This is a genomic window from Sphingobacterium endophyticum, from assembly GCF_009733535.1.
GTDB classification, from domain to species: domain Bacteria; phylum Bacteroidota; class Bacteroidia; order Sphingobacteriales; family Sphingobacteriaceae; genus Sphingobacterium; species Sphingobacterium endophyticum.
On sequence record NZ_SMMI01000010.1, the window covers coordinates 57672 to 115342 of the forward strand.

General features: G+C 35.2%; 59 protein-coding genes (2 of these 59 cut by a window edge). 38 read left to right on the forward strand and 21 right to left on the reverse strand.

From position 1 onward, the window contains the following. The 17 genes from rpsE to E0Y80_RS13335 form a co-directional block, all read left to right on the forward strand. A protein-coding gene (rpsE, locus tag E0Y80_RS13255; RefSeq protein WP_093100392.1) for a 30S ribosomal protein S5 crosses the window boundary here: on the forward strand, positions 1–498 show its 3' portion. The gene continues 21 nt to the left of window position 1, outside the view; 498 of the gene's 519 nt are visible here — the last part of the coding sequence; its start codon lies off the left edge, out of view; its stop codon occupies positions 496–498. 4 nt (positions 499–502) lie between these two features. Continuing rightward, positions 503–682, forward strand: coding sequence for a 50S ribosomal protein L30 (rpmD, locus tag E0Y80_RS13260; RefSeq protein WP_156308156.1), 180 nt, complete (start codon positions 503–505; stop codon positions 680–682). A gap of 110 nt (positions 683–792) precedes the next feature. Next, on the forward strand, positions 793–1239 hold the full coding sequence (gene rplO / locus E0Y80_RS13265; RefSeq protein ID WP_156308157.1) for a 50S ribosomal protein L15: 447 nt from the start codon (positions 793–795) through the stop codon (positions 1237–1239). A gap of 6 nt (positions 1240–1245) precedes the next feature. Next, positions 1246–2592, forward strand: coding sequence for a preprotein translocase subunit SecY (gene secY, locus E0Y80_RS13270; RefSeq protein ID WP_156308158.1), 1347 nt, complete (start codon positions 1246–1248; stop codon positions 2590–2592). Between the two features lie 6 nt (positions 2593–2598). After that, on the forward strand, positions 2599–3381 hold the full coding sequence (gene map / locus E0Y80_RS13275) for a type I methionyl aminopeptidase (protein WP_156308159.1): 783 nt from the start codon (positions 2599–2601) through the stop codon (positions 3379–3381). A 73-nt stretch (positions 3382–3454) separates the two neighbouring features. Then, complete coding sequence (infA, locus tag E0Y80_RS13280) at positions 3455–3673, forward strand: translation initiation factor IF-1 (RefSeq protein ID WP_021071231.1); 219 nt, start codon at positions 3455–3457, stop codon at positions 3671–3673. Between the two features lie 42 nt (positions 3674–3715). Further along, positions 3716–3832 carry a type B 50S ribosomal protein L36 gene (ykgO, locus tag E0Y80_RS13285; RefSeq protein ID WP_013665024.1) on the forward strand — a complete coding sequence of 39 codons (117 nt, stop codon included), beginning with the start codon at positions 3716–3718 and terminating at the stop codon, positions 3830–3832. Between the two features lie 27 nt (positions 3833–3859). After that, the gene (gene rpsM / locus E0Y80_RS13290; RefSeq protein WP_094257893.1) at positions 3860–4237 is read left to right on the forward strand and encodes a 30S ribosomal protein S13; all 378 of its coding nucleotides are present in this window, start codon (positions 3860–3862) and stop codon (positions 4235–4237) included. Between the two features lie 10 nt (positions 4238–4247). Further along, positions 4248–4637, forward strand: a complete 390-nt coding sequence (rpsK, locus tag E0Y80_RS13295) for a 30S ribosomal protein S11 (RefSeq protein ID WP_099370343.1) — start codon at positions 4248–4250, stop codon at positions 4635–4637. A 65-nt stretch (positions 4638–4702) separates the two neighbouring features. Then, positions 4703–5311, forward strand: coding sequence for a 30S ribosomal protein S4 (gene rpsD / locus E0Y80_RS13300; RefSeq protein ID WP_156308160.1), 609 nt, complete (start codon positions 4703–4705; stop codon positions 5309–5311). Between the two features lie 76 nt (positions 5312–5387). Beyond that, positions 5388–6380 (forward strand): DNA-directed RNA polymerase subunit alpha, encoded by a 993-nt coding sequence (locus E0Y80_RS13305; RefSeq protein ID WP_156308161.1) that lies wholly within the window; start codon positions 5388–5390, stop codon positions 6378–6380. A 97-nt stretch (positions 6381–6477) separates the two neighbouring features. Continuing rightward, the gene (rplQ, locus tag E0Y80_RS21005; RefSeq protein WP_156308162.1) at positions 6478–7209 is read left to right on the forward strand and encodes a 50S ribosomal protein L17; all 732 of its coding nucleotides are present in this window, start codon (positions 6478–6480) and stop codon (positions 7207–7209) included. Between the two features lie 133 nt (positions 7210–7342). Continuing rightward, positions 7343–8476, forward strand: coding sequence for an aspartate aminotransferase family protein (locus tag E0Y80_RS13315; RefSeq protein ID WP_156308163.1), 1134 nt, complete (start codon positions 7343–7345; stop codon positions 8474–8476). Positions 8477–8493: 17 nt separating this feature from the next. Then, on the forward strand, positions 8494–9459 hold the full coding sequence (locus E0Y80_RS13320) for a Rossmann-fold NAD(P)-binding domain-containing protein (RefSeq protein WP_156308164.1): 966 nt from the start codon (positions 8494–8496) through the stop codon (positions 9457–9459). 8 nt (positions 9460–9467) lie between these two features. Further along, positions 9468–10256: an acetylglutamate kinase gene (gene argB / locus E0Y80_RS13325; RefSeq protein ID WP_156308165.1), complete on the forward strand. Its 789-nt coding sequence runs from the start codon at positions 9468–9470 to the stop codon at positions 10254–10256. A gap of 11 nt (positions 10257–10267) precedes the next feature. Then, on the forward strand, positions 10268–11068 hold the full coding sequence (proC, locus tag E0Y80_RS13330) for a pyrroline-5-carboxylate reductase (protein WP_156308166.1): 801 nt from the start codon (positions 10268–10270) through the stop codon (positions 11066–11068). Further along, the gene (locus E0Y80_RS13335) at positions 11061–12125 is read left to right on the forward strand and encodes a M20 family metallo-hydrolase (RefSeq protein WP_156308252.1); all 1065 of its coding nucleotides are present in this window, start codon (positions 11061–11063) and stop codon (positions 12123–12125) included. Before proC ends, E0Y80_RS13335 begins: the two co-directional genes overlap by 8 nt. A gap of 46 nt (positions 12126–12171) precedes the next feature. On the opposite strand, the gene E0Y80_RS13340 is transcribed toward E0Y80_RS13335, so the two are convergent. Further along, entirely contained in the window at positions 12172–12642 is a 471-nt protein-coding gene (locus tag E0Y80_RS13340; protein ID WP_156308167.1) for an Lrp/AsnC ligand binding domain-containing protein, read from the reverse strand. A gap of 378 nt (positions 12643–13020) precedes the next feature. On the opposite strand from E0Y80_RS13340, the gene E0Y80_RS13345 reads away from it, so the two are divergent. Further along, positions 13021–14064, forward strand: a complete 1044-nt coding sequence (locus E0Y80_RS13345; protein ID WP_156308168.1) for a hypothetical protein — start codon at positions 13021–13023, stop codon at positions 14062–14064. Here the strand turns inward: E0Y80_RS13345 and ruvC are convergent. Then, positions 14061–14624: a crossover junction endodeoxyribonuclease RuvC gene (gene ruvC / locus E0Y80_RS13350; protein ID WP_156308169.1), complete on the reverse strand. Its 564-nt coding sequence runs from the start codon at positions 14622–14624 to the stop codon at positions 14061–14063. The two genes, E0Y80_RS13345 and ruvC, sit on opposite strands and share 4 nt — an antisense overlap. 87 nt (positions 14625–14711) lie before the next feature. Between ruvC and E0Y80_RS13355 the strand changes: the two genes are divergently transcribed. After that, complete coding sequence (locus E0Y80_RS13355; RefSeq protein WP_156308170.1) at positions 14712–15686, forward strand: lysylphosphatidylglycerol synthase domain-containing protein; 975 nt, start codon at positions 14712–14714, stop codon at positions 15684–15686. Positions 15687–15702: 16 nt separating this feature from the next. Next, a complete protein-coding gene (locus E0Y80_RS13360) occupies positions 15703–16803 on the forward strand; it encodes a glycosyltransferase family 2 protein (RefSeq protein ID WP_156308171.1) in 1101 nt (366 codons plus the stop codon). A 1-nt stretch (position 16804) separates the two neighbouring features. Here E0Y80_RS13360 and E0Y80_RS13365 read toward each other — a convergent pair whose 3' ends face one another. Continuing rightward, positions 16805–17551: a lysophospholipid acyltransferase family protein gene (locus E0Y80_RS13365; protein ID WP_156308172.1), complete on the reverse strand. Its 747-nt coding sequence runs from the start codon at positions 17549–17551 to the stop codon at positions 16805–16807. Positions 17552–17687: 136 nt separating this feature from the next. Between E0Y80_RS13365 and E0Y80_RS13370 the strand changes: the two genes are divergently transcribed. The 4 genes from E0Y80_RS13370 to E0Y80_RS13385 are packed head-to-tail and all read left to right on the forward strand — an operon-like array spanning position 17688 to position 20380. Then, positions 17688–17957, forward strand: coding sequence for a DUF2089 family protein (locus E0Y80_RS13370; RefSeq protein WP_156308173.1), 270 nt, complete (start codon positions 17688–17690; stop codon positions 17955–17957). Between the two features lies 1 nt (position 17958). Next, on the forward strand, positions 17959–18423 hold the full coding sequence (locus E0Y80_RS13375; RefSeq protein WP_156308174.1) for a hypothetical protein: 465 nt from the start codon (positions 17959–17961) through the stop codon (positions 18421–18423). Beyond that, positions 18413–19012, forward strand: a complete 600-nt coding sequence (locus tag E0Y80_RS13380) for a hypothetical protein (RefSeq protein ID WP_156308175.1) — start codon at positions 18413–18415, stop codon at positions 19010–19012. Before E0Y80_RS13375 ends, E0Y80_RS13380 begins: the two co-directional genes overlap by 11 nt. Positions 19013–19015: 3 nt before the next feature. After that, positions 19016–20380, forward strand: coding sequence for an alpha/beta hydrolase family protein (locus E0Y80_RS13385; protein ID WP_156308176.1), 1365 nt, complete (start codon positions 19016–19018; stop codon positions 20378–20380). A gap of 90 nt (positions 20381–20470) precedes the next feature. Here the strand turns inward: E0Y80_RS13385 and E0Y80_RS13390 are convergent, their stop codons facing one another. From E0Y80_RS13390 to E0Y80_RS13410, 5 genes are all read right to left on the reverse strand, one after another. Next, complete coding sequence (locus tag E0Y80_RS13390) at positions 20471–21853, reverse strand: RagB/SusD family nutrient uptake outer membrane protein (RefSeq protein WP_156308177.1); 1383 nt, start codon at positions 21851–21853, stop codon at positions 20471–20473. A gap of 18 nt (positions 21854–21871) precedes the next feature. After that, positions 21872–24838 (reverse strand): SusC/RagA family TonB-linked outer membrane protein, encoded by a 2967-nt coding sequence (locus tag E0Y80_RS13395; protein ID WP_197091598.1) that lies wholly within the window; start codon positions 24836–24838, stop codon positions 21872–21874. Between the two features lie 282 nt (positions 24839–25120). Further along, positions 25121–25831: an SDR family NAD(P)-dependent oxidoreductase gene (locus E0Y80_RS13400; RefSeq protein WP_156308179.1), complete on the reverse strand. Its 711-nt coding sequence runs from the start codon at positions 25829–25831 to the stop codon at positions 25121–25123. Further along, entirely contained in the window at positions 25831–26751 is a 921-nt protein-coding gene (locus E0Y80_RS13405) for a lysylphosphatidylglycerol synthase transmembrane domain-containing protein (RefSeq protein ID WP_156308180.1), read from the reverse strand. Before E0Y80_RS13405 ends, E0Y80_RS13400 begins: the two co-directional genes overlap by 1 nt. A gap of 18 nt (positions 26752–26769) precedes the next feature. Beyond that, positions 26770–27129 carry a hypothetical protein gene (locus E0Y80_RS13410; protein ID WP_231596045.1) on the reverse strand — a complete coding sequence of 120 codons (360 nt, stop codon included), beginning with the start codon at positions 27127–27129 and terminating at the stop codon, positions 26770–26772. Positions 27130–27156: 27 nt separating this feature from the next. On the opposite strand from E0Y80_RS13410, the gene E0Y80_RS13415 reads away from it, so the two are divergent. From E0Y80_RS13415 to E0Y80_RS13425, 3 genes are all read left to right on the forward strand, one after another. Continuing rightward, complete coding sequence (locus E0Y80_RS13415) at positions 27157–27717, forward strand: hypothetical protein (protein ID WP_156308181.1); 561 nt, start codon at positions 27157–27159, stop codon at positions 27715–27717. 142 nt (positions 27718–27859) lie between these two features. After that, the gene (gmd, locus tag E0Y80_RS13420) at positions 27860–29011 is read left to right on the forward strand and encodes a GDP-mannose 4,6-dehydratase (RefSeq protein ID WP_156308182.1); all 1152 of its coding nucleotides are present in this window, start codon (positions 27860–27862) and stop codon (positions 29009–29011) included. 56 nt (positions 29012–29067) lie between these two features. Continuing rightward, positions 29068–30060: a coiled-coil domain-containing protein gene (locus E0Y80_RS13425; RefSeq protein ID WP_231596046.1), complete on the forward strand. Its 993-nt coding sequence runs from the start codon at positions 29068–29070 to the stop codon at positions 30058–30060. A 207-nt stretch (positions 30061–30267) separates the two neighbouring features. Here the strand turns inward: E0Y80_RS13425 and E0Y80_RS13430 are convergent, their stop codons facing one another. The 5 genes from E0Y80_RS13430 to E0Y80_RS13450 all read right to left on the reverse strand — a co-directional run bounded on the left by E0Y80_RS13430 (position 30268) and on the right by E0Y80_RS13450 (position 38435). Continuing rightward, positions 30268–34017 (reverse strand): ATP-binding protein, encoded by a 3750-nt coding sequence (locus E0Y80_RS13430; RefSeq protein ID WP_156308183.1) that lies wholly within the window; start codon positions 34015–34017, stop codon positions 30268–30270. 84 nt (positions 34018–34101) lie between these two features. After that, positions 34102–34878 (reverse strand): succinate dehydrogenase/fumarate reductase iron-sulfur subunit, encoded by a 777-nt coding sequence (locus E0Y80_RS13435; protein WP_197091599.1) that lies wholly within the window; start codon positions 34876–34878, stop codon positions 34102–34104. Between the two features lie 46 nt (positions 34879–34924). Then, positions 34925–36859, reverse strand: coding sequence for a fumarate reductase/succinate dehydrogenase flavoprotein subunit (locus E0Y80_RS13440; RefSeq protein WP_156308184.1), 1935 nt, complete (start codon positions 36857–36859; stop codon positions 34925–34927). A gap of 49 nt (positions 36860–36908) precedes the next feature. Next, positions 36909–37691, reverse strand: a complete 783-nt coding sequence (locus E0Y80_RS13445) for a succinate dehydrogenase cytochrome b subunit (RefSeq protein ID WP_156308185.1) — start codon at positions 37689–37691, stop codon at positions 36909–36911. 165 nt (positions 37692–37856) lie between these two features. Next, positions 37857–38435, reverse strand: a complete 579-nt coding sequence (locus E0Y80_RS13450) for a porin family protein (RefSeq protein ID WP_156308186.1) — start codon at positions 38433–38435, stop codon at positions 37857–37859. Positions 38436–38729: 294 nt separating this feature from the next. Between E0Y80_RS13450 and E0Y80_RS13455 the strand changes: the two genes are divergently transcribed. The 6 genes from E0Y80_RS13455 (at position 38730) to E0Y80_RS13480 (ending at position 44804) form a co-directional block, all read left to right on the forward strand. Further along, entirely contained in the window at positions 38730–39071 is a 342-nt protein-coding gene (locus E0Y80_RS13455; protein ID WP_156308187.1) for a tRNA-binding protein, read from the forward strand. Further along, a complete protein-coding gene (locus E0Y80_RS13460) occupies positions 39071–39547 on the forward strand; it encodes a nucleoside deaminase (RefSeq protein ID WP_156308256.1) in 477 nt (158 codons plus the stop codon). The genes E0Y80_RS13455 and E0Y80_RS13460 overlap by 1 nt, the downstream gene beginning before the upstream one ends. A gap of 92 nt (positions 39548–39639) precedes the next feature. Further along, positions 39640–40251, forward strand: a complete 612-nt coding sequence (locus E0Y80_RS13465) for a superoxide dismutase (protein ID WP_156308188.1) — start codon at positions 39640–39642, stop codon at positions 40249–40251. 464 nt (positions 40252–40715) lie between these two features. After that, positions 40716–42350: an L-glutamate gamma-semialdehyde dehydrogenase gene (gene pruA / locus E0Y80_RS13470; RefSeq protein ID WP_156308189.1), complete on the forward strand. Its 1635-nt coding sequence runs from the start codon at positions 40716–40718 to the stop codon at positions 42348–42350. Positions 42351–42599: 249 nt separating this feature from the next. Continuing rightward, positions 42600–44081 carry a DUF5687 family protein gene (locus tag E0Y80_RS13475; RefSeq protein ID WP_156308190.1) on the forward strand — a complete coding sequence of 494 codons (1482 nt, stop codon included), beginning with the start codon at positions 42600–42602 and terminating at the stop codon, positions 44079–44081. A gap of 24 nt (positions 44082–44105) precedes the next feature. Continuing rightward, positions 44106–44804 (forward strand): ABC transporter ATP-binding protein, encoded by a 699-nt coding sequence (locus E0Y80_RS13480; protein ID WP_156308191.1) that lies wholly within the window; start codon positions 44106–44108, stop codon positions 44802–44804. A gap of 79 nt (positions 44805–44883) precedes the next feature. Here E0Y80_RS13480 and E0Y80_RS13485 read toward each other — a convergent pair whose 3' ends face one another. The 5 genes from E0Y80_RS13485 to E0Y80_RS13505 form a co-directional block, all read right to left on the reverse strand. Continuing rightward, positions 44884–46068, reverse strand: a complete 1185-nt coding sequence (locus tag E0Y80_RS13485) for a metallophosphoesterase family protein (RefSeq protein ID WP_156308192.1) — start codon at positions 46066–46068, stop codon at positions 44884–44886. Between the two features lie 127 nt (positions 46069–46195). After that, complete coding sequence (gene recA, locus E0Y80_RS13490) at positions 46196–47221, reverse strand: recombinase RecA (protein ID WP_156308193.1); 1026 nt, start codon at positions 47219–47221, stop codon at positions 46196–46198. 140 nt (positions 47222–47361) lie between these two features. Next, positions 47362–48024, reverse strand: coding sequence for an endonuclease III (nth, locus tag E0Y80_RS13495; RefSeq protein ID WP_156308194.1), 663 nt, complete (start codon positions 48022–48024; stop codon positions 47362–47364). Between the two features lie 87 nt (positions 48025–48111). Next, positions 48112–48303 (reverse strand): hypothetical protein, encoded by a 192-nt coding sequence (locus E0Y80_RS13500; RefSeq protein ID WP_156308195.1) that lies wholly within the window; start codon positions 48301–48303, stop codon positions 48112–48114. 65 nt (positions 48304–48368) lie between these two features. Then, the gene (locus E0Y80_RS13505; protein ID WP_156308196.1) at positions 48369–49991 is read right to left on the reverse strand and encodes a S8 family peptidase; all 1623 of its coding nucleotides are present in this window, start codon (positions 49989–49991) and stop codon (positions 48369–48371) included. A 127-nt stretch (positions 49992–50118) separates the two neighbouring features. Here E0Y80_RS13505 and E0Y80_RS13510 point away from each other — a divergent pair, with 127 nt between their 5' ends. After that, positions 50119–52275, forward strand: coding sequence for a S9 family peptidase (locus E0Y80_RS13510; RefSeq protein WP_156308197.1), 2157 nt, complete (start codon positions 50119–50121; stop codon positions 52273–52275). A 52-nt stretch (positions 52276–52327) separates the two neighbouring features. Here E0Y80_RS13510 and E0Y80_RS13515 read toward each other — a convergent pair whose 3' ends face one another. Next, positions 52328–52519 (reverse strand): hypothetical protein, encoded by a 192-nt coding sequence (locus E0Y80_RS13515; protein WP_231596047.1) that lies wholly within the window; start codon positions 52517–52519, stop codon positions 52328–52330. Between the two features lie 563 nt (positions 52520–53082). Between E0Y80_RS13515 and E0Y80_RS13520 the strand changes: the two genes are divergently transcribed. From E0Y80_RS13520 to argC, 4 genes are read left to right on the forward strand one after another with little or no spacing between them, the layout of a single operon-like run. Beyond that, positions 53083–53799, forward strand: a complete 717-nt coding sequence (locus E0Y80_RS13520; RefSeq protein ID WP_156308199.1) for a GNAT family N-acetyltransferase — start codon at positions 53083–53085, stop codon at positions 53797–53799. Positions 53800–53840: 41 nt separating this feature from the next. Beyond that, positions 53841–55028: an argininosuccinate synthase gene (gene argG, locus E0Y80_RS13525; protein ID WP_156308200.1), complete on the forward strand. Its 1188-nt coding sequence runs from the start codon at positions 53841–53843 to the stop codon at positions 55026–55028. Next, positions 55028–55474, forward strand: coding sequence for a GNAT family N-acetyltransferase (locus E0Y80_RS13530; protein ID WP_156308201.1), 447 nt, complete (start codon positions 55028–55030; stop codon positions 55472–55474). Before argG ends, E0Y80_RS13530 begins: the two co-directional genes overlap by 1 nt. 44 nt (positions 55475–55518) lie before the next feature. Continuing rightward, complete coding sequence (gene argC, locus E0Y80_RS13535; protein WP_156308202.1) at positions 55519–56538, forward strand: N-acetyl-gamma-glutamyl-phosphate reductase; 1020 nt, start codon at positions 55519–55521, stop codon at positions 56536–56538. Positions 56539–56640: 102 nt separating this feature from the next. Here the strand turns inward: argC and E0Y80_RS13540 are convergent, their stop codons facing one another. Both E0Y80_RS13540 and hemL read right to left on the reverse strand, forming a co-directional pair. After that, a complete protein-coding gene (locus E0Y80_RS13540) occupies positions 56641–57453 on the reverse strand; it encodes a hypothetical protein (protein ID WP_156308203.1) in 813 nt (270 codons plus the stop codon). Between the two features lie 67 nt (positions 57454–57520). Beyond that, positions 57521–57671, reverse strand: partial view of a glutamate-1-semialdehyde 2,1-aminomutase gene (hemL, locus tag E0Y80_RS13545; protein ID WP_156308204.1) — the 3' end only. 1163 nt of this gene lie beyond the right edge of the window; only the last 151 of its 1314 coding nucleotides appear in the window; the start codon falls outside the window, past its right edge; its stop codon occupies positions 57521–57523.

Here is a 57671-nt window from a genome sequence, read left to right on the forward strand (position 1 = left end):
AGAGTAAAATCAAGCGAAATTGAATTAAAAGATCGCTTAGTAAGCATCCAGCGCGTAGCCAAGGTAACCAAAGGTGGTCGTACCTTCAGTTTTTCAGCTATTGTAGTAGTTGGAGATGAGAACGGAATCGTAGGATACGGATTAGGAAAAGCTAAAGAAGTAACTGAAGCTATTACTAAAGGTATCGATGATGCAAAGAAAAACTTAGTAAAAGTTCCTATTATCAAAGGTACAGTACCTCATGAGCAATACGGTAAATATTCAGGTGGTTCAGTTTTAATTAAACCAGCTGTAAGTGGTACCGGAGTATTAGCAGGTGGTGCTATGCGTGCGGTATTGGAGTCTGCAGGCATTACAGACGTATTAGCGAAATCATTAGGTTCGTCAAACCCACACAACGTGGTTAAGGCAACGATTGATGCATTAGCTAATATGCGTGACGCTTATACAGTAGCACAAACACGTGGTGTCGATTTAAACAAAGTATTTAACGGTTAATATCATGGCAAAAATTAAAATCACCCAGATAAAGAGCGTTATCGACAGAAGCGAGCGCCAAAAGAAAACTATCGAAGCATTAGGATTGAAAAAGATCAATCATTCGGTAGAAGTTGAAGCTACACCAGCAATCATTGGTATGGTTCGTAAAGTGAACCATTTAGTAGCTGTAGAAACTATTTAATAAGAATAGATGGAAAGGATGCTCACTTCCTTTCCATTCTTTGTTAATAAATTTATGGAATGCTAAGGCCTGTTTAGTGAGAGCGAAGGCGTAGCACAATTTGATTAAAAATGAACTTAAGTAATCTAAAACCAGCAGCTGGTTCAATTAAAACTAAAAAACGTATTGGTCGTGGTCAAGGATCAGGTCGTGGTGGTACATCAACACGTGGTCACAAAGGAGCAGGATCTCGTTCAGGTCACTCAACTAAGATTGGTTTCGAAGGTGGTCAAATGCCTTTGCAACGTCGTGTGCCTAAGTTTGGTTTTAAAAACATCAATCGTGTAGAATATGTAGGTGTGAACCTTGATGTTTTACAATCGATCGTTGATAAATACAGCTTAACAACTGTTGATTTCGATACTTTAAAAGAACACGGATTAGTTTCAAAAAATGACCTTATCAAAATTTTAGGTCGTGGTGAGTTAACCGCTAAAGTAGAAGTAAAGGCCCATGCATTTTCAGCTTCAGCTCAAAAAGCTATCGAAGCAGCAGGTGGTTCTATCGTTAAATTGTAATAATACATGAAGAAACTAATCACAACCTTAACCAATATATGGAAGATAGAAGAATTGCGTAATCGTATTCTTAATACGTTGCTATTTCTTTTAATTTACCGCATTGGATGTCACGTGGTTTTACCAGGTGTCAATCCAGAAGCATTGGTAGTAAACAGAGAAGGTGGTAATGACATCATGAACTTGATTAATATGTTTGCAGGGGGTTCATTCTCTCGCGCAGCTATTTTCGCTCTTGGTGTAATGCCTTATATCTCGGCATCTATCGTAGTACAGTTATTGGGGATTGCTGTTCCTGCTTTTCAAAAAATGCAGAAAGAAGGTGAATCTGGCCGTAAGAAAATGAACAATATTACTCGTTACTTAACCGTAGCGATTACTTTGGTTCAAGCAGTAGCTTATGTTAAGACTCAAATCAGTCCTGAAGCGAAGACTCTTGCGGATCCATTATTTTCTATTCTTTCAGCAGTAGTTTTGACTGCGGGTACATTGTTTGTGATGTGGCTAGGTGAAAAGATTACCGATAAAGGAATTGGTAATGGTATTTCATTAATCATTATGGCTGGTATTATTGCTCAGCTTCCTGCAGGTATTACTGCAGAGTGGGCATCAAGAATGAGCCCAAGTGGTGGTGGTCCTATTCCATTGTTATTGGAGTTTGTAGCATTGTTCTTCGTAGTGATCTTCACGATTTTAGTTGTTCAAGGTGTTCGTAAGATCCCTGTACAATACGCTAAGAAGATTGTAGGCAACAAACAGATCGGTGGTGTGCGTCAATACATTCCTTTAAAGGTAAATGCGGCGGGTGTAATGCCAATCATTTTCGCTCAGGCGATTATGTTTTTACCGATGTCGTTGACACAGTTCTTCCCAAATGTTCAATCAGACTTCTTGAATTCGTTGAGTAACTATACTTCTGTTACGTATAATGTTGTATTTGCTTTATTGATTATTGCATTTACATTCTTTTATACTGCGATTATGGTGAACCCTCAACAGATGTCTGAGGACATGAAGAAAAACGGTGGTTTTATTCCGGGTATTAAGCCTGGTTATGAGACCAATTTGTTTATCGACAACGTAATATCACATATTACCTTCCCTGGTGCAGTATTTGTGGCGATCATTGCGATCATGCCGGCAATTGCTACATTGTTTGGAGTAAACAATCAATTTGCACATTTCTATGGTGGTACATCTCTATTAATTTTAGTAGGTGTTGTATTGGATACGATTCAGCAAATTGAAAGTCATTTGTTAATGCGTCATTATGATGGATTGATGAAAACTGGCCGTGTAAAAGGTAGAAGCACTGCGACTACAGTTGAAGGCTATGATCAATCCGCATTATAATTTTGAATGTCTAAAGTATATTATAAAACAGCAGAAGAAATTGAGCAAGTGCGAGAGTCAGCAAATGTACTCTCGCAATTACTTGCTGAAATTGCAGGTTTGGTTAAACCGGGTATTACCACTTTGTCACTAGATAAATTCGCTTTTGACTTTATTAAAGATCATAATGGTACGCCAGCTTTTTTAAACTACCAAGGATTTCCTTACTCACTATGTATTTCTGTCAATGACCAGGTTGTTCATGGATTTCCTAGTGACTATGTTTTAAAAGATGGGGATATCGTAACGGTTGATGGAGGAGTAAATCTTAATGGTTTTATCAGCGATTCTGCTTATACTTTCGCTGTTGGAGAGATTTCTGAAGAGGCAAAGCAATTGTTAGAAGTAACGAAAGCTTCACTTCAAGCAGGAGTTGAACAAGCAATCGCGGGCAAACGCGTTGGAGATATTTCAGCTGCAGTTCAAGAGTACGTGACACCATATAATTATGGAATTGTTCGTGAACTAGTTGGACATGGAGTTGGATTTCATTTGCATGAGAAACCTGAAGTTCCGAATTACGGAAGACGTGGTTCAGGACCTAAGTTAGAAGAAGGATTGATAATTTGTATTGAACCGATGATCAATGCTGGAAAAGCAGGGGTTAAGTTTTGGGATGATGGTTGGACGGTAAGCACAGTTGATGGCAAGCTTTCAGCACATTTTGAACAAATGGTAGCAATTAGAAAAGGCAGTCCGGATGTGCTATTAAATTTCGATGCAATAGAGAAAGTTTTAAATAAAAAGTAGTTGGTTTTCAATTATTTTATTTATCTTTGCACTCCTGTTTGCGGGTTTAACATAATTTAAAACAACAGATTATATGGCTAAACAAGCCTCGATTGAGCAAGACGGCATAATCAAAGAAGCGCTTTCAAATGCGATGTTTCGCGTTGAATTGGAGAATGGGCATGAGATTATTGCGCATATCTCTGGTAAGATGCGGATGCATTATATCAAAATATTACCAGGTGACAAAGTTAAGTTAGAAATGTCACCATATGATTTAACAAAAGGAAGAATTACATACCGCTATAAATAAACGTAAGTTTCTTCAATAAATAGCTTTTAAAAATTTACTGTAATGAAAGTTAGAGCATCAATAAAAAAACGTAGTGCGGATTGTAAGATTATCCGTCGTAAAGGAAAAGTATTTGTAATCAATAAAAAGAACCCTAAGTTCAAACAACGTCAGGGTTAATTTTAACATAATCGCTTAAAATATTATATGGCAAGGATCTCAGGTATAGATTTACCTAAAAACAAAAGAGGCATCATTGGCCTTACCTATATTTTTGGTATTGGTCGTTCTACTGCTGCTTATATCTTAGAGAAAGCAGGCATCAGTCAAGATGTTAAAGTTCAAGAATGGAATGATGATCAATTAGCAGCTATCCGTACAATCATCAATGATGAGATTAAGGTAGAAGGAGCTTTACGTTCAGAGGTTCAATTGAACATTAAACGTTTAATGGATATTGGTTGTTACCGTGGATTACGCCACCGTAAGCACCTTCCAGTTCGTGGACAACGTACTAAGAATAACTCTCGTACGAGAAAAGGTAAACGTAAGACAGTTGCAAACAAGAAAAAAGCTACTAAATAATAAGTAAGAAATGGCTAAAAGTAAAAAAGTTACTAAAAAACGTATCGTAGTTATCGAGCCTGTTGGACAAGCTCATATCAACGCTACTTTTAACAACATTATCGTAACTTTGACTAACAATCAAGGTCAAACAATTTCATGGTCATCAGCTGGTAAAATGGGCTTTAAAGGTTCTAAAAAGAACACTCCATATGCTGCATCACAAGCTGCTAACGACTGTGGAAAAGTTGCACATGACCTAGGATTACGTAAAGTTGAAGTTTTCGTTAAAGGTCCGGGTGCTGGACGTGAGTCGGCAATCCGTTCATTGCAGACAATTGGTATCGACGTAACTACAATCAAGGATATTACTCCACTTCCTCACAACGGTTGTCGTCCTCCAAAACGCAGAAGAGTTTAATAACAATTTGTTTAAGATAAGATTCATCAGTTATAGGCTGATAGATACTTCAAACAGAATAAGAAATGGCAAGATATACAGGACCTAAGTCCAAAATAGCTCGTAAATTTAGAGAGCCAATTTTCGGCCCAGATAAGGCATTAGAAAAAAAGAATTATCCTCCTGGTCAACATGGACCATCAAAAAGAAGAGGAAAACAATCTGAATACGCAATTCAGTTGTTAGAAAAGCAAAAAGCAAAATACACTTATGGTGTATTAGAGCGTCAATTCGCTAACTTATTTGCTAAGGCAGCAGCAAAACAAGGTGTTACTGGTGAAAACTTCTTGAAATTATTAGAAGCTCGTTTAGATAATATCGTATACCGTTTAGGAATAGCTCCTACACGTTCATCTGCTCGTCAATTAGTTTCGCATAAGCACATTACTGTTAACGGTCAAGTTGTTAACATTCCATCATACAGTATCCGTCCAGGAGATGTTATTGCAGTACGTGAGCGTTCTCAATCATTAGAAGCGATCGCTACTTCAGTAGCTGGAAGAAAAATCAATAAATTCAGCTGGTTGGATTGGGATGCAGATAAATTACAAGGAACGTTTGTTAACTTCCCTGAGAGATCTGATATTCCAGAAAACATTAAAGAGAACTTAATTGTAGAGTTGTACTCTAAATAATAATTAATAACAACATGCATTGCATAGATGCGTGTTGTTGTTTTCATAAATAGTAAATAAACTTAAAAGAACATAAATGGCAATTTTAGCATTTCAAAGACCGGATAAAGTTATCATGCAAAAATCGACTGATTTTGATGGTACCTTTGAATTTCGTCCACTAGAGCCAGGTTTTGGAGTTACTATTGGTAATGCTTTGCGCCGTATTTTATTGTCCTCTTTAGAAGGATATGCAATTACGTCGATAAGATTTTCAGGAGTGTCGCACGAATTCTCTACGATTAAAGGAGTAGTAGAAGACGTTACTGAGATCATCTTAAACTTGAAACAAGTACGTTTTAAGAAATCAGGTGAGCAAGGCGATAGCGAGAAGATCTTTGTGGTTATCAATGGTCAAGATCAATTTACAGCTGGTGATATTACGAAGTTTTCCAATAATTTTACTGTATTGAATCCTGATTTGGTCATCTGTAATATGGATAGTTCAGTAACTGTTGAAGTTGAATTATCTGTTGCAAAAGGCCGTGGATATGTGAATGCAGAGGAAAATAAAGTGGTAGACGGTCCTGTTGGAGTTATTGCGATTGATTCAATCTACACTCCAATTAAGAATGTAAAATATACCATTGAAAACTATCGTGTAGAACAAAAGACTGACTATGAGAAATTATTGTTAGATATTTCTACTGATGGTTCTATTCATCCAGAAGATGCTTTGAAAGAAGCAGCTAAGATTTTGATCCAACACTTCATGTTATTCTCTGATGAGAACATGTTGTTAGAGTCTCAAACTAAAGAAGAAACTAAAGTGGTTGATGAAGAAATTTTACACATGCGTAAAATCTTAAAAACTGAATTAGTTGATTTAGATCTTTCAGTTCGTGCATTGAACTGTTTGAAAGCTGCAGATATTCGTACCTTGGCTGAATTAGTAACATACGATGTAGCTGATATGTTGAAATTCCGCAACTTTGGTAAAAAATCATTGAGCGAAATTCAAGAGTTAGTGAAATCTAAAGGTTTATCGTTTGGTATGAACCTGTCTAAATACAAATTGGACGAAGAATAATAATAAATTAATATAAGCGACCTGCTGCGTAATTCCTCCGAAGTATATGGATTACCATTCGTAGAAAAAGAACGGTACGCACAAAATCAAATTAAAAATGAGACACGGAAAAAAAGTAAATCACTTAGGCCGCACTGACAGTCACCGTAAGGCTATGTTAGCTAATATGGCGACTTCATTGATCAAACACAAGCGTATTACTACTACATTAGCAAAAGCTAAAGCATTACGTATTTATGTTGAGCCTTTGATTACAAAATCTAAAAACGACACGACTCACTCTCGTCGTACGGTATTCGCTTACTTGAAAGACAAAGATGCTGTTTCTATCTTGTTCCGCGAGATTTCAGAAAAAGTAGCATCTCGTCCAGGAGGTTACACTCGTATCATTAAATTAGAGAACCGTTTGGGTGACAACGCAGAAATGGCATTTATCGAGTTAGTTGATTACAACGAAATCTACGGTAAAACTGCTCAAGCTGAGAAGAAAACTACTCGACGTCGTGGTTCTGCTAAAAAGAAAGCTACTTCAACTACTGAATCAAAAGAGGCCAAAGCTACTAAAGCTGGTGATGATTTAACAATTGTTGAAGGTATCGGACCTAAGATTGCAGAAGTATTAGCAACTGCTGGTATTGCAACTTACGCTGATTTAGCTAAAACTGATGCTGAGAAAGTTAAAGAAATCTTAACTGAAGCTGGTTCTAACTATAACACTGCAGATCCAACTACTTGGGCTGAACAAGCGCAATTAGCTGCTGATGGTAAATTTGAAGAACTAGAAAAACTTAAAGCCGAATTAGACGGTGGTAAAAAAGTTGATGAATAATCTTTAAACGAATCATAGAAAAGTCCTCTTATACAAGAGGACTTTTTTATTTTATACCGTTTTAAAGTGAGTTCTGCTATTTAATTATTTGTACATTTGACTAAACTAAACTTTAGCATATTTTTATCGTTTCATGGAACTATTTAATGTATATCCTGTTACTCCCATCAATATCGTAAAAGCTCAAGGCTCTACGGTTTGGGATGAACAAGGAAATGAGTATTTGGATTTGTATGGTGGACATGCCGTTATTTCAATCGGGCACACCCATCCTCATTATGTAAAGAGTGTTTCTGATCAATTGAATAAAATTGGTTTTTATTCTAATTCAATTTTGATTCCAATTCAACAACACTTAGCCTCTCAATTGGGTGAAGTGTCAGGAAAATTAGATTATACATTATTCTTATGCAATTCTGGTGCTGAAGCAAATGAGAATGCTTTAAAGCTAGCTTCATTTCATACTGGTCGTAAGAAAATAATTGCTTTTAGTAAATCATTCCACGGTCGGACCTCATTAGCTGTAGCTGCAACTGATAACCCTTCAATTATTGCTCCAGTCAATGAAACTGATAATGTTGTTTTTCTTCCATTCAATGATGAAGATTCGCTACAAAAGGCTTTTTCGGAATATGGCGAAGAAATAGCTGCCGTCATTATTGAAGGTATTCAAGGTGTTGGAGGTATTCGTGAGGCATCAATCCCATTTCTAAAATTAATACGTAACCTGTGTGATCAGTTTGGTGCAATTTTCATAGCCGATTCTGTACAATGCGGTTATGGACGTACTGGCGATTTTTATTCTCATGATTTTGCCGGCGTTAATGCTGATATTTATTCTATGGCAAAAGGTATGGGTAATGGATTCCCTATAGGAGGTATTTCAATCTCACCTAAATTTAAACCATCATTTGGTTTGTTAGGTACTACTTTTGGGGGAAATCATTTAGCTTGTGCAGCTGCTGTTTCTGTCTTGGATATTATAAAAAAAGACAATTTGATGGATAATGCCTCTAAAGTTGGTGATTACCTAATTTCTGAATTGAAGAAATTCGATAAAGTCATGGAAGTTAGAGGAAGAGGTTTAATGATAGGTATTGAGTTGCCTGCCGAATTGGCCAACGTTAAAAAGGATTTACTATTAAAAAACAGAATCTTTACCGGTGAGGCAAAACCTAATGTTATACGCTTATTGCCTGCATTAAATATAACCAAAGAGATCGCTGATCAATTTTTAACAGCTTTCGATGAAAGATTGAAAGCTTAAAAGATAATATAGATTAAATGAAAAAATTTTTCTCCGTTGCTGATGTGGATAATCTAAAAAGTATTGTTGACGAAGCATTAGACATAAAATCAAAACCTTATGCAAATGAGGCTTTAGGAAAACACAAGATGCTTGGATTAGTTTTTCTTAATCCAAGTTTAAGAACTCGTTTAAGTACGCAGAAGGCTGGAATGAACCTAGGAATGAATGTGATGGTCATGAATATGGATAAAGATGGCTGGGCATTGGAAACTCGAGACGGGGTAATCATGAATGGAACTACCGTTGAGCATATTCGAGAAGCTGCAGCAGTGATGGGAGAGTACTGTGATATTTTAGGATTGCGTTCATTTCCAACACTTAAGGATAAGGTTGCTGATTATTCCGAGGATTTGTTTAATAAGTTTATTAACTATTGTGGAGTACCTGTCGTTTCATTGGAAAGTGCAACTCGACATCCACTTCAAAGTTTAACAGACTTAATTACTATTACAGAATATAAAAAGAAAGATAAGCCAAAGGTTGTCTTAGCTTGGGCTCCTCACGTTAAGGCTTTACCTCAGGCAGTGCCTAATTCGTTCTCAGAATGGATGTGTCGTGCTCAAGAAGAGGGATTAGTTGATTTTACGATAGCTCAGCCTGCTGGATACGAATTGTCGGAAGATTTTACACAAGGTGCAAATATTACAACGGATCTTGATGCAGCATTACAGGATGCTGATTTTGTATATGTTAAGAACTGGTCTTCATTTAAAGAATATGGAGAGGTATATCCTGTGAATGAAAATTGGTTATTAGACAATGAGAAGTTAAAATTGACTAATGATGCAAAAGTAATGCACTGCCTTCCTGTCCGTCGTGACTTAGAACTTTCCTCTGAGATATTGGATGGTCCAAATTCATTAGTTATAAAAGAGGCAAGTAATAGAGTTTGGGCAGCGCAAGTGGTGTTGAAAAGAATGTTGGAGGATCTGAAGTCTTAAAAAATAGCATGTCGGTATTAAATATTATTAAAATAGGAGGGAATGTTATTGATAATCCTGATCAATTAGAAGCATTCTTAGAAAAATTCTCTTCATTACCAGGAAGGAAAATACTGGTTCATGGCGGTGGAAAAATTGCAACACGTATTGCAACAGATATGGGCATTGAAGCCAAGATGGTGGAAGGCCGCCGTATTACTGACAGAGCAATGTTGGATGTAGTGACTATGGTATATGCTGGATTGACTAATAAAAATATTGTTGCCGCACTACAAAAATATGATTGTAATGCCATCGGTTTATGTGGTGCTGATGCTAATGTTATCAAAGCCGTTAAAAGACCGGTAAAGGAAATTGATTATGGTTTTGTTGGTGATATCCTTGCTGATTCAATAGACTCTTTAGCTATTAAAAAATTACTTGAAGCTGAGTTTACACCTGTTTTTTCAGCTATAACTCATAATGGAAATGGACAACTATTAAATACCAATGCAGATACCATCGCATCTTCATTGGCAGTTGCTCTTTCCAAATTATATGAAGTATCATTAATATATTGCTTTGATAAAAACGGAGTGTTGTTGGATGTTAACAATGATAATTCCGTTATTGAAACGATCAAATCTTCTGAATTTGAAAGATTGAAGGAAAGTAAAACCATTCATGATGGGATGATTCCTAAATTATTTAATGCGTTTGATGCCATTTCAAAAGGTGTAAGCAATGTTTACATTGGCCACGCAAATAATTTACATCTTTTTCAGCAGAGGAAGTTTGGTACTTGTTTGATTGCCTAAACTTAAATAAAATGAATAAGATAACAATTATTGGGGGAGGAAATATTGGGTTGTCATTGGCTAACGGCTTAGTGAAATCTAACTATTGTTCATCTGCAGAAATAACAATTACGCGCAGGAACTTATCCTCTTTGACACTGGAAAAGGAAAAGGGATATGTGGTCAGTGATTCAAATTCAGAAGCTGTAATTGGCGCTGAATTTATAGTTCTAGCCATTTTGCCTCAACAAATCAAGAAGGTAATGGATGAATTAACTCCAGTGCTGACTCCAAGTCAAACTATTATTTCTGTTGTGTCTGGTGTTTCATGCCAAGATATAAAAGATGTATTAGGCCAAGATAAAATTGTTGTCAGAGCTATGCCTAATACAGCCATAGCAATTGGACAATCCATGACTTGTATTGCTACTGATAATGCTCCAGAAGAGAAAGTTGAGGAAGTATCAGTAATCTTTGAATCTGTAGGTTCGGTTGTGGTAATCAATGAGGATTTGATGACCTCGGCGACCGCTTTGTGTGCATGTGGAATTGCTTTCTTTTTAAGAAGTATTCGTGCAGCCTCTCAGGGTGGAGTGGAAATAGGGTTTCATGCACATGATGCTTTAAAAATGGCGATTCAGACGGCAAAAGGAGCTGCAGATTTATTGCTGCAAATGCAAAGTCATCCTGAAAGTGAAATAGACAAGGTTACTTCCCCTAAAGGTTGTACAATTGCTGGATTGAATGAAATGGAACACAATGGTTTCAGCTCTGCATTCATCAAGGGAATTAAACTATCAGCAAAAAAAGCAGGAGGTTTATATAATGACTAAAATTGAGCTATTAATTGAGGAAAGTATTTCCTTGTTGAAGGATTTGATTCGTACTCCATCTTTTAGTCGAGAGGAAGATCAAACAGCTCAAATAATAAAAGAGTTTTTTTTAAAGCATGATATTAATATCGAAAGAATAGGAAATAATATCATTGCTTACAATAAATATCCGGATGAAAAAAAACCTTTTATCCTATTAAATTCTCACCACGACACTGTCAAGCCAAATCCGGGTTATACAAAAGATCCATTTTTGCCCATTGAAGAAAATGGAAAATTATTTGGATTAGGGAGTAATGATGCTGGAGGATGTTTGGTTTCTTTGATTGCAGCATTTCGATACTTTTATAATCATGAAGATCTTCCTTTTAATCTTTGCTTAGTTGCTTCCTCGGAAGAAGAAATTTCAGGGAGAGGGGGCTTGGAAGAAGCATATAAGCATATCAAACCATGTGATTTTGCAATTATTGGTGAACCTACCTTGTTAAATTTAGCAGTTGCTGAAAAAGGATTGATGGTACTAGACTGTGAATCACTTGGAATATCAGGACATGCTGCTCGTGAAGAGGGAGAAAACGCAATTTATAATGCTATTCAGGATATTAATTGGTTCAGAACCTACGAATTTCCCAAAAAATCTGAATTTTTAGGCCCTGTAAAGATGAGTGTGACAATAATTGAAGCAGGATCTCAGCATAATGTGGTGCCAGCCAGCTGCAAATTTGTTGTTGACGTCAGGACAACCGATGTTTATAGTAATTTAGAGGTTTTAGAAATTATTAGGGGACATGTGAAATCTACTGTTGAACCTCGTTCAACTCGATTGAACCCCTCGTCAATATCTATTGAACATCCAATTGTAAAATCTGGAATAGCATTAGGAAAACAACTATATGGGAGCCCTACGATGAGTGATCAGGCGATATTAAGTATTCCATCGATAAAAACAGGTCCGGGTGACTCAGCAAGATCCCATTCTGCTGACGAATTTATCTATGTGAAAGAAATTCGTGATGGAATTCGATATTATATCGATCTTTTAGAAGGGATAATGTAGAAATTAATGAAAATATTATAAAAAAAGCGGGCATTGCCCGCTTTTTTTATAGAGTGATTTGTCTTTTGATGCTCTCTTCTAAAGAAATAATGGTTTCAGTACGTTGAATACCTTTCAAACCTTGTATATCTTCATTTAAAACTTTGCGTAAGTGCGCTGTGTCTTTACAGATGATCTTAGCGAACATACTATATTGCCCCGTACAATAGTGAACCTCTACCACTTCTTTTACTTGTCTTAGCTGTTCAACAGCATCTGCATATTGAGATCCTTTCTCTAAATAGATTCCAAGGAACGCCGTAATGTCAAATCCAACCTTTTGAGGGTTGATTATTAGGTTAGATCCTCGAATTATTCCCAATTCTTCCATTTTTTTCATGCGAACATGGATAGTTCCACCAGAAACTATTAGTTTTTTAGCTATTTCTGTGTATGGAATTGAGGCATCTTCCATTAAAATGGATAAAATTTGAACATCAAGGTTGTCTAAATCGTAATTTGAATAGTTTTTTTCCATAAAAATGGTATTTATCTGTTAATTTATGTTGTGTTTTTTAAAAATATCCAAAAAAATCAAATAAATTTCTATTTATTTGATATAAAATTTAAATTTGTATCAACAAACATGATAAAACATTACAATGTTTGCATGTTACTTCCCTCAAAATAACATAGGTTTATAATTGGTTAGCGTAGAAGCTCCTCGCCCGGGGAGCTTCTTCCATTTATAAGCCCTTCTAAATTTTAATTCTAATTTCTAATTTTTCAAAAATAATAACAATTCTTGTGATATTAATAATCAATTGGTAAAATTATGTCATTTTTTTTAACAGTTTTACATTGATGTATAGAACAAGTATTTTTCGTACATTCGTTTTGATCACATTTGCTCGCTATGAAAGAAGATGATGTAAAGATTTCGCGCAAAAAACCAATATTTCCTGTTGGACCAGGATTGTTGAAATACTTAAAAGCCTATCAAAGAGATGGTAAGCTCCCATTGGCATATTCTGACCTTTTGAACTTTCAAGAAACCATTCCTTCATTGGATAAATTTGGAAATGATACGCTTTGGGAAATCCCTTTATATCCTCCCTATGTACAAGATGTATTATATGATCAGCTTAAAATTGTTTATGCGCAACTTAAAGCATCAGGAAATACGAGAATTGTGCAGCATAAGGTTATTGAAAAAATAGAATTTTGTGCATTTGGAAATACGCATCCATTCCGTATAAAAATAGTAAACAGACTAAATGACGTCTATGATTACTTCTATATTAAACAAGCAGATGCCTCACGGATTTATGGCTTGGAGCTTGAAGAAATAGTCTCCCCGAATCAAGTTAATTACCTTTATGATCGAGAAACATTAGTAGAAGAGCATATCGTTGGAATTCCGGGGGATACTTTTGCTAAGACTAGAATGGATGCACCAGATTATAATCAAACTCGAATAGCAAAAGAATTTGTCAAATTCAATGAAAGATGTGTAATTTCCATGCTTGGCGACATGCGTGCTTATAATTTTGTTATGCAAATAACCCCTGACTTTGATGATTTTCAATTTAGGATAAGAGCAATTGACTTTGACCAACAATTCTATGAAGGAAATATTAAAGTTTATTTACCTCAGTTCTTTAAGGAAAACCTTCCTTACGTAAAACTTTCCATGGACCATCTAAATGAGAAAACTGTTCTTCAATATCAACAAGAAGAAAGATCTTCCATAGTGCACCGTGTAAGAAGCGAAAGACATCGCATTAAAGATTTAAGGGACGCATCAAGTACGCAGCAACTATCGACTAAAGAAAACATCGAAAAGTTGAGAGAGGGGTATGCAAAGTATTATGAAAATGATCAATATTATCGATGTCATTCAATGACTGATATTATTGAATTGAATGTAAAGAATGTAATTCGTCAAGTTCAGCTCTAACGTATTCTTTTTTGGTTGTCTTTGACAAAAGCTTCCCAGCCTGTGTAGTTTTTACTTCCGCTAGAAAGATTTTGTTGGAAAGCGTGACATACAGCAACAGCCAAACCATCAGTAGCATCTAGGAACTCGGGAGTTTCTTTAAAGCTTAAAAGAGTTTGAAGCATAGAAGCAACTTGTTCTTTGCTTGCGTTTCCATTACCGGTAACAGATTGTTTAATTTTTCTTGGTGAATACTCGAAAATAGGAATGTCGGAATTTAATGCAGCAGCCATGGCCACACCTTGTGCACGACCTAATTTAAGCATGACTTGAATGTTCTTGCCGTAAAAGGGTGCTTCCAAAGCAACACAATCAGGCTTGTATTCCGCTATCAAGGCACTAGTTTTCTTAAAGATTCGCTGCAGTTTTAAAGCATGATCATCAAGATGTCCCATTTTAATTACGCCAAGGGTAATCAATGAGATCTTTTTATTAACCTCCTTTAATATACCATATCCCAAAACCACTGTCCCTGGGTCAATTCCTAAAATAATTCGCTCTTTCGCAGGTTCCTTTTGCATACTGCAATAATACGATTTTCTAAACATTGCTGTCTAAAAACGGTTATTAATTAAAAAATTATTAAAATTGTGCTTTCTTAAGCAAAATTGACAAAGACACAGCGAAAATATCTCAATCTATTGATTAAAATAGCTATAGTAGCTCTAGCCATGTGGTTTGTGGTTACTAAGGTGAATAATCAAAAAAATCTAAGAGAATTTGAACATTTAATAAATCAGGTAGATCCAACAACCATTCGATTAGTTCTTACTGCAGTCTTTATTCTCATGTTTGTCAATTGGTTTCTTGAGGTCATAAAATGGCGATACCTAAGTCGAAGAATAGAACCGTTAGGATTATGGAAGGCGATTAAATCTGTTTTTTGTGGGCTTACATGGGCGATATTCACTCCGAACCGAATAGGGGAGTATGGGGGACGGGTAATGCTTCTCAAACCAGAGAATCGAGCCTCCGGAGCCGTAGCAATGGGAGTGGGCTTATTTGCTCAACTCGTGCTGACAAGTATCTTTGGCGCATTGAGTATTGCTTGGTTTGTTACAACGTTTCTTGAAACTCCAACTTCTGTAGATTTTGGAGTATGGCTAATTGCGATTATTTATGCTTTAGCCTTCCTGATTCTTTATTTTAATGTTGCTTGGGTAGACTATCTTGTAGGTAAAGTGAAATTCCTTGCAAAGATAAAACCTTTCTTTGCAGTGCTCGAGGATTTTACAATCAAAGAATTAGCTCATGTTCTTTTACTCTCAGCATTCAGATTTGGAATTTTTACCTCACAGTATATCATATTGATGTTGGTGTTTCTGCCAGAGTTGCCCTTTGTTTCTATGGTACTCATGATATTCATTATGTTTTTTATTCAATCAGCAGTACCTTCTTTAGATATTTTTGACTTTAGTGTTCGTAGTTTTGTAGCAAGCAATTTGTATGCTTATATTACAACGCAAGAAATTGCTGTCATGGCAATTGTATCCTGTGTTTGGTTTGTGAATCTTATATTTCCAGCTATTATCGGAGCATTTTTTGTATTTAATGTGAATTATATCAGTGATAATAAATCTTAGTTTTTTTCTTTTTATCATGACCATTGTTTATGTGGTCTTGGTGTTGTATATGCGAAATGGATGGATGAAACTTCCTTATTTTCATCCCGGGAAATTCATTCCTCATTCAAAAGTTACGGTCATTATCGCAGCAAGAAATGAGGAAGAGAATATTGCCAAGATTTTAGATTGCATCGGGTCCCAGGAATTTCCAAAAGAACAATTAGAGGTCATTGTGGTTGATGACCATTCAACCGATAAAACAGGGGAGATTGTTTTAAGTTATGCCAATCAGGGAGTGAAATTAATAACCCTTAATGAAGGGAATAAATTGAATTCATATAAGAAGTTCGCAATTAATAAAGCTATTAACGTAGCTACAGGAGATGTGATCATTACCACGGATGCTGATTGCCGAATGGGACCAAAATGGATTTTGAGTATCATCCAGTATATGGAAACAGAGAACAAATTAATGGTGTCCTCCCCTGTCTGTTATGATGAGGAAAAATCATATTTCGAAAGATTGCAGACACTTGAATTTTTATATTTAATAGGATTAGGTGCTGCTGGTATAGGAAATGGTAACCCCACAACTTGTAATGGGGCAAACTTAGCCTACAAAAAGTCTCTGTTTTTTGAAATGGGTGGATTTAATGGGATTGATGAATTAGCCTCTGGTGATGACGAATTATTGCTTCATAAAGTTGCTGAGAAGAATGCAGATCGGATTGGATTCTGTAAATCTATTGATGCTGTAGTCTACACGGATGCAAAGGAAAACCTAAAATCATTTTTAAGCCAAAGGAAAAGATGGGCATCCAAAAGTACCAAATACAAAGACAAAAAAGTTGTAATCCTTGGAGTCAGTATTTGGCTTTTTAATTTATCCTTTTTGCTCAGTCTATTGTTCTTGATTTTTGGAATCTACGATGCAAGTGAATTAGTGCTCACATCCTTATTCATGAAGTTCTTGGTCGAATTAGCTTTCCTTTATCCAATTCTGAATTTTGTAAATAGAAAGGAACTATTGTGGAAGCTTCCTTTATTAACCGTTATCCATTCCCTTTATTTTGTCTACATAGGAATTGTGGGTAATATCGGTAAGTATGATTGGAAAGGTAGGACCGTAAAATAGATTAATTATTTTCTTCTTTTACTTTTTCGCGGATTAAATCTTCTGCTTTTTTAACAATCTCTTCCGCGTTTAATCCTGTGGTATCAATAGGATCTAAAACTTCCCATGTCATGTGAGTAAATGGCCTTAATGGAAAAGCTCCCCATTCAACCATCTTGTAAGATCCGTTGATTGCAATAGGAACAACCAATGCTTCAGGGTTTTTCTTCAATAATGTAGCAATTCCACCCACTGAAAAGGTTTTCATTTTCCCTGTTTTAGTTCTTGTGCCTTCGGGAAAGATAAATGCAGACCAGTTATTTTTCTTCATATTATTGGCAAGCGTCAGAATTTCTGCGATTGATTGCTTTGGATCTTTCCTGTCAATGTTTGCTGCACCGCCATGTTTCAAATTAAAGGAGATGCTGGGAATATTGGCAGTCATTAATTCAATTTTTGATATGAATTTGCCATGAAATCTCCTTAAAAAATAAATCAATGGTGGAATGTCATAAGTACTTTGATGGTTTGCAATAAAAACAATGGGTTTTCCTACAGGGATATTTTTATTATCAATAAATTGTGTTCTATTGAAAAGAGTGTAGTTACATGCGACAAGGAATCCATTTAATATGTCCACACTTTTTTTATGAGCAGCATACCCACCAAGTTTAAGACATAACCACTGAATGGGATGAAAAATAAGCAATGATAATGCAAAACAAATGTAAAAAATTGGAGTAAGGATAAAACCTAATAGCTTTCTCATGTTCAATCTAAAATTCAGCAAATATACAAATAAGTCTATTTCAAAGCATTTAACAATTATTAACCTAATTAATGTTTAGTCGTTGTTGAATAATATTAAAACATTTTTTAAATTTATTAATATTTATATTTATAATATGAAATTTCCTATTCAATGTCCAGCTTGCAATACTGAAATGACTGTTGTCAAATTACATTGTGAAAACTGTGAAACTGAAGTTTCTGGCAAGTTCAACTTTCCTCTTTTAATGCGCTTGGAACCGGAAGAACAAGAATTCATAATTGAGTTTTTGCTCAATTCCGGAAGTTTAAAGGAAATGGCCAATAAATTGGGTAAGAGTTATCCAACTGTAAGGAATAAATTAGATGAGTTGATTGATAAAGTGAAAACATTACAACCTAAATAAAATGAAAAGCTTTAAAGAAACACAAAACATGTTTGCTACTTGGTTGCTATTAATCCTGTTACCCATTATTGGATACCAGATTTATCAGGATTTATCCAACCAAGAAGATTTATTTAGAAATCCAGCAATTCTAATTACTACGGTTGTAATTATTGGGTTAATATTTCTCCGCTTAAAAACGAACTATACAGCGCAAGGAATCCATATTGTTTTTATCCCATTTGTATGGAAAAAATTTATTTCTTGGGATGACATAGCTCATGCCTATATGCGTGAATATGGAATTTCTGACTTTGGAGGTTGGGGGTATCGATTTGGAAAGGACGGAAGAGCATTCACTGCTAAGGGTAATAAAGGAATCCAATTGGTTTTAAAAGATAGTAGCAAGGTATTGATAGGAACGCAATATCCTGAGAAACTGCAAGAGATTATTAACCTGTATAAACCGTACAAAGATGAGTTCTAAGAATCTTTTAAATATCTTTTTAAATCCATTTGAGGATATAAAAAGTAATACCCTTTTAGTAATTGGTACAATAGGATTTATCCTACTCAGTATATTGGGTTATTTTTTTCATTTTATTAATGATGGAATTATTCAAATACACCCATCAGTAACTAAAGAATTTTGGAAATATTTAGTTAACGGATCAATAAATACTCTTAGTCTTACTGTTATTCTCTTCCTATATGGTAAAATGGTTAATAATAAAACAAGGGCCGAGGATGTCCTAATTGCTGTTTTAATTGCCCAGATTGCCTTGATATTTATTGTTGTGGTAAGCTTAAATCCATATTCCACGGAAATTAGCCAAAATATACTGCAAGAAATTGAAAAGGGGAATATTGCACATTTGAAAATTGAAACAACGAGTTTAATTATTCTAACGATTAGTGGGATTATAGGCATTGTTTTCTTGTATTATTTCTTTCATCTATTAGTAATAGGAATGAAAGTTGCCATAAATAGTAAAAAGTTATCACACACGATTGTTATCGTGGTACTAACACTTGTCCTTGACATGATATTAAAGATTACATATCCTTATTTATAAGAAATGAGAAAGTATATTTTATTATTGGTTTCGATCTGTTGCTTTTCACTGGGATTTTCGCAATCGTTCGAAGGTAATTGGAAGGGAGTCTTGCAAGTTTCAGGAATGGATTTGCCCTTAATTTTTGAATTTAAATACAATGGAAGTTGGGAAGGGACAATGCAAAGTCCAAAGCAAGCTCCAAATAAATTCCCGTTAAGCAGTTTACGTGCAGAGGGAGATTCAATTTTTGTTGAATTAAAAAACATGGGGGTGAAGTACTCAGGAAAAATTTCTTCAGATCGTCATGCGGTAGACGGTCAATTTGAACAAGGTCAATTAAAAGCAAACCTTCAATTAAAGAAGTTAACCGCAGATGAAGCTGATCAAGTTGGAAGTTTTAAACGTTCCCAACGAGTTAATCCACCATATAGTTATGATACTGTAGACGTAACTTTTGAAAACTCAATTGATAAAGTGAGCCTTTCAGGTACGATTACAAAACCCAAAATACCGGGAAAATACCCTGCAGTAATATTGGTTTCTGGTAGCGGTCCTCAAGATCGTAATGAAACCCTAATGGGGCATGAACCTTTCAAAATATTAGCAGACTATTTGACTAAGAATAATATTGTCGTTCTTCGATATGATGATAGGGGGGTAGGCAAATCCAAAGGAGATTTTAGTAAAAGTACAACAGGTGACTTTGGAAAAGATGCCCTTGCAGCTTTAAACTTTTTGAGAAAACATCCGCAGGTTGATCCTTTGAAGGTTGGGATTATTGGACACAGTGAGGGTGGACTTATCGCTACCATTCTTGCAGGGCAACAAGCTAGTGGCTTGAATTTCATTGTGACTTTGGCAGGACCAACAATTAAGATGGACTCTTTAATGTTGCTTCAGAATGAAGCTGTCTTGAAATCTCAAGGAAAATCTATTTCAAAAGAAGATTTAGCAATGATTAAGCGGAATTATGAAATTATGGCTTCAGATATGCCAAGTGATAAGGCATTTGATGCTATTAGAAATAATATGAAATCAATCAAAGGAAGTCAAAATTTAGAGAGTGCAAATGAAATCGCTTCTTTAGTCACACCATGGTTTCGTCATTTCATAAAAATAGACCCTATCCCTTTTATAAGAAAAATTAAAATCCCTGTTTTTGCCGCCTTTGGAGGTAAGGATGTACAAGTGCCTGCAATTCAAAATATGGAAAGTCTTAAGAATAACCTTCCTAAAAATAAATTGGATCGATTTACAATTTATCCGAGTTTTAATCACCTATTCCAAAATGCAAATACAGGAGCAGTTTCGGAATATATAGAGATTGAAGAAACGATGAATCCTGAATTAATGAAAGATATCACCCAATGGATTAAAACCCTCTAAAACGAGGAAATATAAAAAAATCCGTTCCAATTGTTGTGGAACGGATTTTTTTGTAATGATATCCGCCTATTGGCGAATTATCCTGTATGTTTAATTGCTTGAGTATCCTGGATTTTGCTCTAAAGCTGGATTCACAGAAATTTCACGATATGGAATAGGAAATACTAATTCCTTTGCATTGTAGGCAAAGGTGCCAATATTTCTTTTCGTTCTCTTTAAATCATGGATTCTATAGCCTTCAAAAGCTAATTCCTTATCTCTTTCTGTCAGTACTTCAGTCAAGGAGAGCGAAGTTAAATTAGATAATCCAGCTCGTTCCCTTAATAAATTTACATCATTTACCGGACTATCACCAACAGATGTACTTAACCTAAGATTACATTCAGCTCTAGTCAGATATAACTCCGTTAAACGCACTACTGGAATATTATCAAAATAATTATACCACTTACGAGTAAACCAACCTGTTTTTGCTCCATTTCCAGCATAAATCATTTGAGTTCTGCGTTTGTCATTAGCATCATAAGTGTTATAATATGACGTTAAAATGCTTAAATCTCCACGACCTACTTTACCGCCAGTATTATTCAGATAGCTTGAGTAAAAAGTAGCTAAACCATCGTTTGAGGAACCTGCATTACTTTGTTCATTCTGCTGTATTTCAAATATACCTTCCGAGGAATTTGGACTGCGAAAAGGTGCTTCTAGATTCGTAGCAAGAGAATATTCACCTGATTCTATAATAGTATTAGCTAAATCTCTAGCCTTGTCATATTTTCCTTGCTGTAGATAAAGTCTTGCTAACATACCTTGGGAAGCAGCGAGGTCTGCTGGGTAGTCTGCTAATTTTGAAATGGAAGCCAATAGGTCCTGCTCTGCTTGTGCATAAGTTTCAGCCACTGTATTTCTTTTAATTCCCTTAACAATATCCTCAAATTTGGTAACCGCCTTCAATGTAATTGGGACACCCAGGCTTGCATTTGCAGCTCCTGCTTCGTAAGGTAATCCATAAAGTCTCACCAGTTCAAAGTACATAATCCCTCTGATGAAGTAGGCTTTCCCTTCAACTTCTGCTTTCATATCCTCGTCTGTAATAATCGGAAGAGCTTGTAATACCGTGTTAGCGGCATTGATAGCTTTATATGCATTCGTCCAAGTCCTAGTTACATCCTCATTGGTCGCAATAATGTTCTGATTCGAAATATCGCGATAGGTAGAAAACGAACCTGTCCAGTTCAGATAATTAGGACTAGCATATAAATCGGGAACCATCACTAAGTTCGTCCCATATAATGCCCCTTCTGCAATAATGGTATAAGCTCCTATTAATGCATTGTTCACATCAGCAGGCGTTGATAAAGCTTTGTCAGACGATATATCGTCTACTGGTTCTATATCTAGTTTTTTTCCACAAGATCCCATCGTTAGTGCTACAACTACTGCGGGGATTGTTATATATTTTAAAATGTTCATGATAATTCGCTTAGATAATTAAAAACCAACATTGATTCCAAAAGTAATAGTTCTTGGCTGGGGTGCAGTGTAGAAATCCGTTCCTAACTGATACCTTCCAGCAAATGTAGTATTGATCTCAGGATCATATCCGTTGTATTTGGTAAATGTTAATAGGTTGGTTGCCGATACAAAAATACGTGCTGTTTGCATATACGCCTTATTTGCAATGCTGCTAGGAAGGTTATACCCAAATACAACATTTTTTACACGGAAATAGGAGCCATCTTGAACATACCTCGAAGAAGGGCGGGTACCATTTGCCTCATCAAATCTTGGCTGAGGGATCATAGTTACATCTCCTGGTTTCTTCCAGTAATTCATTTGATCTAAGGTTTGGTTATCAAAGTAGTCACCATTTGTTGACTGAAAACCTCCTGCCGCATTGTAAATGTCATTGCCATAAACAAATTGAGTTTGAATAGCTAAATCAAAACTTTTATATGAAAAATTGTTTCCAAATCCTCCGTAAAATTTAGGGTTTGGATCACCTATCCACTGGTCTGCAGCTTCAGAATAGACATTAGTTGTCTTAGATTTTGTGTCGTCCAAATAATAAAGGGCATCCCCATTTTCAGTGTCAACTCCGGCATAAGCTTTTCCATAGAAAAAACCATAAGGCATACCTTCTTCTATCCTACCTAAGTATCTTCCTCCTGGATAGATAGGTTGTCCATCAACAAGCTTTAAGATTTTGTTTTTATTGAAGGATAGATTGAATGATGTACTCCATTTAAATTCTCCAACAAAGTTTTTTGAGTTTAAAGTAATCTCAACCCCTTTGTTTTCCATGTCTCCAACATTTTGGAGAATGGTCGTAAATCCAGTTGTCGATTCAATAGGCACATCTAACAATAGGTCTGTTGTTTTCTTGAAATATGCATCAACAGTTCCTGAAAGTCTATCGTTAAAAAATCCGAAATCTACACCGAAGTTGCTTGAAGTCGTATTTTCCCAAGTTAATTTTTCATCTCCTAATCTTAACGGCACTGTTCCTGGTATTCCGGCATAATTTGCTCCAGTATACAATGTTCTAGGTCCGAAGTTGTCAATTTCCGCATTACCAGTTCTGCCATAACTGGCTCTTAGTTTTAAGAAAGATAGCGTTGAGTTTCCTTGCAAGAAATCTTCTTCGGATACTACCCAGCCTAAAGATGCCGCTGGAAAGGATCCATATCTTGATTCTTTACCGAATCGCGAAGAACCATCGATACGGAAAGTGGCTTCTAATAAATACCTGTTTTTATATTTATAATTTGCTCTTGCAAAATAGGATAGAAATGAAAATCTTGACTCCGATGAACTTGCATTAGATTTTATTGCAGCACTGATTATTTTTGTGAACTGATCTGAAGGAAAACTCTTTCCTTCGGCCATCGTATATCTAAATTGACCTTCTTGATAAGCCATACCCGCCAATGCGCTGAAATCATGAACATCATTGAAGGTTTTGGTATAGGTTAAGGTGTTGTTGGTGTTGAAATTGATCGATCGTGCCTGATAATTCCAAGCATATCCTCCAACATCTCCTCCGTCCTGTGTCCTAGATCCTAAATATATTTCCTCTTCTAAATTTTGGAAATCCATACCATATTCTGAACGGAAAGTTAAATCTGAAGTGATTTTTGCGCTAGCATAAGCTGTTCCAAATGTCCTATAAGTGTTTGAAAGATTTTTGCCGTTTTCCAGATCAATTAAGTTGTTATAGTAAACGGTGTAATTATTCAGTTCTCCATTTTCGTCACGGATGGGTTGTATAGGTGGAAGGGCATTTAACTGCAATGGATTTGAAAAGGCATTGTCACTGCTTACACGGTAATTGTCGATTTTATTGATGTTGATTGTACCGCCTAAATCTAACCATGAATTTGCAGAATGGTCAACTCCTAAGCGGCCAGAGGTTCTAACGAACCTATTGCCGATAATAATACCTTTATTATCATTATAACTTCCAGATGCAATAAATCTTGTTTTAGCATCTCCTCCTGAAATATTTAAACTTATTTGCTGTACTCCACCTCTTCTTAATCCTTCATTCACCCAATTACTATCATAGTTTTTGTCCCAATCGTCTGTTCCCGTCCAATCTGACCAAAATTCACTTAATGATGGATAATCAGCATTTGGACCGATGTAACCAGCATTGGTAACGGCAGTGCCTAATAGCTCTTTGTATTGTGCTGCATTTAGAAATTCTCCTTTTTTTGTTGGGTCACTAAAACCTCCAAAATAGCCTAACTCAAATTTTGTCCGACCTGCTTTACCTTTTTTGGTTGTAATAATAACAACTCCATTTGATCCACGCGCACCATAGATAGCTGTGGCTGCAGCATCTTTTAATACATCCATGGATTCAATATCATCGGGACTGATTGCCGCCAATGGGTTATCAGGTTCATCATAGGTTCCCATAGGAGTTGTAATGATAGGTACTCCGTCAATAACATATAACGGTTGTGTACCCGCAGAGATTGAAGATATACCACGAACGCGAATCTGTAGTGCTTGACCTAATTTTCCACTACTTGTGTTTACAAAGACACCTGATGCACGTCCTTGAAGCGCACTTTCAACGGTTTGCAATGGTACATCCTCTAAATCAGACATCTTAATGTTGGCAACTGAGCCTGTCATGTCTTTTTTAACCTGTGTACCATAGCCCACCACAACAACTTCTTCCAAATCAGCTGCTGAAGGTACCAACGCAATGTCGATACTGCTTCTATTCTCAATGGAGACTTGTTGTGATGCATAACCTACAAAGGTGAAATGTAGGGCCTTAATGTTTGAACTTAATCCAATTTCATAACGGCCGTTGCCATCCGTTTGGGCAGCAGAATTACTGCCAACTGCTCGAATGGTGACTCCGGAAATCGGAACATTGGTAACAGCGTCCGTCACCGTACCTGTAATAGTTTGGTCTTGCGCAAATACGGTTAATTGCATAAGGCAAAACGTTACGAAAAATAACAGCTTGCTTTTCATAAATTGTTTGTTGCGGTTAGTAATAGTATTTTTCAATAGGAGATGTTCGATCTCCTGAAGGTTAATATTAAAAATTAAATATATAAAAAATATATAATCCTAATATTTCAATTCTAAATTTTTAAGTATTTAAATAAAGAAAATTTATAAATTCTAATTACTGAAAAACAATAAATTAAAAAAGGTCATCATTATATACTAATGACGACCTTTTTAATAAATTAATATTACTTTTTTAATCTTTTACGGGGTAGTGTTTGAAACTGGTAAAACCTTACCATTATAATATTTACTGCCATTTTGAGCAAATTCTGCAATATACCTACCCATTTCAAAAGCTAAGGTGCCAGCCTCGATACCAGGAAAGGCGGTTTCAAACATTTCGGTTTGTGAAGAACCTAACGCAAGGCAATTGACCTTGATATTCCTGTCCTTTAATTCTTCCGCTAAGCATTCTGTTAAAATCGCCAATGCTCCTTTACTAGATGAATATGCAGATAAGCCTGGAAATTTAGCGGAGCCCTGAAATCCGCCCATGCTACCAATATTAACGATATGCCCTCCATCTGTCATCAACGGTACAATACTTTTGATCATTTGGATATGACCTAATAAATTAGATTGGAACATGTGTGCAATATCTTCCATACTCGATTCCATAAAAGGCTTATTGATTAATGCTCCTGCATTATTAATCAAAATATCTACTTTATCAAATTTGGACTGTATAAATGGTACCAATGACTCTGGATAATTATCAAATACAATGTCAAATTGAGCTGGGTACAGAGTCCCCCCATCATGATTTAATGAACTTGCAATTTCATGCAATTTCCTTAATTTATCTCCTGACCTCGCCAAGGCAATAACCTTATTTTCTTTATTTGCTGTTAAATCTAGAACTGCTTCAAATCCTATGCCGCTGCTAGCTCCTGTAATGATGATATTTGCCATTATTCTTCCTCTTCTTTATCAATTTCTTCTTCAACTTCTTTCGCTGATGGTAATTTGTCCGCTCCTAATCTTTGTGGCCTGAAAATATAATAAATCCCAGATGAGGCTACCAATAACGATATGATATAAAATATTAAACTAATTGTAACAGCAATATGGGGATCTAACTTTAGATAGGTAGCTAAGCTAAATATTACAGTTTCTCGAAGACCAATTGCGCCTCCTATGGAAGGAACAATCGCTACCAATGATGAAACCATAAATATCAAAAGAAATGGTGAAAATTTACCGTCGAAATTAATAGCATACAATATGAATATTGCAGTTAAGGTTTGAAATCCTTGAACACATAATGCTTTAAAATGAGTGGTAATAAAGTTTTTTAGAAACTGTTTAAAGAATAACCTTAAAACATATAAATAACTTAATGTACCAATTGCCAGCACCGCAATCGTAACGGCATTGGGAATCGCAAGTCGAGGCATAAATATCACTAGCGCTCCGGTGATAATACATAGTGCCCACAATCCAGAAAGCCTATCAAAAAATACAGCTCCTAATACTTGTCGCCTTGATATTTGGAAATTCTTCTTCAGGAAATATATTTTATAACCATCGCCACCAATTCCTCCGGGCAGAAAAAAATTGTATAGTAAACCTAATTGATAAAGCCTGAAGTTATACCGCTCACTCAATGTTAATCCAATTGCTTTAAAAAATGAATTTAGACGGGAAGATGCAACGATGATAGAGCAGCAATATGACAACAAGGCAAAGACTAAATATATGGGATTGCTATCTTTTAATGCCGAAGTAAGCTCATTTAATGAGATCTTGGTAGATACCCAATAAAGTGCCGCCAGAGTTATCAGAACTTTAATAATATTCTTAACGATATCCCAAATCTTAGTTTTTTCCATTTAATTATGAGCAATAAATTAGATCATCGGATAGATGCGGGAATAGAATAAAATCAAATAAATCAATAAAAATCCCCCACATAAACTAAATAACCAATTCAAATCAATACGATTGTATTTTTCTTTTAACATCATGAACATCAAAATTATAAAGATGATGAATAATGAAATGGGGGCAAATATAGCCCATTTGTTTGGAAAATTTAAGGAAATATTCTCTAGGATTTTAGCATCTTTGCTAAAAGCAAATACGATTCCGACAATTAAAATAATCATGACCAACCGAAGAATTGCTTTCGCTACAGTTTTGCTTATGGTATGATTTTTGGAAGTGTTGTTCATCAATGAAAATTGAGTTTTTAGTTTACTAATATACATTTATTATACTATTTTAAAATTTGTAATATGCATAAACGTATTATTTCGTTTTTATCTTTATTAACAGCTTTGTTAGTATTAGGTAGTTGTGGAGCACCTAAAAAAGGTACAACAGGTGGTTCTGAATCGGGAACAGTTTCTGCAGAAGGTCCTTCTGCATCTCAATGGCGTTCTGGTGTTAAAGGAAATTGGATTTTAAATTCAGTTACCCGCGAGAATATCCCAAGCAGCTATACTGTGAAAAATATGTTTGATGAAGCTCCAGTTGATTGTTTCATTGGTTCTTTATGGAATCTTCCTGGTGGTAACCAAAGAGGTAGCATTACTTTTAATGCCGAAGGTAACCTTTGTGCTAGTGGAACGGTACGTACCATTGTTTGGTCTATTTTCAACCCAGGTAAAACGGGTGGCCAGCCATCTTTCCAATTCAAGAAAATTTATGCAGGTGATAAAGCTGCAAACGTAACTAGTGGTTACCGTTTAGATTTATCTTATGCTGATGAAAATTCACTAGAAATGAGATTACCTGTTCCTTTGAATGAAGGTACTGGATTTTTGGTGCTGAAATTTAGCAGAGCTGGAGAATAATTCTAGCTCCATATTTCTGAATAAAAGCCATAGGCCAGTCCTATGGCTTTTTTATTTTTAATTATTTTGATATCCTTTCCCTAAAGGTTTTTCACAATCGTTTGTTTGAATTCTCTATATTTGTCCTGTTATAACAAATAGAATGAGTCAGGAAAGCAAAAAGGTTGCTCTTATCACGGGTATTACCGGTCAAGATGGAGCTTATTTAGCAGAATTTTTATTAAAAAAAGGCTATATCGTACATGGATTGAAACGAAGAAGTTCTTTGTTCAATACCGACCGTATAGATCATTTATACCAAGATCCGCACCAGTTGGGCCGTAATTTTGTCCTTCATTATGGCGACCTTACAGATTCCACCAATCTAATTCGTATCATTCAAGAAACAAAACCTGATGAAATTTATAACCTTGCCGCTCAATCGCATGTTAAAGTAAGTTTTGATACTCCAGAATATACTGCTAATGCCGATGGTTTAGGAACCCTTCGTATTCTAGAAGCTGTTCGTCTTTTAGGATTAACCCAGAAAACCAGAATTTACCAAGCTTCTACGTCAGAACTATACGGACTCGTTCAGGAAGTACCGCAAAGCGAAGCAACACCCTTCTATCCAAGAAGTCCATATGCTGTGGCGAAATTATATGGGTATTGGATTACAGTAAATTATCGCGAAGCCTATAACATGTATGCTTGTAATGGGATTTTATTTAATCATGAAAGTCCGGTGAGAGGGGAGACCTTTGTTACCCGCAAGATTACAAGAGCAGCAGCAAAAATTGCCCTGGGACTTCAAGACAAACTTTATCTAGGAAATCTGTCTGCCCAACGGGATTGGGGACATGCAAAGGACTATGTGGAAGCCATGTGGCTTATCCTTCAACAAGATGTACCTGAAGACTATGTTATTGCTACTGGTGTTACTACAACCGTGCGTGAATTCGTGAGAATGGCATTCGCAGAATTAGGTATTGAAATTGAATTCTCCGGAAAAGACGAAGCTGAAAAAGGTGTTATTATTGATCGTGATATCGATAGATTAAAACAATTGGGCCTTGACCCTGAAAAGATTAAACTTGGCCAAACCATTGTCAAAGTAGACCCAAGTTATTTCCGCCCAACGGAAGTCGACTTATTAATCGGGGATCCTTCCAAAGCCAATAAAAAATTAGGCTGGTTACCAAAATACAATCTCGAAATGCTTGTCAACGAAATGGTATTATCTGATCTCAAACTTATGCAAAGGGAAGAATACTTAAAACAAGGAGGTTTTGACATACTAAATTATTTTGAATAATAAGAAATTGGAACAATTTTTGCATTCGAAGATTAAATAATTATTAAATATTCATTTTGAAATTGTTTTGTGTAAATGCACAGGATATTTCGATGGGAAGAAAGAGGATGAAAACAGACGTTAACAAGATAGATTCTGCTGAAGCGCAAGACGCCCCTGCCGTAAAACGGGATAATTCAAAAATCTACTTTTTCGTGATCGCTATTGCCGCTTTATTGGCTACAAACATATATTTCTACGTAAAATATAAGTCTTCAGGAGAGAAATTATATACAGTTACCCTTCAAAAAGAAAATTTACAAATTGAAATTGATCGTATTGAAGCTGAATTGGACAATATTAAATCTGAAGGAATTACGAATACAGCAGCTTTGGTTTCTGCTGAACAATCTGCTAGACAGAAAATTGAAGATCTACGAAAAGGACTCGAGAAAAATGAAATTACTGGTCCGCAAATTGAAACCGCTAAACTTGAGGTCTCTCAATTAAAAGATCAAGTATCTAAAATGAAAGATGATGTCACGGCATTGAAGATTAAAAATCAATTGCTGGCTGAGACGAATTCTCAACTAAATCAAAAAGTAAAAGAAACCGAAGCTAAAAATTCAGGATTACAGACTGAACAAAATCAATTGTCAAATAAAATTGCAAAAGCTTCTTCCATCAAAGTTTCCAATGTTCATATCATTGGTATTGAAGAAAAAAGAAATGGAAATCTTGAAAATGAAAATAAAGCTAAGAGAATTGATAAACTTCAAATAAATTTTACGATTGCTGACAATCCGCTTGCTACGATGGGTAAAAAAGATGTTTATGTGAGAATAATAAATCCGAAAGGCAATCTAATCGCTGATTCTGAAGATTTATTCCTTGTACACGGAGAAAAACTACAATACACGTTTAAAGATCAGATCGAATTCAATAACAATGGTCAAGAGTACCAATTTATGTGGTCTGACTCTAACCATAAATTTCAAAAAGGAGCTTACACGGTATTACTTTACGCAGATAATGCGATTATGGGTAGATCTTCTGTAGTTTTAAAATAATAGGAAATATTAAGAAATTTAAAAGGAGCTAAGTTTTATTAGCTCCTTTTTTTTGTAAGGTTATATCTCTTAAATATCAAACTATTCATTCTCTCCTATATTGGTTCAAGAATATTCCTTCTCATTCTTAACTTAACATAAAAGGAATACCTAAGATTCCCTCTGTAATTAATGCTATATACTATTGATTGATTAATTCCTTGACCTTTATTCTTCTTCCTTATATACAGGTAGAATTATTGTAAAGGTAGTTCCAATGCCTTCAAATGTCACAAAGGAGATATCACCGTTCATCGACTCAATGGTTTTCTTAACGAATGCTAATCCCAAGCCTGTGCCGGAGCTTTTAGTCGTAAAATTTGGTTGAAAAATCTTTGGAATGACATCCGCCGGAATACCCATTCCATTATCTTTCACAATAATCTTTATTTTATCTCCATCAATATATTCTATTAATATACTTATCAAGTGCTTTTTGCGACCTATTGAGGCTTCTATTGAGTTTTTAATCAAATTGTTGAATGTCCTTAATAATTGGTCTCGATCCCCAAAAACAAAGACTTTCTCATCATCTGTATTATTGATGATTTTGATATAGGTATTGTGATTGTTATGATAGACGTTGGCGGATTTATTAATCTTTTCAATAATATTGATTTTGGCAAGATTGGTGTCGGGTAATTTTGCAAAATTTGAAAACTCCGTTGCAATTCTACTCAAACTATTGATTTGTTCAATAAAAGAATTAGAAATTTTGAAAAATCTTTCCTCAAACCTAGGGTCATTCTCGGTATAACTCCGTGTAAGCTGTTGTATACCTAATTTCATTGGTGTCAGAGGATTCTTGATTTCATGGGCAATTTGCTTTGCCATTTCTCGCCATGCATATTCTCTTTCAGCATTTAACAGCTGTTTCGCATTTTCCTCCAATTTGACGATCATAAAATTATATTCCTTCACCAATGCACCAATTTCATCATCTCGTTCCCAATATAAAGGTTCATTCGGCTTATTGCTAAAGATAGTCTGTGAAAGTTTTCTACCAATTAAATTCAGTGGCTTTGTAATTGAATTCGCAACCATTACCGTTAAAAATCCAAGCCCTAAAATGATAATGGTATAGATATTTAATAATGTATTTAATAACAGATTCTGGCTTTCATTTTCTTCCTCAACTGAGGTGAAATAAGGAATATTCAAGAATAAAATATTGTTATATTCATTGTTCTTGATTGTAGCATAACTTGAATTATATTCAAAAGTTACTACTGATTCCTTAATAAAGGAGTCAGTTTTCTTCAGTACGTTTAGATTATTAAATGCAATCGGATTGATAAATCGAGACACTAATCCCATGTCGTATATTTTGGGTTGTGATGTAAAGATCAATTTACCATTCTTGTTATACAAATTGATATCTGTCACGGTTGATTCAGAAAATTCTTTAACAAATTCCTGGATCTGTGATTCTGTAAGATTATCGGAAGACTGAATTTTATTTTCAATCTTTTTAACTACATCCATAATATAACTTAGACGCTGTTGGATTTTTGATTTTTCCAACTGACCGGAGATACTAATGAATGAAATAAATCCAGATATTACGATGGCGAATATAACAACCCCAATAATCATAGTCTGAATCCTTGTACTATATTGGATGCGGTTTATTAGTAATTTAAAATGATATTTAATACTTCTAAAATTAAAAGACTTTTGTGTAATGGTACTGAAGAAATATTTTATGCTATCGAATATCAAAAAGTAGATATATAAACATAGGAACAGGAAGGAGAAGACAGCAATTGATTGCCAAAGGCTTAATTGTGGTACACTAACAACAAGAGTTGTATTCGCATCCGGCTTATAAACTACATTGAAATATCCATTATAATCTTCTAAATTAACGTATTGCTGGACCTTACCTCCGAATGCTTCATCTTTGTTTGGATAGGTGAAAGAACCATTCTGGGTTACTAAAGATCCGTCTCTATATAGTGCAAAGGATGATGAACTACTTTGATATCCCCTAATAAATTCTACCTTACTATCCGATAGAATTTCAGGGTATGGCATGGATGTGCCGTAAGCCCTATTTTTTAAGTTAATGAAAACCTGAACAACCTGATCATCGGTATTAGCAACTGGAATATCGAATTGTAAGAAATATTCATGTGTCCCTAAATCACTGCGCACACGATAAAAATGTTCGGTTTGTTGGACTTTCGTGGATTTATTGATTACCTTTTCTCGATATTCCTCAATCTTATTGTTATCATAATTTCCTAAGGGTTGATCATTAAAATAATAAAATCCATTAAACTCAAATTTCGTTAAATAACCGCTAAAATAGGTGTTCTTGATATAATCATTGATTATATCTGTCTGTGTATTTGGTAGGCTGATTGCAAAAGATTGTCGCAGTCCTTCATCGGCAACAATTTTCTTCTCTAGCTCTACAAATAACGCGGTTGCATTGAGGTCATCCTCGGCCTCCAATTGATTCACGGTGACCTTCATTTCCCGCTCAACCTTCGCTTCCAAACTCCTTGTATAAACCGAAGTGGTCATAAAAGCTAAGAATATTAAGGTTAATATGAAAGTCGACATTGATAGGCTAACTTTTACCTTGCTATACGCCCTTATCATAATTACCCCAGCTAAAAATATATTAAAGAACGTGTTCTCACCTAAAAGAACAGCGTTTAATATGATGGCGGTTACCAGGGCTATTAATTGGAGATTTAAAAAAGAAGTGGTGTTCGGGAGTATGGATTTGAGAATTCCAACCACCGAATCAATAAAATAAAGCAGGATAACCATATTGACACACATAATCAATATATTCAACCAGCTATAGCTATTAAACGATAGCAGATTGGTTAAGTCAAGGGTTACTACTGTACTATTTGTAATTAATGTTGATAGATGGAAAAATAATGTATTACTGATAAAGTAGATGGAAAGTATACAAACTAGTGAAACGATAGTTGCTAAATTACCAGAGATCTTTTTTAATGAATGTCTTAAGTAAGGTTGAATTGCTTTAAAGTAAAACACGAGCCAACCTACCAAAATGGTCGTCATCAGAAAGCCCCATAAATTCGGTAGGAGCGGACTATATGCATAGTATTTTGGGTCGAATAAACCTATGCTTGAGGATGAAGCCAACCAGTTTGTATTTAGGTCAACATACCGCGTTAAAATAAGTGTCAAAGCAAAGAACAACAGGGAGAACCAGGGCTTACCATTTCTCGCTATCATTAAACAGATATTGTTGACTAATATTAGGAAACAAATAGACGCGAAAATCCAACATAAAAATTGAATGTCCATGAATATATTGTCCTGTTTCCCTTCATTTAATTTGACAGAGAATAGGTAAGATCCATTTTGACTGTAAATGTTTTTAATATTTTCTGTGTCCGTATAATCAGCTATCGTAAGATTATTCGTAGAAATCAATTCATTGAAAAATCTGTTTTTGAGATATTGATTGGTAATGGAAAAGTTTGTTTTAATTGGAATTAATGCAAGGACTGAGGTGTTGGATGTTAGGGTTTTCCGTTTGAGTATAAAAGACCTATTGTCCTCTTGGATAAATACAACATCAGACTGTATGCCGCCGTCTGTTAAAGGAACATAGATATTATTGCTCCAAAAAATAGGTTTGTGGTCCTTAAAAATGTAAAAAAAGATCTTGTATTTATCGCCATATTTCTTGGTAGCCTCAAGAACCTGAGTAGGGTATACTTCAACATTTACAAATGCTTTCATCAGGTTGGAATCAGCAAACAAATCGTCTACTAATTCCTCATAGCGGTGTATGTTGTTTGAAAGAGTTCTAGTATCTAATTCCAACATATCATCCTTTGTTATCATGTTATTGATCATGATAGCTGTGGCAAGGAAAGATACGGTTAGAATTAGTAAGAGGATTCTTATTTTATTACCCATTTATCTGTCTTTACTATAGGGTAAATATAAATAAAAAACTCCTCGCAAATAACTTTACGAGGAGTTTTATGAAGAAATTCGACCTTAATGTTGGTGTACGTCTTCTTGACGGAAGAATTTTGCCGTAAAGTATTCACGGTTCATTCTTGCGATATTCGTTAATTTGATTCCTTTTGGACATTCTGCTTCACATGCTCCTGTATTTGTACAGTTACCGAAGCCTTCTGCATCCATTTGGTCAACCATTGCTTGCGCGCGTTCATAACGCTCTGTTTGTCCTTGTGGTAATAAGGCAAACTGCGAAATCTTTGCAGAAACAAATAACATAGCGGATGCATTTTTACATGCAGCAACACATGCTCCACATCCAATACAAGTCGCAGATTCAAATGCCTCGTCTGCAACACGCTTAGGGATTAAGATGTTATTTGCATCTTGAGGACCACCTGTATTGATGTTTACATATCCTCCAGCTTGTTGGATTCTATCAAATGAGGTTCTATCTACTGCTAAATCCTTCAATACCGGAAATGCTGATGCTCTCCATGGTTCAATTACGATCGTTTGTCCATCATGAAACGAACGCATGTGCAATTGACATGTAGTAATTCCATATTTTGGTCCATGTGGGCGTCCATTGATAACAAGTGAACACATTCCACAGATACCTTCACGACAGTCATGGTCGAAATAGATAGGGTCTTCCCCTTTACGAGTCAAGTCTTCGTTTACTACATCAAGCATTTCTAAGAAAGACATATCATCTGCAATGTCTTTTGCTTGAATAGTCACGAATTGACCTTTGTCATTTGAGTTTTTTTGACGCCAAACCTTTAGCGTTAAATTCATATGTGCACTCATAATAGTATTTTTGAGTATCAAATGGCCCCCTGAGAAGCCATTTGGCTTATTTATAACTTCTTTGTGTTAACTTAACGTTTTCGAATATTAATGGCTCTTTGTGCAAGATCTCCGGTTGATTATCACCGTTGTATTGCCATGCAGCAACATATGCATATTCTTCATCATTACGCTTTGCTTCGCCTTCTTCAGTTTGTGATTCTAGTCTAAAGTGACCTCCACAAGACTCATTTCTATTCAAAGCGTCGTCAACCATTAATTCTCCTAATTCCAAAAAGTCTGCAACACGACCCGCTTTTTCCAAGGACATATTTAATTCTTCATTTGCACCTAATACACGTGCATCTGTCCAGAATTCTTTACGCAAATCTTGAATTAAACCTTTCGCTTTCTGCAATCCTTCTGCTGTACGAGCCATTCCACAATATTCCCACATAATATGGCCTAATTTCTTGTGAATATCATCTACAGTTTTTGAACCATTTAGAGATAACAACTTATTGATTCTTTCTTCAACCTCTTTGCGAGTTTGTTCGAATGCTGGATTGTTTTTATCAACTGGTTTGAAGTTTCCAATTTTCGCTAGGTAATCCCCAACTGTATATGGAATCACAAAATAACCATCTGAAAGACCTTGCATTAATGCTGAAGCACCTAAGCGGTTTGCTCCGTGATCTGAGAAGTTTGCTTCTCCTAAACAGTATAGTCCTGGAACAGTAGTCATTAAGTTGTAATCAACCCAAACTCCACCCATCGTGTAGTGAACAGCTGGGTAGATACGCATTGGTTGCTCATATGGATTCTCGTCTGTAATTTGGTAATACATATCGAAAAGGTTACCATATTTCGCTTCTACAACATCTCTTCCTAAACGTTGGATTGCCTCAGCAAAGTCTAAGAAAACTGCAACTCCAGTTTTACCAACTCCACGGCCTTCATCAACCATTTCTTTAGCATTACGTGATGCAACATCACGTGGTACTAGGTTACCGAATGATGGATATTTTCTCTCTAAGAAGTAATCGCGATCGTCTTCTTTAATATCTTTAGGCTTCAATTCTCCTTTACGAAGTTTCTCAGCTAATTCAATTGTTTTTGGAACCCATACTCGGCCATCATTACGTAATGACTCAGACATCAAGGTTAATTTTGATTGGTGGTCACCAGTAACAGGAATACAAGTTGGGTGAATCTGTGTGTAACACGGGTTTGCAAAGTAAGCTCCACGTTTGTGTGCTCTCCATGCTGCAGTCACGTTACATCCCATAGCGTTGGTAGACAAAAAGAAAACGTTTCCATATCCTCCTGTACATAATAGTACAGCATGTCCTTCATGTGCTTCAATTTCTCCTGTAACTAAGTCACGGGTAATAATTCCTTTTGCTTCGCCATCGATTTTTACAACATCTAGCATTTCGTGACGCGTATAAGATGTTACTTTACCTTTTTCAATTTGGCGATTTAGTGCGGAATAAGCACCTAGTAATAATTGCTGACCAGTTTGACCACGTGCATAAAATGTACGGGATACCTGAGCACCACCAAATGAACGGTTATCTAATAAACCACCATATTCACGTGCAAATGGAACTCCTTGAGCAACACATTGATCAATGATATTTCCAGATACTTCAGCTAAACGATAAACGTTCGCTTCACGTGCACGGTAATCTCCTCCTTTAATCGTATCATAAAACAAACGGAAAACAGAGTCACCATCGTTTTGATAGTTTTTAGAAGCATTGATACCCCCTTGAGCTGCAATTGAGTGCGCGCGTCTTGGAGAATCCTGGTAACAAAATGTTTTAACGTTGTAACCCAGTTCTGCTAATGAAGCAGCAGCAGCTGCACCTGCCAAACCGGTACCAACAACGATAATGGTAAACTTACGCTTGTTGGCTGGGTTGACCAGCTTCATCTCAAATTTATGTTTTGACCATTTTTCGGCCAAAGGGCCTGAAGGTACTTTTGAATCTAACATATCCTTTATTTATTTATAAGATCTTGCTATTGCGTAATCTGTAAATAACCTATTTAATAAAATAAAAATACAATGGCATCGATGCGAATAGGATTGGGATAATGATACCAAATACCCATACTCCAATCGTTCTTATAATTCCATTGTAACGTCTGTGGTTGAATCCAATCGTTTGGAATGCTGATTGAAATCCATGTATCAAGTGAAATGATAATGCAGCCATACCCAATACATATAAACCTACTAATAATGGGTTCTTAAAGGTTTCTTCAACCTGTCTGTATAGATCTTTCGATTTCACAACTTCTATCCCTCCTGGTTCTGGATAAATTACATATCCATTGTAATCTGAAGGAACATCATCTAACTTTAATACTTCTTGATTTCCTGTTGATACCTCTGTGCGGTATTCTACATACGGAGTAGTACCAAATTTGTACTGATACCAAAAGTTTTGCATGTGAGTAACAATGAAAATTAATAGTACTGTTCCTAAAATTCCCATATTGCGAGAATTCCAAGCACTATTCGCTTTTCCATCGTATTGGTCATAGCCAATCGGACGTGCAGCCTTGTTCTTCGTAGTTAAGATTAAAGCATAAACAGCATGGATAATGATAGAAAGATAAAGTAAGTATGAAACTACTTTAATGGGGGTAAAGTGGGTCATAAAATATGCGTAGTTATTGAACGCATACCCCGCATCATCTTTAAATAGTTGTAAGTTACCAATCAAGTGAACTATTAAGAAAGTACATAAGAACAATCCCGTCAAGCTCATGATTAGTTTCCTCCCTAGTGAAGATGTTAATACTGGCTTTGATTTACTCATTATTACTATGAATTTAATTTAAGTACGCAAATCTATCTATTTGATGACATATAAATGAGATTTATGTACAAAAAAGGCCTAATTTAGAATGGTTCTAATTTCTGACAAAAAAATAAGCCTGATTTTTATCAAATCAGGCCTAAATATTTTATAAAGCTTGCTCTATTACAAGAATGCATATCCTAAACCAATTGACCACATACTGATCTTTTGGTTGTGATCTGAATTCTGGCTAATATTATTTAAGCCATGCTCATATCTTAAATCAATAGTTAATTTGCTGATATCTGCTCCAATGCCTCCAATAATACCAGTAGACGATTTTTTGTAAGTGTCTGGATTGGTGACTTGCGTAACTTTCCCATCATGTGCAAATGAAAATACAGGACCTGCCTGAATGCGTACACCAACTGGACCTAAGCCAATTTTGGTTCCTAATAAAATAGGTAAATCAACACTTTTAAAGGTAGCTTCTCCATTTTGGCCATCCTCTGTTTCATAGCCAGCTTTTTTCTGTGCATAATATAATTCCGGTTGTACGTGGAAACCTGCTACGCCTACACGTCCCCAAATACCTGCTTGAAAACCTGCTTTCGTATCTGAACTCAACCATTTTCCTTCTGACTTTAAGCTCGAGAAGTTCACCGCGCCTTTAATACCTAATTTTAAACTAGGTAATAATTGTGCTTGCGTAGCCTGAACGCAAAAGAATAAGGCCGCTAATCCAAGTAAGATTTTTTTCATACTAAAAATTTATATATTTACTATTTCCAATCACTAAAATAAAAGTTTTTATTCAATTAGCGTATATTTAATATGTATAATTTCAAGATTCATGCCAATGAATGGCCCGTTTTAAAGCTAAAACTAAAGAGAAAATACAACCATCTGTCTGAGGAAGATCTTCAGTTTCAGGAAGGTCAAGAGGTAGAATTACTCTCACGTTTGGCGAAACGACTAAACCGTAATGTTGACTACGTCATATATACTCTTTCTAAAGAAATGGCTGATTTAAATTCTAATAGTTTGTAATTTTTTATGGAGAAACTCATTAATTGGGAAGAATTTGAACAGGTTGATCTTAGAGTAGGTACAATATTGGAGGTAGAGGATTTTCCCAAAGCTAAAAAACCAGCTTATCAATTGCTGGTCGATTTTGGTCCTGTCATTGGAACTCGTAAATCGTCAGCTCAAATTACCGTTCATTACTCAAAACAAGAATTAATTGGTAAACAAGTAGTTGCTGTAATCAATTTTCCAAAAAAACAAATTGCCAATTTTATGTCTGAATGTTTGGTCACTGGATTTGAGGATCAAAACGGTGATATTATCTTGACTGCAGTAGACAAACTTGTTCCAAATGGCTCCAAATTGAAATGATGAAAGTATATAATTTCGAAGACGATTCCCAAAATACGACTCCAACTCTTGATGAACAGTATATGCGGGAGGCCTTAAAGCTGGCCAAACGTGCATTTGAAGAAGATGAAATACCTATTGGGGCAATCATTGTTTCAAATGGTAAAATCATTGGAAAAGGATATAATCTTACTGAACGATTAAATGATGTAACAGCACATGCTGAAATGCAGGCGTTTACGGCTGCGGCTAATTTCTTAGGCGGCAAATACCTTCGTGACTGTACTTTGTATGTTACTGTTGAGCCTTGTGTAATGTGTGCCGGGGCAAGCTATTGGACCCAAATCAGTAAAATAGTTTATGGAGCTAAAGATGAAAAACGTGGATATTCTAGTATCAACGAAAAAATCATCCATCCCAAAACAATCATACAGCCTGGAGTGCTTGAAAATGAATGTGCTGAATTGATGATGTCTTTTTTTCGTAATAAACGCTAAGTTATCCACAAATTGGGCCGTAAACGAAACAAAAACGCTTCCAAATTGTTATATTCGTATATTGATAATTAATAAATAAAAAAATAATCGTTATGGCATTTGAATTAGAAGCGTTACCATACGCAGCAGACGCATTGGAACCTACAATCGATAAAGAAACTATGATTATTCACCACGATCGTCACCATCAAGCATATGTTGACAATCTAAATAAAGCTATTGCAGGTACTGATGCCGAAAACCTTTCTTTAGAAGAAATCCTAAAGAACGTAAGCAAATACCCAGCTGCTGTGCGCAATAATGCTGGTGGTGTTTGGAATCACAACTTATTTTGGAAAGTTCTAGCTCCTAACGCTGGTGGGCAACCGACAGGCGATTTAGCAGAAGCTATTGATACAACTTTCGGCTCATTTGATGAGTTAAAAAAGAAATTGCAAGAAGCTGGTGCTGGTAGATTCGGTTCTGGTTGGTCTTGGTTAATCGTAGGGCAAGATGGTAAATTAGCAGTAGTATCTTCTCCTAATCAAGATAACCCATTAATGGATGTTGCCGAAGTGAAAGGTACCCCAATTTTTGGAATCGATGTATGGGAACATGCTTATTACTTAAAATACCAGAACAAACGCCCTGCTTATTTAGAAGAAATATTCAACGTAGTTAACTGGGATGATGTAGCTAAACGTTATCAAGAAGCTAAAGGTTAATTTTATTAAATTTTCCTAATATGAAGCGGATATCACAATAGATGTCCGCTTTTTCTTTATATGTTATTCTAAATAAACTTTTATAAATCCTATTTGTTATTTCGCCAAAAGGAATAAATCTGTTTAAGATTTTGAAAATTTAAATTTGATAAAATATGGTAAAATATGCTTAATTATACTGTATATGATACATTTAGTCTCAAGTTTATCAATTTTTAGAACAATTTAGGTAAACATTTATTTTGTATCTTTACGGAGGTATAATTAAAAATGGACAAAATATGTTTATTATCGGTTGAGATATGTTATATCCAAAAACTACATATTTAGTAACTTCGAATAAAATTTTAAAGAAGTGTGCGTTTAGTTATAAAAGCTCTGTTAAATGGAGTTTCTCTTCCAAATAGAACAGGTTATGCTGTTGAACTTTACGTATTTTATAAATAAAAATAATATTTGTTATTATGTTAAAAGGATTTTTTAATGTTCCTACACCTACAAATGAGCCAGTTTACTCATATGCACCAGGAACAAAAGAAAGAAGTTTGCTGAAAGAAGCTATTGCAGCTGCTAGAGCTACTGAATTAGATATCCCAATGTATATCGGTGGTGAAGAAGTTCGTACGAGTAAAAAAGTTAAAATTACTCCTCCACATGACCACAAACATGTGTTAGGTTATTTTAATCAAGGTACTAAAGCTAATGTTAAACAAGCTATTGATGCTGCTTTGGCCGCAAAAAATGATTGGGAAAATCTTCCATGGGAGCAACGTGCAGCAATTTTCTTGAAAGCTGCCGAGTTAATCTCTACAAAATATAGATATAAACTAAATGCCGCAACCATGCTTGGGCAATCTAAAAACCCATATCAAGCGGAAATTGACTCTGCATGTGAAATCGCAGATTTTCTTCGTTTCAATGTTAAATACATGAGCGAAATCTATCAACAACAACCTCCAATTAGTCCTAAAAACGTGTGGAATAGAGTGGAACAACGCCCACTAGAGGGATTTGTTTTTGCCTTGACACCTTTTAATTTCACTGCTATTGCTGGTAACCTGCCAACTAGTGCAGCCATGATGGGAAATGTGGTCGTTTGGAAACCTGCTAATACCCAAATTTATTCAGCGAATGTCTTGATGGAAATTTTCCAAGAAGCTGGTGTGCCTGCTGGGGTAATAAACTTAGTTTATGTATCTGGTCCCGATGCTGGAGACGTAATCTTCAAACATCCTGATTTTGCTGGTATTCACTTCACAGGTTCAACTGGGGTTTTCCAGGATATATGGAAAACAATTGGTGAAAATATTCACCTTTATAAAACCTATCCACGAATTGTCGGTGAAACAGGGGGTAAAGATTTTATTCTCGCTCACCCTTCTGCTAACTTAGAGGTGTTAAATACTGCTTTAGTACGTGGTGCTTTTGAATTCCAAGGTCAGAAATGTTCTGCTGCTTCTCGTGCATATGTTCCTAAATCTTTATGGAAAGACTTAAAGAAAATGATGGATCGTGATATCAAATCCTTTAAAATTGGTGGAACTGAAGATTTTAGCAACTTTATTAATGCTGTAATTGACGAGAAATCATTCGATAAAATTACTAAATATATTGATAGGGCTAAAAATTCTAAAGACGCTGAAGTGGTAATTGGTGGTGAGTATGATAAATCCAAAGGGTATTTCATAAACCCTACAGTAATCGTTGCTAAAAAGGCTGACTATGAAACAATGAGTGAAGAACTTTTTGGTCCAGTCTTAACCATATTTGTTTACGATGATAAGAAATGGAACGAAACATTGAAGGTTGTAGATACAACATCAATTTATGCTTTAACTGGTTCTATTATTGCTCAAGACCGTTATGCTATCAGCCAGGCAACTGAAGAATTGAAAAATGCTGCCGGTAATTTCTATATTAATGATAAATGTACTGGTGCCGTTGTTGGTCAACAACCTTTTGGTGGGGCTAGAGGTTCAGGTACAAATGATAAGGCAGGTTCAATGATTAATCTTTTGCGATGGGTTTCTCCTAGAACAATCAAAGAGACATTCAACCCTGATGTTGATTATCGATACCCATTCTTGTCTGAAGAATAATTCTTTATTGAATTAAATAATCTTTAATAATTGTATAAGGCATTCCGATTTTGGAATGCCTTTTTTCATTCCTGATTTATTCAAGTAATAGGTGGATTAAATATTTATTATTGATTTGCATGAATATGGTGGCATTCAAATAAATCGACTAGTTTTTTTATTAAATTACAAGAAGAAATATCGAAACTTTATATTTTTTATGTAACGTTCTTCAATCTCTGCTAACTAACCTCTTAAAGCTGATAAATTATGTTTAAAAGATTATTTATACTAGAATGGAATTCTTTCTTTAGATCCGCTGATTTAGGAAAAGGAATTGCTGTTAAAATATTACTTGGTTTCTTGGGACTATATTTTCTAGTCTCTTTTATGACTTTGGGATTTTCCCTTCATTTCCTATTAAAGGAGCTCTATCCCAATGATGAACCCATCTTTTTGGTAAATAAATTTTTGCTAATCTGGTTTTGTGTAAGTTTTTTTATTCGGGTTATGTTTCAGAAAATTCCTCTTTTGAACATTAAACCCTTACTCATTCAAAATATTAATAGATCTTCAATTGTTCATTATACCTTAATGAAAACAATTTATTCTTTTAGTAATTGGTTGTTAATTGCTGTTATGATCCCTTACGTTATTATAACCTCTAGGATTACAGATTTCAGTAATACTCAACTCTTGGGCTGGTTTGTTGCTGTATTAGGTACTGAATATATTATCAATTTTTATAACCTCTATATTCAAAAAAATTTCAGCACTTCTTTAATAAAAATCTTACCATTTCTGATTCTCGTCATCGTATTATTTTGTTTAGATTATTTTAATATATTCTCTGTAACTGATCTATTTGGTTCATTTTATGATCTTGTGTTAAATAATCCATTACTATGTTTAGTACCCATTTTAATTGTAGCATTTAGTTACTTGCTTCTCTTCAATGATATAAAAAGAAACATGTATCTAGATGCCTATTTGCAAGATGAAAGAAGTGAATTTAAAGAATATAACCTTTCTTGGACAAACCGCTTTGGTGAATTAGCTCCATTTTTACAATTGGATTTAAGGTTATTGTGGCGAGCAAAAAGGGCGAGAAATACAATTATTGTTTGTCTGTTATTTTTAGCGTATGGTCTCTTCTTTTATCCAAATCCTGAATTCAAGGATTCGTCTATGCTGGTGTTTGTAGGAATATTTATTTCGGGTATTTTCATTATTAATTTTGGTCAATTTGTTCCAGCATGGGATAGTAGTTATTATTCAATGTTGATGACTCAGAATATGCCAATAAAATTATACTTAGAATCTAAGGCAACTCTAATGGCAATTTCAGTTGGTATTCTTACAATTTTAAGTACAGGATACCTTTATTTTGGATGGGAAATCTTATGGATAAATATTTCTTGTGCAATTTATAACCTTGGTGTAAATATTCCTTTAATACTTTTGTTTGGTGCTATGAACAAAAAGAGGATCGACCTAGATAATGGGAATTACTTTAATTATCAGGGCGTAGGTGCTGCCCAATGGTTAGTTGGAATTCCTCTTCTAATCATTCCAATTATTATTTGGGTAATTTTTAATTTTATTGCTGGAATGAATGTGGCCAATATCGTCCTAATCTTATTAGGTATGATTGGTTTGGCATTCCGAAACCACTTGTTAAATTGGATAGCAAATAAATACATCATTAAAAAATATTCGATGTTAGCGGGATTTAAAGAGGTGAATAATTAGTAAAATCAAAAATCGAAATTAATCATGATTCAAATACAGAATTTAAGTAAGAGTTATAATGGAATTCAGGTGTTAAATATTCCTGAACTTAGAATTCAAAAAGGTGAAAGTGTTGGACTTGTTGGAAACAACGGCGCAGGTAAAACGACTTTATTTAGCTTAATATTAGACTTAATACAACCTGATTCCGGCAATGTGGCATTAGGGGGTATTCTAGTTCATGGTCACGATGAGTGGAAGAAATTTACTGCAGCTTTTGTTGATGAAAGTTTTTTAATAGGGTATTTGAGTCCTGAAGAATATTTTTATTTTTTGGGGGAATTAAGGGGTATGAACAAAGTTGATGTTGATGCGGTTGTGGCTGAATATAAAGAGTTTTTTAATGATGAAGTATTAAACCGCAAAGTGTATATTCGAGATTTGTCGAAAGGTAACCAAAAGAAAGTTGGAATTGTTGGAGCACTTATAGGTAATCCAGAGTTGATCATTTTGGATGAACCTTTCGCTAATTTAGACCCTAGTACCCAATTTAGGTTGAAGAATTTAATTAATAATCTTAAAGAGAAAAAGGAAATAACATTGCTTATTTCAAGCCATGATCTTTCCCATACTGTTGAAACTGCTGATCGTATCATTGCCCTGAATAAAGGGATCATCGTCAAGGACTCTATTAAAACGCAAGAGACCTTGGCCGAGTTAAATTCTTTTTTCGCAGTTGAATAGCTAATCAAAATATGATAAAAAAATTTCCCTCTAATTGTAGAGTGGAATTTTTTTTATTAATTACTTTCGATTGACGGGATTATCCTTTTGTGAACCTGTTAATTGTACTTCCATCGTCCAGATTTAATGAGACTAGTAAACTCTTCCCCTGAGCTGATATATCAACAAATGTTCTATTTCCAGCTTTTGGACCTCCTCCAATTATTACATAGTAATTGTGGTTATTGTCTGGCGGATGAAAACTATATTGATGTGTGTGACCGGATATAACGGCATCCACTTTGTGATTGTTTAATAATTCATGGAAACACTCATGGTTATGTTTCGTTCCATGCCAATCATCTGAATGATGAAATGGAATGTGGGTTACAACTAATGTATGTTTTGCTTCTTTTCTTTCTTTTGATTGTAATACTTTAGCTAACCATGCCTTTTGCTCAAGCCTATAATTATCATAATCCACAGTCCCTCCATACACCTCATGGTCATCTGGCTTGTCTTCTCCACTATCTAGGACGATCCAAAATATAGGTCCCATTTTAAATGCCTGATAAAATTTGTTCTCTGGATAATCAAAATATTTTTTATAATCCCTGGCAAAACTTCCTCTAGTTTCATGATTTCCACGAACCATAATAAACGGAGTCTCACTAGCAAATTTATTCCCAATTGGTGTTAGTAGTTTCTCTGTCAAATCATTTTGATTGCTTACATAATGAAAGGAATCCCCATTTAGAAAAACTAAATCTTTTTTAGGAAGCTTACTCTTATCATAAAGATATGCATAGCTGTCCTTTGCCTCGTGAATATCATTTAATATTAAAACATTGATGTTTTCTTGTTTTGATTGAGGAAGATTTATATCTGTAGGATTAGATTGTATGGTCTCCCCGTATTCTATTTTATAAGGATCGAATTTTTTGATTTTCTTGGCTACAACCCGATATTTTAAAGACTTGGAATTCGTGTTAATCTTAAACTTGAATAATTCTGCATTCGCATTTCGCATACCGTCTTCTACTTGATAAATTGTTTTTAAGACTTGGTTATTGCTATCTAACAGTTCTACCCAAGCGAGACAGGGTTTGGTAAAAACTGAACAAATGCTAATTGATTCCTCTTTAAGATTTTGGAGATATGGGGGGCAGGCAAATGTAAATGCAGTATCCTGCTTCGTAATTATCTTCTCAGCATAAACTGGCGTACTTGCTCCTATGCTGATCAAGCCAAGACTCTTTAGGAAATTTCTTCTATTGAAGCTCATAGTTCATTTCGGTTAGATTGTATGAATATGTAAATTTATAAAAAAACAGCAACTAAAAATTAGCTGCTGTTCTATATTAACTCCTTAATTTTGAAACCTAGCGGAGTCCTTGTAAAAAATGTTCCTATTAATCTTCTTCCTTGATAGCAACTTGATCCAGATCTTGTCCAGTTACTTCTGCTCTAATCTTTGCTTCTAGCTCATCCATCAAATCTGGGTTGTCTAACAATAATGTTTTTACGGCGTCTCGACCTTGACCCAATTTCGTGTCTCCATAACTAAACCAAGAGCCTGATTTTTTAACAATTCCGTATTCAACCCCTAAGTCAATGATTTCACCAACTTTGGAAATTCCTTCACCAAACATAATGTCAAATTCAGCAATTCGGAAGGGTGGTGCTACTTTGTTCTTAACGATTTTTACTTTTACACGGTTACCAGCAACTTCGTCTGAATCTTTAATTTGAGAGGTGCGGCGAATATCTAAACGTACTGAAGCATAAAATTTTAATGCATTACCACCAGTTGTAGTTTCTGGATTTCCAAACATAACACCAATTTTTTCGCGTAATTGGTTAATGAAAATACAACAACAGTTAGTCTTTGAAATTGTACCGGTTAATTTACGTAATGCTTGAGACATCAATCTGGCCTGTAAACCCATTTTTGACTCTCCCATTTCTCCTTCAATCTCTCCTTTTGGAACCAAAGCTGCCACTGAGTCAATCACAATAACATCGATCGCTCCTGAACGGATTAAATTATCAGCAATTTCTAAAGCTTGCTCTCCATTATCAGGTTGCGATATTAATAAATTCTCAATGTCAACACCTAATTTTTGAGCATAATATTTATCAAAAGCGTGCTCAGCATCAATGATTGCTGCAATGCCACCTTTCTTCTGTGCTTCTGCTACAATATGAGTGGCTAACGTAGTTTTACCTGATGATTCTGGACCATAAATCTCAATGATACGGCCCTTGGGAACTCCACCAATACCTAATGCTATATCTAAACCTAAAGATCCAGTCGAAATCGATTCAATTGGTTCTACCGCAGTATCACCTAATTTCATGATCGTTCCTTTACCGTAATTCTTTTCTAGTTTATCTAAGGTAAGCTGTAAGGCTTTTAATTTATCTGAGTTGCTCATATTTTTAGTATATTGTTGTCAAAAATAATTTTTATTATTGAAATCTACAAATAAAATGCTAAAAAAATTAGTTAATATTTTTTCATCCCTAAAATAAGTAGATTTATTCGCATATCTAATAATTTGATAATAAGGAATAGTTAATCTTTTTCTATGTGTTTTGCTTTATATGTTTTTTCAAAATATTTACAGAAATAGGTAATTGGACAAATATCACATTTAGGGCTTCTTGCTAAACAAATATATCGTCCATGTAATATAAGCCAGTGGTGGGCTATTGCAATTGTATCTTTTGGTAAGTGTTTTACTAATTGTTTTTCAGATGCTAATACTGTGCTTGCTCGATTAGTTAATCCTATTCTGTTGGCAACTCTAAAAACATGGGTGTCAACTGCCATCGCGGGTTGATGATAAACTACAGATGAAATAACATTTGCTGTTTTTCTTCCAACTCCTGGTAACTTGACTAAATCTTCAATTTTTTCTGGTATTTCTCCGTTGAAATCGATTAAGAGTTTTTTTGCCATTCCAACCAGATGTTTGGATTTATTGTTGGGATAGCTCACCGAACGGATATAACTGAATACTTCCTCCGGGCTACTTTCTGCCAATGATTCAGGATCCGGATATCTTTCAAATAGGGCAGGGGTGATCTGATTAATCCTTTTGTCCGTGCATTGCGCTGAAAGTATTACCGCAATTAATAATTCAAATGGATTGCTATAATTGAGCTCAGTTTGAGCCTCTGGATTGTGGGTAGAAAAATACTCAACAAAAGCTTTGTAACGTTCCTTTATAAGCATAAACAAAGATAATAATAATTCTAGCTTACTATTAATGCTTATAAGGTTAAAAGCAACGAAGCCATTCTGTCTTAGAATGGCTTCGTATTATAAGTTACGAAATGTCTTTGAATAATTGAGGATGTTTTCGATTGTCCTATCTTCTGGATCTTTAGACAATTGTTGTATGCAACTTTTTATTTTTTCCTCGAATGATACTTCAAGATTGTTGTCTTGAATTATACCTGAAAGTTGACCTTCGTAATTTACTTCTTTAATTTTAGTAGAATTTTCAACCATAAGCATCTTGTTTTCTTATCTAAACGCAAGATACTAAGCATTATTGTGAAAAATTTAACATTTTTTTACTTTTTTTGAGAAACAATTTTATTAGCTTCTTCAATTGCCTTATAAGCATTCACAATACCACCGCTAACGCTGATTTCATCAAGGTAAACGCGTTTGGTTCCACCATCTTTTTTCACTTTTACTTTCTGGTCTACTTTTGTGACGCTCTTCATAATAACATCTTTTACCTGCTCAGCACTTAAGCTTGGATAATATGCACGAATCATTGCTGCTAATCCAGAGACAACTGGCGCAGCCATACTAGTCCCTTGGTTTTCTTTATACTTTGATTCTGGAATCGTCGAATTAATTTTTACTCCAGGTGCGAAAACGTCTACACTACGGTAACCATAGTTCGAAAATTCTGCCAATAATTCTGAATCTGATTTTAATCCTGTGGCACCTACTGTTATCCAATTTCTTGCCTCACCAATTACAGCATCTAAACTGTCTGTGAAATATTTGGTAGGAAAGTTCTTTTCAATGTCATTATCTTGAGAATCATTACCTGCTGCGTGTACCAATAATACATCCTTTGATTCTGCATATTTAATCGCATCATCAACAGCCTTTTTATTGTGTGCATAACCTTTTCCAAAACTCATATTGATCACTTTAGCTCCATTATCAACTGCATAACGGATCCCATTAGCAACATCTTTGTCTCGTTCATCCCCATTTGGAACTAAACGAACGGCCATGATCTGAACATTATCTGCAACTCCATTTACACCTAAGTCATTGTTACGTTTTGCAGCAATAATTCCTGCAACATGGGTTCCATGTTCCGCATCCGGACCTTTAACATCATTGTTTCCATAATATTTTTCGGTAACATCTTCATAGTTGTCACCTACAATACCCCTAGGATCAAACTCCTTGTTCAAATGGAAATCTGCCTGATCAGTGAAATATTTTACTGCATCCTGAATGTCAGTGTAGAATTTATCAAACGAACCATTGTCTAACTCCTTTTTTGCAATTCGAATTGCCATTTTTTGACGATCACCTGTCGTTTGGAAAGCTTCTAAATCTGCCTTGTTGATGTCCTTGGGCTCTTTGCCAATCTTCTTTATGATGCTATCGATCTCCGTTTTTAGTCCACCATAATTTACTTTCCCGAAAGAAGCCTCATCCATTTTGGACGTGTAATCTGTAATCATTTTTTGATAGGCTACAAACTCTCTTCTTTCCTTTTCTGATAGGGGAGTACTCGGAAGTACGGAAATATATTTTGGCTCATAAATCCGAATTTGACGCGTTACTTCTAGATTATCTTGGTCTACATTCTTACCATCTTTTCCGCCAATAAAGTTCCATCCATGAACATCATCGATATAGCCATTGCCATCATCATCTTTTCCATTGCCAGGGATTTCTTTTGGATTCGTCCAAAGAACATCTTTTAGATCTTCGTGTTGAACATCTACTCCTCCATCAAGAACTGCAACGATTACAGGAGATGCTTTTTTACCCTTCAATAATTCTTGGGCTTTCTCAGTACTGATTCCCATGTAGCCATCTTTTTGGAAATCTAAATTGTACCAGTTTGCAGCTGGAGTAGTTTTATCTTGGCTGAAACCAAGTGTGGGAAGTATTCCTAAAGCTAAATAACACAGAAATTTATTTGTTCCTATCATATTTTTAAAGATTATAATTCGACAAATTTAATGAATCAAATAAGATGCTTTTGTTAATTAATCTAAAATCATTAATAAATTGTCTTATTTTTAAATATTCTTTAACCAAATTAATTAATTTAAATATATGAAAGATAAATATGTAATTGGTTTAATATTGTCTATCATGATTTCTTCTTGTTCCCCGGACAACAATACTAAAAAAGAGCCCATAAAGTGGCCAAATGCAACTCACCCTGTGGCTGAATTGAAAGACCACAATCGGGTTATCCATGGTGATACCGTAGCAGATCCTTATTATTGGATGAATGATTATTTCAAAAAAGGACCCGACTCCTCAAAAGTAGTCGCTTACCTTGAAGCTGAAAATAATTATACCAATGAAATGATGAAGGATACGAAACCTTTCCAGGATCAGCTTTTTAACGAAATGAAAGCAAGGGTGAAGGAAACTGATGAAAGTGTTCCTTATTTTAAGAATGGTTACTATTATTATCAACGAACAGAGGAAGGAAAACAATATTATAAACTTTGTCGCAAAAAAGCAAGTTTAGAGGCTCCCGAAGAAGTTTTGTTAGATGTAGACAAAATGGCTGAAGGATTTCCTTATTATGCTTTAGGTGCTGCATCGGTCAGTCCAGACAATAAATTGTTGGCATACGCTGTTGATACCGTTTCCAGAAGAGAGTACATTATTCATATTAAAAATCTTGAAACTGGTGAGTTATTACCTGATCGTATTATTAGAACATCTGGTGGGACCGTTTGGGCTGCTGATAATAAAACCATTTTTTACACCTCCAAAAATCCTGTCACATTATTAAGTGAAAAAATAAAGCGACACACCTTAGGAACTAAGTCCGATACTGATGTCGTAGTTTATGATGAAAAGGATAATACAAACTATATAGGTGTTTCAAAATCGAAAAATGAAAAATTTATTTTTATTTATTCAGGAGGCACCTTAAGTTCTGAAACTAGATATATCAAAGCTGATGAACCCAATGCTGAGTTTAAGGTATTCCAACCTAGGACAAAAGATGTTCTTTATGATGTTACCCCTCTTGAGGATAAATTCTTGATCGTAACCAACGAAAATGCAAAGAACTTCAAAGTGATGGAGACTCCATTGGATAAAACAACGAAGGAAAACTGGAAAGAATATATTCCTCATCGCGAAGATGTCCTGGTTGAGGGAATCGATGAATTTGCCAACTATTTAGCAATTTCAGAAAGAAAGAATGGCTTAACCCAATTAGCAATTCGAAATTTAAAAGATAATAATCAGCACTATCTTGATTTGGGTGAAGCTGCGTATACTGTTTACCCAAGCACCAATGTGGATTATAATACTGATGTTCTTCGCTATGGTTATACTTCTTTAGTTACTCCTTCCTCTACATTTGACTATAACATGAAGTCAAAAGAAAAATCCTTGTTAAAGCAGCAGGAAGTTTTAGGCGGGTATAATTCAAAAGATTATATTACGGAGAGGGTAATGGCTAAAGTATCTGCTGATGTTCAGGTGCCTATTTCAATAGTTTATAAAAAAGGGACAAAGAAGGATGGGAAAGCTCCTTTACTATTATATGCTTATGGGTCTTACGGTAGTTCCATGAACCCAAGTTTTAGTTCATCAAGATTATCCTTATTAGACCGAGGATTTATCTATGCAATCGCTCATATCCGTGGAGGTGAAGAGATGGGGAGGCAATGGTATGAAGATGGGAAAATGATGAAAAAGAAAAATACTTTTACAGACTTTATTGATTGTGGAAAATTCTTAATCGATCAAAAGTTTACTTCAAAAGAACATCTTTATGCCCAAGGAGGAAGTGCCGGTGGTTTATTAATGGGTGCTGTTATTAATATGGCTCCAGAAATATGGAACGGGGTAATAGCTCAAGTTCCATTTGTGGATGTCGTAAACACGATGCTCGACGAAACTATACCGCTTACTACGAATGAATACGACGAATGGGGTAATCCAAACAATAAAGAAGCTTATGATTATATGAAATCTTATTCTCCCTACGAAAATATTGAAGCTAAGGAATATCCAAATTTATTAGTGACAACTGGACTTCATGATAGTCAAGTTCAATATTTTGAACCAGCAAAATGGGTGGCTAAATTAAGAACTCTTCATCAGGGGAATAATGTTATCTTATTGAAAACAGATATGGATTATGGTCATGGTGGTGCATCTGGACGCTTTGACTATTTAAAGGATGTAGCGCTGAGTTATGCATTTCTCTTTAAACTTGAAGGGATAACGAAATAAAAAAAGAAGGGCAGAAAATAAATTTCCGCCCTTCTTTTTTTTAGTTTTTCGATTATTTATGTTTTAAACTATCTGAAATATTTTCTGCTTCAATTTCTCTGGCATCTATTTGATGCTGTTTATAGTTCTCCATAGCAATTTTACTAGCTCTTTGAGAAACTACTAACCCAAATATGGCAACAACTGTGACTACTATAATTCCCCACATATATTTCTTCTTATCCTGTTTAACTAACCAGTACATAAAAAGAATGTATGGAATGACGAATAAGGCATAAAAAAAGATACTTGGACCTACCATGATGATGAAATTTTATGCAAAATTAAGGATTTATTTAATTATTGTGCTATTTACAAAGCATTCAAACAAAAACTTACAAAACAATGAGAGATTTTAAACGTTTCAATAATTGGAAAGTCTGATTGAAAGGTTTTCAATGAAGCTTGAACCTATTTGTTTTTTAATTAAAAAAACTACTTTGAGATTGCATAAAAGAAAAAAATAATTGTTTACTTTTGCGCTGTCAGATCACTTAGTATAAATAAGATATATTAACGATGTATTGTAACAAATTGTATATGAATTCTTCTGCTCAAGCTTATGAAAAGCTTGTGAAGGATGCCTATTGTGCAGTACGAACACTTAATTGTCCTGTTCTACGATTCCGACGACCTATTCTGCCTCGAGCTTGATTCTGAGGCAGGCAAACTTCCCATTTTGTTATTCATCCAGCTCGATGAATGATATTCAAATTAGATTTTTAGTTCAAATACTTTGGTATTTATTTTTTAGGTCGACATTATTAAATGACAATCTCAGATTTTTTAATTATTCCAGCAGCGGCAGATCATGTGAAATATGCCGAAGAAGTCTGTAATGAAATGTTTGAGTCTGCAAAGGCTCGTGGAACCGGTATCGCACGTAGAAAACCAGAATACGTTGCACGTAAAATGGAAGAGGGCAAAGCCGTAATCGCTTTGCATAAAGACGGTACTTGGGCTGGATTCTGTTATATTGAAACATGGAGTCATGGTGATTATGTCGCTAATTCAGGCCTTATTGTAAATCCTGTGTTCCGTAAAGTTGGCCTAGCCAAAGCAATTAAAAAAAGAGTGTTTGAACTCTCTAGAGAAAAATACCCTCATTCTAAGATTTTCGGATTGACAACAGGATTAGCTGTAATGAAAATCAACTCCGACCTAGGATATGAACCTGTGACCTATTCTGAATTAACTCAAGACGAAGAATTCTGGAAAGGTTGCCAATCTTGTGTTAATTACGATATCTTAATGTCTAAAGATCGCAAAAATTGTATGTGTACGGCGATGCTTTGGGATCCTGTCGAAAAAGAAAAAGAACTTAAAGAAAAAATTCAGCGTAAAGCTGAAGCAAAGGAACGATTGGATAGAATCTCCAAAAAACAGTCTCTCCTAAAAAGAATTGAAGCGAAACTGTGGAGATCAACTAAGAAATTTGTTGCTGCGGTATTTCCCGTAGGTGCTAGACCTGTAAAAGGTTTTTAATTTGTTATTTTTGTTATTATCAGTATATAAATCATTATAAAATGAAAAAAGTAGTTTTAGCTTTTAGTGGTGGATTAGATACTTCATTCTGTTGTATTTATCTATCTCGTGACTTAGGAATGGAAGTTCACTCTGTTATTGTTAATACCGGAGGTTTTTCTGAAGAAGAATTAAAGAATGTCGAAAAAAGAGCCTATGATTTAGGTGTTAAGTCACATACCACAATTGATGAAACTGAAGATTATTACCAGGATACCATTAAGTATTTGATCTTTGGTAATGTTTTGAAAAATGCTACCTATCCTCTTTCCGTTTCAGCAGAACGTGTTTCTCAAGCTACAGCAATTGCAAACTATGCAAAAAGTATTTCCGCAGAATGTGTCGCTCATGGATCAACTGGGGCAGGTAACGATCAAGTTCGTTTTGACATGATCTTCCAAACATTAATTCCAGGCGTAGAGATTATTACTCCGATCCGTGACCTTCAATTGTCTCGTGAGGATGAAATCGAATACCTTAATAAGCACGGAGTTGAGTATTCTGCTGAAAAAGCTAAATATTCTATTAATAAAGGCCTATGGGGAACTTCAGTTGGTGGAGCCGAAACCTTAACTTCAAATAAATATCTTCCTGAAAGTGCTTGGCCTACTCCATTAACTTCTACGGAACCTCAAAAAATCACTATAGATTTTGAAAAAGGGCAGCCTGTAGCGTTGAATGGAAATAAATTAGGACCTGTTAAAGTTATTCAAGAACTGCAGGCTTTAGCTCAGCCTTATGGTATTGGTCGTGATATACATGTTGGTGATACTATTATTGGAATTAAAGGACGTGTTGGATTCGAAGCTGCCGGCCCAATTATTTTAATCAAAGCTCACCATACTTTAGAAAAACATACGCTAACGAAGTGGCAATTATCTTGGAAAGATCAATTAGCAGCTTTCTATGGGAATTATATGCATGAAGGTCAGATGCATGACCCTGTTATGCGTGATATGGAAGCTTTCCTTCAGAGTTCTCAAGAAACCGTCTCAGGACGTGTATTTGTGGAACTGCACCCTCACCGCTTCGTTATTTTAGGAATTGAGTCAGAACATGATTTGATGTCTAACAAATTCGGTAGCTATGGTGAAATGAATAAGGGCTATACAGGTGATGATGTAAAAGGTTTCTCGAAAATTTTCGGTAACCAAACCATTATTTGGCATAAAGTAAATCATAAAGATTAATGATAATTGAAGCCGACCTTAATCACTTAGAGGACCTCGCTCCACTATTTGACTCATACCGAGTTTTTTATAAGCAAGATTCGGATCTTGAAAGGGGAAAAGCTTTTCTGAAATCGAGAATCGAAAATAATGAGTCTATTATTTATATGTTCTATAAGGATGGTAAAGCCGTAGGTTTTACCCAGCTTTATCCAAAATATTCTTCTGCAAGATTAATCAAAAATTGGATTCTTAATGATCTGTATGTTGATGAAAATTATAGAAGGGAAGGAATTGCTAAACAGCTTATAAATAAGGCAGTTTCGTTTTCTAATGATCAAGAAGCAGAGTTTATTCAATTAGAGACTCAGAATAGTAATAGTAATGCTCAATTATTATATCATAAAATGAATTTTCAAATTCAGGATTCTGATCAAGAATTTATTTTATTTAAAAGATTTTTATAATTAATAGGGCACGTTTTTTAAGGTGCCCTTTTTATTTATTTATTATGGAAAAAATTAAAGTAGGAATTGTTGGGTCGGCTGGTTATACTGGTGGTGAGTTATTAAGATTATTAATCTTTCACCCCAACGTAGAGATTATTTTCGCGAATAGTGCTTCTAATGCAGGTAATAAACTATCTGACGTACATAATGACTTATTTGGTGATACCGAATTGACATTCTCATCTGATTTTCATTCTAATATAGACGTTTTGTTCCTATGTGTGGGACATGGTGATGCAAGGAAATTTTTAGATGCTAATCCAATTGACCCTTCTGTAAAAATTATTGACCTTTCTCAAGATTATAGATTAAAGAATCGTGTTGAATATCAAGGAAAGAATTTTATCTATGGGCTTCCTGAGTTGAATAAAGAGGCTATTAAAACTGCGCATTATATTGCTAACCCTGGATGTTTTGCAACAAATATTCAGTTGGCATTATTGCCATTAGCAAGCAAAGGATTGTTGCCTGATCAAATTCATGTCAATGCTACTACTGGTTCTACAGGTGCTGGACAAAAACCAAGTGCTACAACTCATTTCTCTTGGCGGAATAATAACCTTTCTGCTTATAAATCGTTTGAACATCAACATTTACAAGAAATATCAGAGTCTCTGAATCAATTGCAGGACAATTTCCTCCCAATCGGCGACGGGTCATTATTAGATAGAGCGGCTCAAAGGATTAATTTTATACCTCAACGAGGAGATTTTGCTAGAGGAATTTTTTCTGCAATCTATGTTGAGACTGATTTATCGGAGGATCAAGCTTATGAGTTGTTTGAAACTTATTATGCTGAACACCCATTTACTCATGTTTCTAGAGCTAATATCGATTTGAAACAAGTTGTAAATACCAATAAGAGTATTATACATCTTGAAAAACATGGTAATAAACTGCTTATCCTTAATGTGACTGATAATCTGCTGAAAGGAGCGTCTGGACAGGCGGTTCAAAATATGAATTTGATGTTCGGATTGGATGAAAAGGCTGGTCTGGGATTAAAATCCGTTGGCTTTTAAATATAAAATTTTTATGAATAAAGCTTTCCTTGAAAGCTGTTATTAAAATGCATAAAAAAAGGGCTGAATTACAAATTCAGCCCTTTATTGTTATTGGGAATTCTATTTCTCCAATAAATTAATTTTTCTCTCAACAGAAACATTGTCACCTGTTACAGCATTTCCATCTTTGTCTACCAAAGTTAGTTTTACTGTAGCTTCTCCTAATGGAAGGTTAAGGATTTCGTAAGGAACCCATTGATCTAAAGTAAAGTCTTGTCCATTAATGTTAGCTTTTACTTTGTAGTTGTCTGCGCCTAAAGTTGCGTTGGCAACAAAGAAGTCTAATAATAAAGCTTTTGTTTCTTCACCTTTGTAGTCTCCTTTTGGTCTGCTATAGAATAAAGAAGGTTCAGTTGGAGCTGGAAGCTCTGCAATCTTACCATCTGCTTCAACCTTAAATTTGATTAATTTAGAAGCGTCTGCAGTCTTTATAGATTCATGAAATGATCGAGACAAGAAAGACATTAAATAATGCTCAGAGTTTACAGGTACTGTAAAACTGTGCTCTGGTTTGTATAATGCCGCATATGGTGTATTATCCAAAATAAAGTGGATGTGTTGTCCATCATGCGAGTTGGCCATATGGTGGGTATGTTCAGTCTGCTCAGTTAATTTGAAGTTTTGAACATCATATTTTACCGTGATTTTTGCTGAATCTGTACCAACTTTCTCAGAAGTCAATGATGATATTTTTAAGGTAGCTCCTGGAAAATCCTTAGCATGTTGAAGTGGATTTACTGCTATAGCGCCTACTGTGTCTGCTAATGCTGTTGAATCCTTAACTTCGCCTTCTTGATTTTTTGTAGGGGTATTACATGAAGCAAGTACCGCTGTTGCAGCTAATACTGCTAATGCTGATTTAAGTGTTCTCATTTTTAAAATAATATTTAGTCGAAATATGTTTGATTACTAAACAAATATAAACGATAATTGTTTAATTTTATTGAAAAACAATATGTAATGATTCTTTTATTGCTGCTAGTGTCTTTTTTAAATCCTCCTCTGTATGTGCCGCTGAAATAAATCCTACCTCATATCCAGAAGGTCCAAAATATATTCCTCGGTTCAATAATTCCCTGTGCATGATTTTG

Bases quoted from the DNA above. Each gene is read 5' to 3' on its own strand.
- E0Y80_RS13445 (WP_156308185.1), bottom strand. From the start codon at position 37,691: ATGAGTAAATCAAAGCCAGTATTAACATCTTCACTAGGGAGGAAACTA.
- E0Y80_RS13405 (WP_156308180.1), bottom strand. From the start codon at position 26,751: ATGGAAAAAACTAAGATTTGGGATATCGTTAAGAATATTATTAAAGTT.
- secY (WP_156308158.1), top strand. From the start codon at position 1,246: ATGAAGAAACTAATCACAACCTTAACCAATATATGGAAGATAGAAGAA.
- rplO (WP_156308157.1), top strand. From the start codon at position 793: ATGAACTTAAGTAATCTAAAACCAGCAGCTGGTTCAATTAAAACTAAA.
- E0Y80_RS13540 (WP_156308203.1), bottom strand. From the start codon at position 57,453: ATGAGAACACTTAAATCAGCATTAGCAGTATTAGCTGCAACAGCGGTA.
- pruA (WP_156308189.1), top strand. From the start codon at position 40,716: ATGTTAAAAGGATTTTTTAATGTTCCTACACCTACAAATGAGCCAGTT.
- E0Y80_RS13530 (WP_156308201.1), top strand. From the start codon at position 55,028: ATGATAATTGAAGCCGACCTTAATCACTTAGAGGACCTCGCTCCACTA.
- E0Y80_RS13375 (WP_156308174.1), top strand. From the start codon at position 17,959: ATGAAAAGCTTTAAAGAAACACAAAACATGTTTGCTACTTGGTTGCTA.
- E0Y80_RS13450 (WP_156308186.1), bottom strand. From the start codon at position 38,435: ATGAAAAAAATCTTACTTGGATTAGCGGCCTTATTCTTTTGCGTTCAG.
- E0Y80_RS13460 (WP_156308256.1), top strand. From the start codon at position 39,071: ATGAAAGTATATAATTTCGAAGACGATTCCCAAAATACGACTCCAACT.
- argG (WP_156308200.1), top strand. From the start codon at position 53,841: ATGAAAAAAGTAGTTTTAGCTTTTAGTGGTGGATTAGATACTTCATTC.
- E0Y80_RS13410 (WP_231596045.1), bottom strand. From the start codon at position 27,129: ATGTATATTAGTAAACTAAAAACTCAATTTTCATTGATGAACAACACT.
- E0Y80_RS13505 (WP_156308196.1), bottom strand. From the start codon at position 49,991: ATGATAGGAACAAATAAATTTCTGTGTTATTTAGCTTTAGGAATACTT.
- E0Y80_RS13520 (WP_156308199.1), top strand. From the start codon at position 53,083: ATGACAATCTCAGATTTTTTAATTATTCCAGCAGCGGCAGATCATGTG.
- E0Y80_RS13385 (WP_156308176.1), top strand. From the start codon at position 19,016: ATGAGAAAGTATATTTTATTATTGGTTTCGATCTGTTGCTTTTCACTG.
- E0Y80_RS13475 (WP_156308190.1), top strand. From the start codon at position 42,600: ATGTTTAAAAGATTATTTATACTAGAATGGAATTCTTTCTTTAGATCC.
- ruvC (WP_156308169.1), bottom strand. From the start codon at position 14,624: ATGCAAAAGGAACCTGCGAAAGAGCGAATTATTTTAGGAATTGACCCA.
- nth (WP_156308194.1), bottom strand. From the start codon at position 48,024: ATGCTTATAAAGGAACGTTACAAAGCTTTTGTTGAGTATTTTTCTACC.
- E0Y80_RS13380 (WP_156308175.1), top strand. From the start codon at position 18,413: ATGAGTTCTAAGAATCTTTTAAATATCTTTTTAAATCCATTTGAGGAT.
- gmd (WP_156308182.1), top strand. From the start codon at position 27,860: ATGAGTCAGGAAAGCAAAAAGGTTGCTCTTATCACGGGTATTACCGGT.
- E0Y80_RS13315 (WP_156308163.1), top strand. From the start codon at position 7,343: ATGGAACTATTTAATGTATATCCTGTTACTCCCATCAATATCGTAAAA.
- argC (WP_156308202.1), top strand. From the start codon at position 55,519: ATGGAAAAAATTAAAGTAGGAATTGTTGGGTCGGCTGGTTATACTGGT.
- E0Y80_RS13500 (WP_156308195.1), bottom strand. From the start codon at position 48,303: ATGGTTGAAAATTCTACTAAAATTAAAGAAGTAAATTACGAAGGTCAA.
- E0Y80_RS13430 (WP_156308183.1), bottom strand. From the start codon at position 34,017: ATGGGTAATAAAATAAGAATCCTCTTACTAATTCTAACCGTATCTTTC.
- E0Y80_RS13390 (WP_156308177.1), bottom strand. From the start codon at position 21,853: ATGAACATTTTAAAATATATAACAATCCCCGCAGTAGTTGTAGCACTA.
- E0Y80_RS13365 (WP_156308172.1), bottom strand. From the start codon at position 17,551: ATGAGAAAGCTATTAGGTTTTATCCTTACTCCAATTTTTTACATTTGT.
- E0Y80_RS13455 (WP_156308187.1), top strand. From the start codon at position 38,730: ATGGAGAAACTCATTAATTGGGAAGAATTTGAACAGGTTGATCTTAGA.
- E0Y80_RS13510 (WP_156308197.1), top strand. From the start codon at position 50,119: ATGAAAGATAAATATGTAATTGGTTTAATATTGTCTATCATGATTTCT.
- E0Y80_RS13440 (WP_156308184.1), bottom strand. From the start codon at position 36,859: ATGTTAGATTCAAAAGTACCTTCAGGCCCTTTGGCCGAAAAATGGTCA.
- infA (WP_021071231.1), top strand. From the start codon at position 3,455: ATGGCTAAACAAGCCTCGATTGAGCAAGACGGCATAATCAAAGAAGCG.
- E0Y80_RS13360 (WP_156308171.1), top strand. From the start codon at position 15,703: ATGACCATTGTTTATGTGGTCTTGGTGTTGTATATGCGAAATGGATGG.
- E0Y80_RS13415 (WP_156308181.1), top strand. From the start codon at position 27,157: ATGCATAAACGTATTATTTCGTTTTTATCTTTATTAACAGCTTTGTTA.
- E0Y80_RS13335 (WP_156308252.1), top strand. From the start codon at position 11,061: ATGACTAAAATTGAGCTATTAATTGAGGAAAGTATTTCCTTGTTGAAG.
- E0Y80_RS13305 (WP_156308161.1), top strand. From the start codon at position 5,388: ATGGCAATTTTAGCATTTCAAAGACCGGATAAAGTTATCATGCAAAAA.
- rpsM (WP_094257893.1), top strand. From the start codon at position 3,860: ATGGCAAGGATCTCAGGTATAGATTTACCTAAAAACAAAAGAGGCATC.
- E0Y80_RS13345 (WP_156308168.1), top strand. From the start codon at position 13,021: ATGAAAGAAGATGATGTAAAGATTTCGCGCAAAAAACCAATATTTCCT.
- rpmD (WP_156308156.1), top strand. From the start codon at position 503: ATGGCAAAAATTAAAATCACCCAGATAAAGAGCGTTATCGACAGAAGC.
- E0Y80_RS13480 (WP_156308191.1), top strand. From the start codon at position 44,106: ATGATTCAAATACAGAATTTAAGTAAGAGTTATAATGGAATTCAGGTG.
- argB (WP_156308165.1), top strand. From the start codon at position 9,468: ATGTCGGTATTAAATATTATTAAAATAGGAGGGAATGTTATTGATAAT.
- E0Y80_RS13465 (WP_156308188.1), top strand. From the start codon at position 39,640: ATGGCATTTGAATTAGAAGCGTTACCATACGCAGCAGACGCATTGGAA.
- E0Y80_RS13400 (WP_156308179.1), bottom strand. From the start codon at position 25,831: ATGGCAAATATCATCATTACAGGAGCTAGCAGCGGCATAGGATTTGAA.
- rpsD (WP_156308160.1), top strand. From the start codon at position 4,703: ATGGCAAGATATACAGGACCTAAGTCCAAAATAGCTCGTAAATTTAGA.
- E0Y80_RS13320 (WP_156308164.1), top strand. From the start codon at position 8,494: ATGAAAAAATTTTTCTCCGTTGCTGATGTGGATAATCTAAAAAGTATT.
- E0Y80_RS13435 (WP_197091599.1), bottom strand. From the start codon at position 34,878: ATGAGTGCACATATGAATTTAACGCTAAAGGTTTGGCGTCAAAAAAAC.
- E0Y80_RS13370 (WP_156308173.1), top strand. From the start codon at position 17,688: ATGAAATTTCCTATTCAATGTCCAGCTTGCAATACTGAAATGACTGTT.
- E0Y80_RS13395 (WP_197091598.1), bottom strand. From the start codon at position 24,838: ATGCAATTAACCGTATTTGCGCAAGACCAAACTATTACAGGTACGGTG.
- E0Y80_RS13340 (WP_156308167.1), bottom strand. From the start codon at position 12,642: ATGGAAAAAAACTATTCAAATTACGATTTAGACAACCTTGATGTTCAA.
- proC (WP_156308166.1), top strand. From the start codon at position 10,268: ATGAATAAGATAACAATTATTGGGGGAGGAAATATTGGGTTGTCATTG.
- recA (WP_156308193.1), bottom strand. From the start codon at position 47,221: ATGAGCAACTCAGATAAATTAAAAGCCTTACAGCTTACCTTAGATAAA.
- rplQ (WP_156308162.1), top strand. From the start codon at position 6,478: ATGAGACACGGAAAAAAAGTAAATCACTTAGGCCGCACTGACAGTCAC.
- E0Y80_RS13485 (WP_156308192.1), bottom strand. From the start codon at position 46,068: ATGAGCTTCAATAGAAGAAATTTCCTAAAGAGTCTTGGCTTGATCAGC.
- ykgO (WP_013665024.1), top strand. From the start codon at position 3,716: ATGAAAGTTAGAGCATCAATAAAAAAACGTAGTGCGGATTGTAAGATT.
- E0Y80_RS13515 (WP_231596047.1), bottom strand. From the start codon at position 52,519: ATGTACTGGTTAGTTAAACAGGATAAGAAGAAATATATGTGGGGAATT.
- map (WP_156308159.1), top strand. From the start codon at position 2,599: ATGTCTAAAGTATATTATAAAACAGCAGAAGAAATTGAGCAAGTGCGA.
- rpsK (WP_099370343.1), top strand. From the start codon at position 4,248: ATGGCTAAAAGTAAAAAAGTTACTAAAAAACGTATCGTAGTTATCGAG.